The 57,671-nt window shown below is 61.8% G+C and carries 43 protein-coding genes and 1 pseudogene (1 of these 44 running past the window's edge); 25 read left to right on the forward strand and 19 right to left on the reverse strand.

What is annotated here, in order from left to right:
- The 8 genes from Q0894_RS12395 to lexA form a co-directional block, all read right to left on the reverse strand.
- A partial coding sequence (locus Q0894_RS12395) for a vWA domain-containing protein (protein ID WP_299235824.1) occupies positions 1–1,478 on the reverse strand: 1,478 nt, incomplete at its 3' end.
- Positions 1,479–1,646: 168 nt separating this feature from the next.
- A complete protein-coding gene (locus Q0894_RS12400) occupies positions 1,647–2,408 on the reverse strand; it encodes an ABC transporter permease (protein ID WP_299235826.1) in 762 nt (253 codons plus the stop codon).
- Positions 2,405–3,355 carry an ABC transporter ATP-binding protein gene (locus Q0894_RS12405; RefSeq protein WP_299235828.1) on the reverse strand — a complete coding sequence of 317 codons (951 nt, stop codon included), beginning with the start codon at positions 3,353–3,355 and terminating at the stop codon, positions 2,405–2,407. Before Q0894_RS12405 ends, Q0894_RS12400 begins: the two co-directional genes overlap by 4 nt.
- Complete coding sequence (locus Q0894_RS12410) at positions 3,348–3,554, reverse strand: DUF6494 family protein (RefSeq protein WP_299235829.1); 207 nt, start codon at positions 3,552–3,554, stop codon at positions 3,348–3,350. The genes Q0894_RS12405 and Q0894_RS12410 overlap by 8 nt, the downstream gene beginning before the upstream one ends.
- A gap of 382 nt (positions 3,555–3,936) precedes the next feature.
- On the reverse strand, positions 3,937–4,557 hold the full coding sequence (locus Q0894_RS12415; RefSeq protein ID WP_299235831.1) for a porin family protein: 621 nt from the start codon (positions 4,555–4,557) through the stop codon (positions 3,937–3,939).
- Positions 4,558–4,874: 317 nt separating this feature from the next.
- A complete protein-coding gene (gene acnB / locus Q0894_RS12420; protein ID WP_299235833.1) occupies positions 4,875–7,478 on the reverse strand; it encodes a bifunctional aconitate hydratase 2/2-methylisocitrate dehydratase in 2,604 nt (867 codons plus the stop codon).
- A gap of 341 nt (positions 7,479–7,819) precedes the next feature.
- The gene (gene dinB / locus Q0894_RS12425) at positions 7,820–8,893 is read right to left on the reverse strand and encodes a DNA polymerase IV (protein WP_299235835.1); all 1,074 of its coding nucleotides are present in this window, start codon (positions 8,891–8,893) and stop codon (positions 7,820–7,822) included.
- Positions 8,865–9,512, reverse strand: coding sequence for a transcriptional repressor LexA (lexA, locus tag Q0894_RS12430; RefSeq protein WP_299235837.1), 648 nt, complete (start codon positions 9,510–9,512; stop codon positions 8,865–8,867). Before lexA ends, dinB begins: the two co-directional genes overlap by 29 nt.
- 229 nt (positions 9,513–9,741) lie before the next feature.
- Here lexA and Q0894_RS12435 point away from each other — a divergent pair, with 229 nt between their 5' ends.
- The 3 genes from Q0894_RS12435 to Q0894_RS12445 all read left to right on the forward strand — a co-directional run bounded on the left by Q0894_RS12435 (position 9,742) and on the right by Q0894_RS12445 (position 12,116).
- Positions 9,742–10,407: a TetR/AcrR family transcriptional regulator gene (locus Q0894_RS12435; protein ID WP_299235839.1), complete on the forward strand. Its 666-nt coding sequence runs from the start codon at positions 9,742–9,744 to the stop codon at positions 10,405–10,407.
- 17 nt (positions 10,408–10,424) lie between these two features.
- The gene (nagZ, locus tag Q0894_RS12440) at positions 10,425–11,447 is read left to right on the forward strand and encodes a beta-N-acetylhexosaminidase (RefSeq protein ID WP_299235915.1); all 1,023 of its coding nucleotides are present in this window, start codon (positions 10,425–10,427) and stop codon (positions 11,445–11,447) included.
- A 90-nt stretch (positions 11,448–11,537) separates the two neighbouring features.
- Positions 11,538–12,116 (forward strand): hypoxanthine-guanine phosphoribosyltransferase, encoded by a 579-nt coding sequence (locus Q0894_RS12445; protein ID WP_299235841.1) that lies wholly within the window; start codon positions 11,538–11,540, stop codon positions 12,114–12,116.
- 269 nt (positions 12,117–12,385) lie between these two features.
- Here Q0894_RS12445 and Q0894_RS12450 read toward each other — a convergent pair whose 3' ends face one another.
- Together Q0894_RS12450 and Q0894_RS12455 are read right to left on the reverse strand one after the other, a co-directional pair.
- Positions 12,386–14,077 (reverse strand): AMP-binding protein, encoded by a 1,692-nt coding sequence (locus Q0894_RS12450; protein ID WP_299235843.1) that lies wholly within the window; start codon positions 14,075–14,077, stop codon positions 12,386–12,388.
- Positions 14,078–14,163: 86 nt separating this feature from the next.
- Positions 14,164–14,613, reverse strand: a complete 450-nt coding sequence (locus Q0894_RS12455; RefSeq protein WP_299235846.1) for a MerR family DNA-binding transcriptional regulator — start codon at positions 14,611–14,613, stop codon at positions 14,164–14,166.
- A 380-nt stretch (positions 14,614–14,993) separates the two neighbouring features.
- On the opposite strand from Q0894_RS12455, the gene Q0894_RS12460 reads away from it, so the two are divergent.
- The 7 genes from Q0894_RS12460 to Q0894_RS12490 all read left to right on the forward strand — a co-directional run bounded on the left by Q0894_RS12460 (position 14,994) and on the right by Q0894_RS12490 (position 26,638).
- Positions 14,994–16,160, forward strand: coding sequence for an acyl-CoA dehydrogenase family protein (locus Q0894_RS12460; RefSeq protein ID WP_299235848.1), 1,167 nt, complete (start codon positions 14,994–14,996; stop codon positions 16,158–16,160).
- A gap of 84 nt (positions 16,161–16,244) precedes the next feature.
- Entirely contained in the window at positions 16,245–17,399 is a 1,155-nt protein-coding gene (locus Q0894_RS12465; protein WP_299235850.1) for an enoyl-CoA hydratase/isomerase family protein, read from the forward strand.
- 90 nt (positions 17,400–17,489) lie between these two features.
- Entirely contained in the window at positions 17,490–18,401 is a 912-nt protein-coding gene (mmsB, locus tag Q0894_RS12470) for a 3-hydroxyisobutyrate dehydrogenase (RefSeq protein WP_299235852.1), read from the forward strand.
- 1,043 nt (positions 18,402–19,444) lie between these two features.
- Positions 19,445–19,879, forward strand: coding sequence for a transposase (locus tag Q0894_RS12475; protein ID WP_299235854.1), 435 nt, complete (start codon positions 19,445–19,447; stop codon positions 19,877–19,879).
- Positions 19,880–20,687: 808 nt separating this feature from the next.
- On the forward strand, positions 20,688–21,338 hold the full coding sequence (locus Q0894_RS12480; RefSeq protein WP_299235856.1) for a tRNA-(ms[2]io[6]A)-hydroxylase: 651 nt from the start codon (positions 20,688–20,690) through the stop codon (positions 21,336–21,338).
- A 35-nt stretch (positions 21,339–21,373) separates the two neighbouring features.
- Complete coding sequence (locus tag Q0894_RS12485) at positions 21,374–25,309, forward strand: AAA family ATPase (protein ID WP_299235917.1); 3,936 nt, start codon at positions 21,374–21,376, stop codon at positions 25,307–25,309.
- Between the two features lie 162 nt (positions 25,310–25,471).
- Positions 25,472–26,638, forward strand: a complete 1,167-nt coding sequence (locus tag Q0894_RS12490; protein WP_299235858.1) for a nucleotide sugar dehydrogenase — start codon at positions 25,472–25,474, stop codon at positions 26,636–26,638.
- A gap of 143 nt (positions 26,639–26,781) precedes the next feature.
- Here Q0894_RS12490 and Q0894_RS12495 read toward each other — a convergent pair whose 3' ends face one another.
- Both Q0894_RS12495 and cysQ read right to left on the reverse strand, forming a co-directional pair.
- Complete coding sequence (locus tag Q0894_RS12495; protein ID WP_299235860.1) at positions 26,782–27,360, reverse strand: OmpW family outer membrane protein; 579 nt, start codon at positions 27,358–27,360, stop codon at positions 26,782–26,784.
- Positions 27,361–27,586: 226 nt separating this feature from the next.
- The gene (gene cysQ, locus Q0894_RS12500) at positions 27,587–28,378 is read right to left on the reverse strand and encodes a 3'(2'),5'-bisphosphate nucleotidase CysQ (protein ID WP_299235862.1); all 792 of its coding nucleotides are present in this window, start codon (positions 28,376–28,378) and stop codon (positions 27,587–27,589) included.
- 794 nt (positions 28,379–29,172) lie between these two features.
- Here cysQ and tviB point away from each other — a divergent pair.
- The 11 genes from tviB (at position 29,173) to Q0894_RS12555 (ending at position 44,754) form a co-directional block, all read left to right on the forward strand.
- A complete protein-coding gene (gene tviB / locus Q0894_RS12505) occupies positions 29,173–30,450 on the forward strand; it encodes a Vi polysaccharide biosynthesis UDP-N-acetylglucosamine C-6 dehydrogenase TviB (RefSeq protein ID WP_299235864.1) in 1,278 nt (425 codons plus the stop codon).
- A 71-nt stretch (positions 30,451–30,521) separates the two neighbouring features.
- Positions 30,522–32,504 (forward strand): acyltransferase family protein, encoded by a 1,983-nt coding sequence (locus Q0894_RS12510; RefSeq protein WP_299235866.1) that lies wholly within the window; start codon positions 30,522–30,524, stop codon positions 32,502–32,504.
- 282 nt (positions 32,505–32,786) lie between these two features.
- Entirely contained in the window at positions 32,787–36,098 is a 3,312-nt protein-coding gene (locus Q0894_RS12515) for a glycosyltransferase (protein WP_299235868.1), read from the forward strand.
- Between the two features lie 25 nt (positions 36,099–36,123).
- The gene (locus tag Q0894_RS12520) at positions 36,124–37,323 is read left to right on the forward strand and encodes a glycosyltransferase (protein WP_299235870.1); all 1,200 of its coding nucleotides are present in this window, start codon (positions 36,124–36,126) and stop codon (positions 37,321–37,323) included.
- A gap of 1 nt (position 37,324) precedes the next feature.
- Positions 37,325–39,127: a hypothetical protein gene (locus Q0894_RS12525; RefSeq protein ID WP_299235872.1), complete on the forward strand. Its 1,803-nt coding sequence runs from the start codon at positions 37,325–37,327 to the stop codon at positions 39,125–39,127.
- Between the two features lie 5 nt (positions 39,128–39,132).
- Complete coding sequence (locus Q0894_RS12530) at positions 39,133–40,014, forward strand: glycosyltransferase (RefSeq protein ID WP_299235874.1); 882 nt, start codon at positions 39,133–39,135, stop codon at positions 40,012–40,014.
- A 143-nt stretch (positions 40,015–40,157) separates the two neighbouring features.
- On the forward strand, positions 40,158–40,439 hold the full coding sequence (locus tag Q0894_RS12535; RefSeq protein ID WP_299235919.1) for a hypothetical protein: 282 nt from the start codon (positions 40,158–40,160) through the stop codon (positions 40,437–40,439).
- Entirely contained in the window at positions 40,436–40,942 is a 507-nt protein-coding gene (locus Q0894_RS12540; RefSeq protein WP_299235876.1) for a glycosyltransferase, read from the forward strand. Before Q0894_RS12535 ends, Q0894_RS12540 begins: the two co-directional genes overlap by 4 nt.
- A 14-nt stretch (positions 40,943–40,956) precedes the next feature.
- Complete coding sequence (locus Q0894_RS12545) at positions 40,957–42,339, forward strand: undecaprenyl-phosphate glucose phosphotransferase (protein ID WP_299235877.1); 1,383 nt, start codon at positions 40,957–40,959, stop codon at positions 42,337–42,339.
- Between the two features lie 8 nt (positions 42,340–42,347).
- The gene (gene galE, locus Q0894_RS12550; RefSeq protein ID WP_299235879.1) at positions 42,348–43,358 is read left to right on the forward strand and encodes a UDP-glucose 4-epimerase GalE; all 1,011 of its coding nucleotides are present in this window, start codon (positions 42,348–42,350) and stop codon (positions 43,356–43,358) included.
- A gap of 103 nt (positions 43,359–43,461) precedes the next feature.
- A complete protein-coding gene (locus tag Q0894_RS12555) occupies positions 43,462–44,754 on the forward strand; it encodes an O-antigen ligase family protein (RefSeq protein WP_299235881.1) in 1,293 nt (430 codons plus the stop codon).
- An 80-nt stretch (positions 44,755–44,834) separates the two neighbouring features.
- Here Q0894_RS12555 and Q0894_RS12560 read toward each other — a convergent pair whose 3' ends face one another.
- The 3 genes from Q0894_RS12560 to pilB all read right to left on the reverse strand — a co-directional run bounded on the left by Q0894_RS12560 (position 44,835) and on the right by pilB (position 49,381).
- Positions 44,835–45,686 (reverse strand): A24 family peptidase, encoded by an 852-nt coding sequence (locus Q0894_RS12560; RefSeq protein ID WP_299235883.1) that lies wholly within the window; start codon positions 45,684–45,686, stop codon positions 44,835–44,837.
- Between the two features lie 289 nt (positions 45,687–45,975).
- Positions 45,976–47,229 (reverse strand): type II secretion system F family protein, encoded by a 1,254-nt coding sequence (locus Q0894_RS12565; protein WP_299235885.1) that lies wholly within the window; start codon positions 47,227–47,229, stop codon positions 45,976–45,978.
- Between the two features lie 379 nt (positions 47,230–47,608).
- Positions 47,609–49,381 (reverse strand): type IV-A pilus assembly ATPase PilB, encoded by a 1,773-nt coding sequence (gene pilB / locus Q0894_RS12570; RefSeq protein WP_299235887.1) that lies wholly within the window; start codon positions 49,379–49,381, stop codon positions 47,609–47,611.
- A gap of 426 nt (positions 49,382–49,807) precedes the next feature.
- Here pilB and Q0894_RS12575 point away from each other — a divergent pair.
- From Q0894_RS12575 to Q0894_RS12585, 3 genes and pseudogenes are all read left to right on the forward strand, one after another.
- Positions 49,808–49,924 (forward strand): annotated as a pseudogene (locus Q0894_RS12575) (prepilin-type N-terminal cleavage/methylation domain-containing protein); the annotation flags it as partial.
- A 426-nt stretch (positions 49,925–50,350) separates the two neighbouring features.
- Positions 50,351–51,856, forward strand: coding sequence for an O-antigen ligase family protein (locus Q0894_RS12580; protein WP_299235889.1), 1,506 nt, complete (start codon positions 50,351–50,353; stop codon positions 51,854–51,856).
- Positions 51,857–51,971: 115 nt separating this feature from the next.
- On the forward strand, positions 51,972–52,421 hold the full coding sequence (locus Q0894_RS12585; protein ID WP_299235891.1) for a phasin family protein: 450 nt from the start codon (positions 51,972–51,974) through the stop codon (positions 52,419–52,421).
- A gap of 145 nt (positions 52,422–52,566) precedes the next feature.
- On the opposite strand, the gene Q0894_RS12590 is transcribed toward Q0894_RS12585, so the two are convergent.
- Genes Q0894_RS12590 through Q0894_RS12605 form a run of 4 tightly spaced genes read right to left on the reverse strand, consistent with a single transcriptional unit; the run spans position 52,567 to position 56,134 of the window.
- Positions 52,567–53,730 (reverse strand): hypothetical protein, encoded by a 1,164-nt coding sequence (locus Q0894_RS12590; protein WP_299235893.1) that lies wholly within the window; start codon positions 53,728–53,730, stop codon positions 52,567–52,569.
- Positions 53,727–54,584, reverse strand: a complete 858-nt coding sequence (locus tag Q0894_RS12595) for a hypothetical protein (RefSeq protein WP_299235895.1) — start codon at positions 54,582–54,584, stop codon at positions 53,727–53,729. The genes Q0894_RS12590 and Q0894_RS12595 overlap by 4 nt, the downstream gene beginning before the upstream one ends.
- Positions 54,581–55,279 (reverse strand): hypothetical protein, encoded by a 699-nt coding sequence (locus Q0894_RS12600; protein ID WP_299235897.1) that lies wholly within the window; start codon positions 55,277–55,279, stop codon positions 54,581–54,583. Before Q0894_RS12600 ends, Q0894_RS12595 begins: the two co-directional genes overlap by 4 nt.
- Positions 55,280–55,324: 45 nt before the next feature.
- Positions 55,325–56,134, reverse strand: coding sequence for a hypothetical protein (locus tag Q0894_RS12605; RefSeq protein ID WP_299235898.1), 810 nt, complete (start codon positions 56,132–56,134; stop codon positions 55,325–55,327).
- A 265-nt stretch (positions 56,135–56,399) separates the two neighbouring features.
- Here Q0894_RS12605 and Q0894_RS12610 point away from each other — a divergent pair, with 265 nt between their 5' ends.
- A protein-coding gene (locus Q0894_RS12610; RefSeq protein WP_299235900.1) for an MBL fold metallo-hydrolase crosses the window boundary here: on the forward strand, positions 56,400–57,671 show its 5' portion. 162 nt of this gene lie beyond the right edge of the window; 1,272 of the gene's 1,434 nt are visible here — the first part of the coding sequence; the start codon lies at positions 56,400–56,402; its stop codon lies off the right edge, out of view.

The raw sequence follows: 57,671 nt of genomic DNA on the forward strand, positions 1-57,671 counted from the left end.
GCCGTTGCAGGCACGAGAGTGATCGACTGGCTGGCAAGGGTGCGCTTGGACTGCTGGATCACGTAGCGGATCTCGTGGTTGCCCAGTGCATCCGGGGCGGTGATCCTCAATGGTGACCCCTGGTTGGTACGGGTGTAGTCGAGGTAGCTCCCCTCGGGAGCACCGGCCTCGACGATGGTGATGTAGTCCCGGGGGTTGTCGGGTCCCTCCCATTCGACCTCGATCACCGAGCCCGCCACGACCTCGTCGGCAGCCGTGATGCTGGCGGAGGCCGGCGTAAGAGTGATCGGTTGACTGGCAAGGGTGCGCTTGGACTGCTGGATCACGTAGCGGATCTCGTGATTGCCCAGCGCATCCGGGGTGGTGATCCTCAGTGGTGATCCCTGGTTGGTGCGGGTGTAGTCGAGATAGCTCCCCTCGGGAGCACCGGCCTCGACGATGGTGACGTAGTCCCGGGGGTTGTCGGGCCCCTCCCAGTCGACCTCGATTACCGAGCCCGCCACGGCCTCATCGGGGGCGTCAAGACTGGCCTCCACCGGGGTCAGGGTCACCGGGTGAGTCGCCAGGGTATCGCCACTCTGTTGATGCACGTAGCGGATCTCGTAGCTGCCCAGTGCATCCGGAGCGGTGATCGTCAGCGGTGATCCCTGGTTGGTGCGGGTGTAGTCGAGATAGCTCCCCTCGGGGGCGCCGGCCTCGACGATGGTGATGTAGTCCCGGGGGTTGTCGGGTCCCTCCCATTCGACCTCGATCACCGAGCCTGCGGGCGCCGTGTCGTCGGTGGTCAGCTCGGCGGTGGGCACGGGGTCTGGTGCTGGTTCCGGCGCGGGTTCGGGCGCTGGCTCGGCGGCGGCCTCCTCCACCCGAGAGAGGGCGCTTGCCAGTTCGGCGCCGGAGTGGGTCTGGAAGAGCTCGCCACCGGTCTGGTCGGTCACGCATGAGAGCTGCTGGATCTCTTCGTCACTGAGCCCGAAGCCCACCACATGGGCGCGAATCGCCAAGCCCTGTTCGGCGAGCCGCGCCGCCACGGCACAGGGGTCGCCGTCGCAGGTCTCCAGGCCATCGGTCACCAGAATGATATCGGCGGCCTCGGCGGTGCGCGGAATCTGCTCGGCGGCCAGCGCCAGGCTCTCGGCGATGGGGGTCATGCCCTGGGGATTCAATGCACGGATCTGCTCGGCCAGGGTCTCGGCACGCTGGAGCTCCATGGTGGCGATGACCTCGATATCGCCGCAGTCCCCACGACGGTTGTGTCCATACGCCAGTAGGCTCAGCGGGATTTCGGGATTGCGACCCTGCAGATACTCATCGATAACGTCCCGGGCCACCTCGATGCGGGTGCTGTTGCCCTCCATGTGATTCCACATGGAGCCCGAAGCATCGAGCACCAGGACACTGACCCGGTCGGCCATGGCGGGGGAGGCCCCCACCAGCAACGCCGCAGAGAACAGAATTAGTGGCTGAGCGAAGCGTGCCATCGGGTACCTCCAGGCTGCGAGTGGATCCACACTCAGCATAGGCAAGGAGGGCGCCCAGGGGCCCCCTCCATTCAACGGGGAGCCTGGGGCGAGTCGCGGGGGGGACTCCTGTCGGGGTGACTGATCCCCGCCCGAGTGGGGGCGGTCGGGAATTTACGCGGATTTTGGCTAGGGCTTCAGCCGGTAGCCGGTGCGGAAGATCCAGGCCACCACCGTCAGTGCAGCGGCCAGGAACAGCACGATCATTCCCAGGCTGATCAAGGGGCTGACGTCGCTGATGCCATAGAAGCTCCAGCGGAAGCCACTGATCAGGTAGACCACCGGATTGGCCAGGGTGACCGCCTGCCAGAAGGGCGGCAGCATATCGATGGAATAGAAGGTGCCGCCGAGGAAGGTCAGCGGCGTGATTACCAGCAGCGGGACCAGCTGAAGCTTCTCGAAGCCATCGGCCCAGGTGCCGATGATAAAGCCCAGCAGGCTGAACGTTGCTGCCGTCAGCACCAGGAACAGTGCCATCATCACAGGATGCTCGATGGAGTAGGGCACGAAGAGGCGTGCGGTGATCAGCACGATGACCCCCAGGATCAGCGACTTGCTGGCCGCGGCCCCCACATACCCCGCGACGACCTCCCAGTAGGACATGGGCGCGGAGAGCACCTCGTAGACGGTGCCCGAGAAGCGGGGAAAGAAGATGCCGAACGAGGCGTTGGAGACGCTCTGGGTGAGCAGCATCAGCATGATCAGGCCCGGCACGATAAAGGCCCCGTAGCTGATGCCGTCCACCTCGCTGATCCGACTGCCGATGGCGGAGCCGAACACCACGAAGTAGAGCGAGGTGGAGAGCACCGGCGAGACGATGCTCTGCAACACGGTGCGCAGGCTGCGGGCCATCTCGGCACGGTAGAGCGTCTTGACGGATTCGAGATTCACGTCGTCTCCTTGACCAGATTGACGAAGATCTCCTCCAGGGAGCTCTGGCGAGTGTGCAGATCCTTGACGGCAATGCCCGCGGCCTCCAGGTCGGCCAGCAGCCCGGCGATACCGGTGCCATCATCCTCGTCTGCCGTGGCGTCATAGGCGTAGACCAGGGCGTGTCCCTCCTCGGCCAGCGTCAGGCGATGACGGGCGAGGCGCTTCGGCACCGAGTCCAGCGGGTCGCGCAGGTGGAGGGTGAGCTCCTTGCGGCCTAGCTGCTGCATCAGCGCCTGCTTCTCCTCCACCAGCACCAGCTCCCCCGAGCGGATCACCCCGATACGGTCGGCCATCTCCTCGGCCTCCTCGATATAGTGCGTGGTGAGGATGATGGTTACCCCGCTGTCACGCAGCTGGCGTACCACCTCCCACATGTCGCGGCGCAGGGCGACATCGACGCCGGCGGTGGGCTCGTCGAGAAACAGGATCTCGGGCTCGTGGGCCAGCGCCTTGGCGATGAGCACCCGGCGCTTCATGCCGCCGGAGAGCGTGATCATGCGGTTGTTGCGCTTCTCCCATAGCGACAGCGAGCGCAGCACCTTCTCGATATGCGCGGGGTCCTTCGGCTTGCCGAACAGCCCGCGACTGAAGCTCACCGTATCCCGCACCTTGATGAAGGCGTCGTTGGTCAGCTCCTGGGGCACCAGGCCGATGCGCGCCCGTGCCTCGCGGAACTCACGCACATTGTCGTGGCCATCGACCAGCACACGCCCGCGACTCGGGTTGACCAGCCCGCAGATCACGCTGATCAGGGTGGTCTTGCCGGCCCCGTTGGGGCCGAGCAGGGCGAAGATTTCGCCGCGGCGAATCTCCAGGTCGATATCCCTGAGGGCCTCGAAGCCCCCCGAGAAAGTCTTGCCCAGCCCCTCGACGCGGATGACCGTGCTGTCCCGCGCCTCACTCAAGGGTGATATCCCTGTCGAACGTCAGTGCCAGGTCGATACCATCCACCTCCACGGTGACACGCGCCGGCAGGTGCTCGTTGCCCTTCAGCTTTTCCTCTTCGATCGCCTGCTGAACGGCTTTCTCGATCTCCTGCTGGGTATTCACGCCGACATTCTTGAGCAGCGCGCGGATGCTGTGCTGAAACGCGTCCTGGTTCATGACAAGGCTCCTTTAGCAAGAAGGGATTGATCTCCATCCTACCGTGACTGTTCGAGGCTGTCGCCTCGCCGCCGATGGCATTCAGGCTGGAGATGGAACTTGGTTTGGAAATGGAACCTGGGCTGGAAATGACATGGTAGGTGGGAGGCTCCGCTCGCGACGGGCGCCTCAAGGCGCCTCGGCGGTGCTGCCGATCCTGGTACCGTCACCCGGGGAGGCCTTCGGTCACGATGCGGAGCCGGGATGCCAGACCGATCCCTACTATCGACAAGTTTCACGTTAGTCTAAGGAGAATGAAGAAAAGCGCCCCGAAGGGCGCTTTGGTATCGGCTTCGGCCGCCGCGGACGACGGCCTACGATGTTGCGAGCCCCGTGTCCGGGCTCAGAAGCGCCAGCCCACGGAGGCCGTGAAGGCATCGACGGTATAGTCACTATCGAAGTCGTAGCGCTCGTATTCGGCGCGCAGCAGCATGGGGTCCAGCTGGAATTGGGCGCCGACTCCGTATACCGGGTCGGTGCCGTCCTGGTCGCTGAGCTTCTGCTGGAAGTTGCCGAGGTTGCCGTTTCTCTGCGTCTCCCAGTGCGCCAGGCCGGCCTTGCCGAAGAGCGTGAACCAGTCGGTGAGCGGCAGCTTGCCGACAAGGCTCGCGCCATAGGCCTTGGACTCGAGCTCGGCGTTGACGGCATCGTTGCCCTTCAGGCGCACCTCGCCGAGGTCGCTGTAGAAGCCTTCCACGGCAAGGTAGCGGTTGAGGTCATAGCCGACGAAAAGCTTGGCAACGTTATCGTCATCGTCGATATCGAAATCCTCGACACCCCCTTCGACGAAATCAGCGACCTCATCCCGATCGTTTTCGAGCGAGCCGAAGCCAGCGCCTGCCCCCAGGTAGAGACCGCGGTGTTCGGCCCCGTCCGCCAGGGCCAGCGGAGAGAGGGCGATGGCGGCGATCGCCAGACCGCCGAGGGACAGGGGGCGCAGTGCGGTGGTGTACGGTATCGTCATGAGAGGCTCCTTCTCGATTAAACGGGAACACCCGGATGGCAGTGCCACCTCGATGGGCAGAGCGCTCACCCTAGTGAATATGCATGTAACACTAAAGTTTGAATTAGTTACCGCTAGTAGGGTGGAGTCGGTATTTAGCGACGGTCACCCCCTAGGGTAAATGAGCCGCACCGCATCTGCTGGTGAGATAAAAAAAGCGCCCCGGATGGGGCGCTTCGTTTATCGACCTACGGGTTCGAGACCCGGGCCGCCGCGGACGGCGGCCTACGATGTTGCGAGCATCGGAGTCGAAGCTGAGGGTCTCAGAGCCGCGGCACTCAGGCCTCTTGAGCGATCGGAATCACATCGGAGGCGGCGTTCTGATACTCCTCGATCTCGTGGAAGTTCATGTAGCGATAGATCTCGCCGGCCATGGCGTCGAACTCGCTCATGTAGCGGCGATATTCGTCGACGCTGGGCAGGCGGCCTTCCACGGCGGCCACGGCCGCGAGTTCCGCAGAGGCGAGGTAGACGTTGGCACCGTCGCCCAGGCGGTTCGGGAAGTTACGGGTGGAGGTGGAGACCACGGTGCTCTTGGCGGCAACGCGCGCCTGGTTACCCATGCACAGCGAGCAGCCCGGCATCTCCATGCGTGCCCCGGCACGACCATAGATGCCGTAGTAGCCCTCTTCAGTCAGCTGGTGCTGGTCCATCTTGGTCGGCGGAGCCAGCCACAGGCGGGTCTTCAGGCTGCCGGCCGGCTGCTTCTCGAGCAGCTTGCCCGCGGCGCGGAAGTGGCCGATGTTGGTCATGCACGAACCGATGAACACCTCGTCGATCTTCTCGCCGGCCACCTCGGAGAGCAGGCGTGCGTCGTCTGGGTCGTTGGGCGCACAGAGTACCGGCTCCTTGAGCTCGTCGAGATCGATCTCGATGATCTCGGCGTACTCGGCGTCCTTGTCAGCGCGCATCAGGCTCGGGTCGGCCAGCCACTCTTCCATGCCCTGGATGCGGCGCTCGATGGTACGACGGTCGCCGTAGCCGTTGGCGATCATCCACTTGAGCAGGGTGATGTTGGACTTCAGGTACTCGCTCACGCTGTCCTCGGACAGGGTGATGGTACAGCCGGCGGCGGAGCGCTCGGCGGAGGCGTCGGAGAGCTCGAAGGCCTGCTCCACGGTCAGGTCCTCGAGACCCTCGATCTCCAGCACGCGACCGGAGAAGGCGTTCTTCTTGCCGGACTTCTCGACGGTCAGCAGGCCGTCCTGGATCGCGTAGTAGGGGATCGCGTGGACCAGGTCACGCAGGGTGACACCCGGCTGACGCTTGCCCTTGAAGCGCACCAGAACGGATTCCGGCATATCCAGCGGCATCACGCCGGTCGCGGCGGCGAAGGCCACCAGGCCGGAGCCGGCCGGGAAGGAGATGCCCAGCGGGAAGCGGGTGTGGGAGTCGCCGCCGGTGCCCACGGTGTCGGGCAGCAGCATGCGGTTCAGCCAGCTGTGGATGATGCCGTCACCCGGACGCAGGGAGACGCCGCCGCGGTTCATGATGAAGTCGGGCAGGGTGTGGTGGGTATCCACGTCGACCGGCTTCGGGTAGGCGGCGGTGTGGCAGAAGGACTGCATCACCAGGTCGGCCTGGAAGCCGAGACACGCCAGGTCCTTGAGCTCGTCGCGGGTCATCGGGCCGGTGGTGTCCTGAGAGCCTACGGTGGCCATCTTCGGCTCGCAGTACATGCCGGGGCGCACGCCGTCCAGGCCACAGGCCTTTCCGACCATCTTCTGGGCCAGGGTGAAGCCCTTGCCGGTGTCGGCGGGCTGCTCGGGCAGGCGGAAGACGTCGGAGGCGGGCAGGCCCAGGGACTCACGTGCCTTGGTGGTCAGGCCGCGACCGATGATCAGCGGGATACGGCCACCGGCACGCACCTCGTCGAGGATCAGCTGGGTCTTGAGCTCGAAGGTGGTGAGCACCTCATCGGTGCCGTGCTTGCACACCTTGCCCTCATAGGGGTAGACGTCGATGACGTCGCCCATTTCGAGCTTGGAGACATCCATCTCGACCGGCAGGGCGCCGGAGTCTTCCATGGTGTTGAAGAAGATCGGGGCGATCTTGCCGCCGAAGCAGAAGCCGCCGGCGCGCTTGTTCGGAACGTTGGGGATATCGTCACCGAAGAACCACAGCACGGAGTTGGTGGCGGACTTGCGCGAGGAGCCGGTGCCGACCACGTCGCCGACATAGGCCACCGGGAAGCCCTTGGCCTTCACTTCCTCGATCTGCTTGAGGGGGCCCTTGACGCCCGGCTCTTCCGGCTCGATGCCGTCACGCTCGTTCTTGAGCATGGCGTTGGCGTGCACCGGGATATCGGGGCGCGACCAGGCATCCGGGGCCGGGGAGAGGTCGTCGGTGTTGGTTTCGCCAGGCACCTTGAAGACGGTCAGGGTGATCTTCTCGTCCAGCTTGGGCTTTGCGAGGAACCACTCGGCGTCGGCCCAGGACTGGATGACATCCTTGGCCACGGCGTTGCCCGCCTTGGCGCGCTCTTCCACGTCGTGGAAGGCGTCGAACATCAGCAGGGTGTGCTTGAGCTGTTCGCCCACTTCCTTGGCCAGGTCGGCGTCGTCGAGCAGCTCGACCAGCGAGGCGATGTTGTAGCCGCCCTGCATGGTGCCCAGCAGCTTGACGGCGTGGACCCTGTCGATCAGCGGGGACTCGGCCTCGCCCTTGGCGATGGCGGTCAGGAAGGCGGCCTTGACGTAGGCGGCCTCGTCGACGCCCGGCGGGACGCGGTTGGTCAGCAGATCGAGGATAAACTCCTCTTCACCGGCCGGCGGAGTCTTCAGCAGTTCCACCAGGGCGGCGACCTGCTCGGCGTTCAGCGGCTTAGGCGGCACGCCTTCGGCGGCACGCTCCTCGACATGTTGGCGATAGGCTTCAAGCACGTTAGGGCCCTCATTGCGTGTGGGGCCAGAGTGTCACGACCCGGTGGAATCGCGACCCGATGGAATCGTGACCCGGTAGAGTCGCTACCCGGTAGAAACACCACCGGAACAAGCCTCTGGCGCGTGGAACAGGGGTGGAAGTCCCCGTTTCAGGTGGCGGCGATTCTACGCGAGACTGTCGACAATGTTAAGAGAAGCCCATGGGGGCGGGCCTTGCACTTTGGTCGGCGGGATGTGGGTTGTACTACAGGAGCCTCCCCCCTTATGGGGTCAGACCCCTAAGCCTCCCCTTATGGGGTCAGACCCCTAAGCCTTGGGGTCTGACCCCAAAAGGGGAGGGCTCACAACGGCAGGTTGAGCTGGCGCCTCGCATCGGCCTCCACCAGCCGGGTGCCGACGCCGAGCAGGCGGACGGGGCGCTGGCCGCGCCGCCAGGCCTGCTCCAGCAGTCTGGCGTAGTTCTCGGGGGAGGGCGCCAGACCACGGCTCTCCAGGGTCGTCAGGCTGAAGTCATCGAAGCGTACCTTGATGACGATGCCCGCAAGGGCGGGGTGGCCGTGGCGTGCCAGGCGCTCCTCCAGCTTCTCGCAGAGCGGCAGCAGTGCCTCCCGGCAGTGGGCGAGATCGGGCAGGTCACGGGAGAAGGTGGTCTCCACGCTGACCGACTTGCGCTCGCGCTCGGGCTTGACCGGACGGTCGTCGATGCCGCGGGCCAGCTCGAAGAGGCGCTTGCCGAACTTGCCAAACTCCTCCACCAGCCGCACGATGGGAAGCTTGCGCAGCTCGGCACAGGTGTCGATGCCCTGGGCATCCAGGCGAGCGCCGGTGGCCGGGCCCACGCCGTGGAGTTTTTTTACCGGCAGCGCGCTGACGAACTCCTCTACCCGGTGTGGAGGGATGACGGTCAGCCCATCGGGCTTCTCCCAGTCGCTGGCGATCTTGGCCAAAAACTTGCTGGAGGCCGCGCCCACCGAGACGGTGATCCCGGTACGCCTGAGGCTCTCCTGCTTGATCCACTGCGCCATCCAGGTGGCGCTGCCCGAGAAGCGCTCCACGCCGGTGACATCGAGAAACGCCTCGTCCAGCGAGAGCGGCTCCACCAAGGGGGTCAGCTCATGGAAGATCGCCTGGATCTGGCGCGAGACCTCGCGATACTTGTCAAAGTCGCCGCGCAGCAGGGTGAGGTGAGGGCAGAGGCGGAGTGCGCGGGCCGTGGGCATCGCCGAGTGGATGCCGAAGGCCCGAGCCGGGTAGTTGCAGGTGGCGATCACCCCGCGCCGGTCGACGCTACCGCCGATGGCCAGCGGAATGTCGCGCAGCGCAGGGTTGTCGCGCATCTCCACCGCCGCATAGAAGCAGTCGCAGTCGGCGTGGAGAATCTTGCGCTCAGGAGAGGGATTGACCGTTGCCGCCACGGATCACGCCAACACCGATGCCTTCGATCTCCAGCGGGTCGTGCCGCAGGTCGACCTTGATGGGGGCGAAATCGGCATTTTCCGCCACCAGGGTCACCTGGTGCCCCTTGCGCTGGAAGCGCTTCACGGTGACTTCATCCTCCAGGCGCGCCACCACGATCTGACCATTGCGCACTCGGTCGGTGCGGTGCACCGCCAGCAGGTCGCCCTCGAGGATGCCGATCTCCTTCATCGACAGGCCTCGGACTCGCAGCAGGTAGTCGGCACGGGGCGTGAAATACTCCGGGGGCAGCGGGCAGTAGCGATCGATATGCTCGGCGGCCAGGATCGGGCTGCCCGCCGCCACTTCACCGATGATCGGCAACTGGCGCGCCGGGGCCTCCTCGGTCTCGGCCTCCGCTTCCTGGGCGGGCAAGCGAATCCCCCGCGAGGTGCCGGAGATCATGCGGATGGCGCCCTTGCGCTCGAGTGCGCGCAGATGCTCCTCGGCGGCATTGGGCGAGCGATACCCCATCGCTCGGGAGATCTCCGCCCGGGTCGGTGGATAACCGAGCTCCTGCATGGTCTTGACGATAAAGTCGTAGACGTTCTGTTGGCGCTGGGTCAGCGGACGAGCCATGGGAACCTCCTGTGCGAATGGCGCAAGCGTATTGATCAAGTATACAGCATGACGTTCCGTACAGTAATCCAGAGGTGGTCAGCTGTGTTCCTGGCCAACCAGGGCGCGTGAACAACACGCGCATGAGCCGTTTTAAACGATGCGTTACCCGAGCGTTGAGCCCAAACTGCCCACTAGCGTAGAATTGCGCTAGATTTCAAACAAATGTTTATAACTGGACGCACCCAGCATGGCACAGAATGATACCGTCACCCGGATCCTCGACACCGCCGAGGTGCTGTTCGCCGAGCGTGGCTTCGCCGAGACATCGCTGCGCACCATTACCAGCAAGGCCAAGGTCAACCTGGCGGCGGTGAACTACCATTTCGGCTCGAAGAAGTCGTTGATTCAGGCGGTCTTCGCGCGCTATCTCGACCCCTTCACCGAGCGCTTTCATCGTGCCCTGGACGAGCTCGAGGCGCACTACGGCGATCAGGCCATACCGCTGGAGCGCCTGCTCGAGACCATGGCCAGCAGCGTGCTGGAGGTGCCGGCGGAGCGCAACAGCCTCAAGGTATTCATGCGTCTGCTCGGACTCGCCTACAGTCAGGCCCAGGGCCACCTGCGCCGCTATATTCAAGAAGAGTATGGCAGCGTCTTTACGCGCTTCACCGCGCTGATTCGCCAGGCCACGCCGGAGCTGCCCGATAGCGAACGCTTCTGGCGTCTGCACTTCATGCTCGGCTCTGTGATCTTCACCCTCTCGGGCCTGGATGCGCTGCGTGATATCGCCGAGAAGGATTACGCGGAACATGTCACGGTGCGCGACCTGGTGCGCCGTCTGCGGCCGGTGGTGGTCGCCGCCATGCAGGCTCCGGTGCCGGCTCATCTCTCTTACGCCTCTCAGGAGGTCTGATCATGTCTCAGACACCCATGTCACAGACTCATAGACAGCCCCTGGGGCCGGTGATGCTGGATCTGGAGGGCACGCGGCTGACGGCCGATGAGGCCGACCTGCTGTGTCGCCCGGAGGTCGGCGGCGTGATCCTGTTCGCCCGCAATGTCGACTCGGCCGGTCAGGTTCGAAAGCTGTGTGACTCAATTCGTCGGCTGCGGCCCAACCTTCTGATCGGCATCGACCAGGAGGGCGGGCGCGTTCAGCGGATTCGCGAGGGAGTGACGCGGCTGCCCGCCATGCGCCGCCTGGGGCGTGATGTAGATACCCGGCCGGAGGAGACCCGGCGCTTGTGTCAGGACACCGGCTGGCTGCTGGGCATGGAGATGGCCGCCTGCGGTCTCGACCTTACCTTCGCGCCGGTGCTCGATGTGGATGGTGGTACCTCCACGGTGATCGGCGATCGCAGCTTCTCCTCCTCTCCCGAGGTCGTGACGGCGCTGGCCGGCGCCTTTATCGACGGCCTCCACGAGGCCGGCATGGTGGCGGTGGGCAAGCACTTCCCGGGGCATGGGGGCGTGGCGGCCGACTCACATCACGAGCTGCCGGTCGACGACCGTCCCCTTGAGGCGTTGCGTGCCCACGATCTGGTCCCTTTCGAGCGGCTGGCCTCGCGGCTCGACGCCGTGATGCCCGCCCATGTCGTCTACTCCGACTTCGACAGCCGTCCCGCGGGCTTTTCGCCGGCCTGGCTCGGCATGCTGCGGGAAAGCCTGGGGTTCCGAGGGGTTATCTTCTCCGACGACCTGAGCATGGCCGGTGCCGCCTCGGCGGGCTCGCCTGCCGAGCGTGCGCAGGCGGCACTCACCGCCGGCTGTGACATGCTGCTGGTCTGCAATGATCGTCAGGCCGCCCTGGAAGTGCTCGATGCCTGCCGTGACCACCGCGCCACCCCGCGCCTCTCGAAGCTCAGCTTCGCGCGGGCGCGGCCGGCACTGGAGAGCCTGTCGGCACTCTCTCGCTGGCGCCGTCTGCATGCCCATCTCGAGGCCATGGGGTAATCCCATCCCACTCATGGGCCCACTTCTGGGGTCAGACCCCCAAGTCATGGGGTCTGACCCCATCTGTTAATTCACTACGAGACCCTTTCGATGTCCCGACTCGATCCCGAGACCCATCAATCGCTGACCGATATGCGCGACCTGATGGCCAGCGCCGACTGCCTGATCAGCCAGGAAGAGGTCGAGCGCGCCCTCGACCGCATGGCGGAGGAGATCACCCACGATCTGGGTGACAAGCTGCCGGTCTTCTACTGCGTGATGAATGGCGGGTTGATTACCACCGGCCATCTGCTGACCCGTCTCGGCTTCCCACTGGAGGTGGACTACCTGCATGCCACCCGCTACCGCGGCAAGACCCGGGGTGGCGAGCTGTTCTGGCGGGTATCGCCGGAGATTCCGATGGCCGGACGCCATGTGGTGATCGTCGACGATATCCTCGACGAGGGCGCGACCCTGGCCGCCATCCTCGACTACTGCCGCGAGGCGGGGGCGGCCAGCGTCAGCACCGCCGTGCTGGTCGACAAGCAGCACGACCGCAAGGCGGTTCCCGGCCTCAAGGCGGACTACTGCAGCCTGGAGGTCGCCGACCGCTACGTGTACGGCTTCGGCATGGATATCAAGGGCTACTGGCGCAACGCCCCGGGGATCTTCGCACCCAAAGGTCTATAAGCAGTGCTAACTGCTGGTGGGAGGCCGGCTTTGCCGGGCGAAGGCGCCGCCGGGCGCCCCGGAGGAGTTGCCCAGCTCCTTGGCATTGCCAGGGAGGCCTTCGGCCTCCATTCGCCGGGGGCCCCGGCCTCCCACCACACCCAGCCTTCCTGCCATAGTTTGTCGGCCTCCCAGCGGGTGGCGGTGCATAGAATCAGAAACCCCGCCGGCCCTTGAGGCCCGCGGGGTTTCTCTTTCTACTTTCTACCTTTCGCTTGGCTGCTTGGCCCCTACTTCAAGCCAAGCTCGTGCACGGCTTCCTCACGCATCTTGAACTTCTGGATCTTGCCGGTGACGGTCATCGGGAATTCATCCACGAACTTCACATAGCGCGGCACCTTGTAGTGGGCGATCTTGCCCTTGCAGAAGGCCTTGAGCTCCTCCTCGTTCAGCTCTTCGCCCTCGGTCAGCTTGATCCAGGCCATCACCTCCTCTCCATACTTCTCGTCCGGGACGCCAATTACCTGCACATCCGAGACGGCGGGGTGGGTGTAGAGGAAGTCCTCGATCTCGCGCGGATAGATGTTCTCTCCGCCGCGGATGATCATGTCCTTGATGCGCCCGACGATCGCCACATACCCCTCGTCATCCATGGTGGCGAGGTCGCCGGTGTGCATCCAGCCCGCCTCATCGATGGCCTTGTCGGTGGCCTCCTGGTTGTTCCAGTAGCCGAGCATCACGCTGTAGCCGCGAGTGCAGAGCTCGCCGGTCTCGCCACGGGGGACCACGGCGCCGGTCTCGGGGCTCACCAGCTTGACCTCCAGGTGGGGGTGAATGGTGCCCACGGTGGTGACGCGCTTTTCCAGCGGGGCGTCGGTCTCGGTCTGCAGGCTCACCGGACTGGTCTCGGTCATGCCGTAGCAGATGGTGACGTCCTGCATGTTCATGCGATCGATCACCTTGCGCATCACCTCGATGGGGCAGATGGAGCCCGCCATGATGCCGGTACGCAGGTGCGAGAGATCGAAGCTCTCGAAGTCCGGGTGCTCCAGCTCGGCGATGAACATGGTCGGCACGCCATAGAGGGTGGTCGCCTTCTCCTCGGAGACCGCACGCAGGGTCTGCTCGGGATCGAAGCCATCCCCCGGATAGATCATGGTGGCACCATGGGTCATGCAGCCCAGGTTGCCCATTACCATGCCGAAGCAGTGGTAGAGAGGTACCGGTATCACCATGCGGTCCTTGTCGGTGAGCGCGATGGTGCGCGCCACGAAGAAACCGTTGTTGAGGATATTGTGATGGGAGAGGGTGGCACCCTTTGGCGCGCCGGTGGTGCCGGAGGTGTATTGGATATTGATCGGGTCGTCGAACTGCAGGGTGGCCTGCACCTCGGCGAGGTGCTCGGCGGAGACCTCGTCGGCATGAGCCAGCATCGACTGCCAGCTGAACATGCCGGTCAGGGCGCGATCGCCATCCAGGCAGATGACGCGCTTGAGCTCCGGAAGCGTGGCGCTCTTGAAGGTGCTCGGTCCGCCGTCGCGCAGCTCCGGTGCCAGCTCTGCCAGGGTCGCCACATAATCGGAGCTCTTGAATACCCCCTGCAGGACCAGCGTCGAGGCGCCGGACTGCTTGAGGGCGTACTCCAGCTCATGGGTGCGGTAACTGGGATTGATATTGACCAGAATGGCGCCGATCTTGGCCGTGGCGAACTGGGTAATGGTCCACTCGGCACAGTTCGGCGACCAGATGCCCACCCGCTCGCCTTTCTGCACGCCGATGGCAAGCAGGGCGCGGGCGGCCTTATCGACGGCCTCCTGGAGCTCCTTCCAGGTATAGCGAAGCCCCTGGTGACGGCTGATCAGGGCGTCACCGTCGGGGAAGCGTGCGACGGTCTCGTCGAAGCAGTCACCGATGGTCTGGCCCTTGAGTGGGGTATCACTGGTGCCGCTGACATAGCTGATCGAGTTGAGTTGGCGTGTCATGAGCGTGCCTCGCGCTTGTTGCTGAAATTATTTCTGAAATTGTTGGGCGTCTGGACAGCACGGCCTGGATCCTGGCGACTGCCGGCTCAATCGCTATCGCCGAGGCTCGCCAGCACTTCGCGCGCGCGGCGCTCGACATCGTCGAGCTCGAGCTGCATCAACCGGATGTCCTCCAGCTGGCGCTCCATATTGCGGCGCTTGTCGGTCAGGATCTCGATAAGGCGTCGCAGCTGGCGCCGATTCCCGTCGGGCATGGCGTCGTACATCATGACCACCTCGCGGATCTCGGCCAGCGAGAAGCCCAGGCGCTTGCCGCGAAGGGTCAGCTTCAGGCGCACACGATCCTTCTCATCATAGATGCGAGTCTGGCCGCGACGCTCGGGAGCCAGCAGACCCTCCTGCTCATAGAAGCGGATGGTGCGCGTGGTGACCTCGAACATCTTGGCCAGTTCGCCGATGCTGTAGGTGCGTCGCTGGCGGGGCAGCGGACCGTCCTGTGCAGTGGCGGGAGCCGAGGTGGAGGGTGATTGAGTCATGAGTGTCTTCCGTTTGTTATTGGCAAGCGGAGCGTGGCTCGCCCGCCTTCAGGCAACACTAGCCGAGGTTTACGTTAACGTAAAGGTCTTGTTAGACCATGGGTTGATATGGGATAAACCAAGCAAGTGCTAGGTTGGTGCCACTAACCCGTAGCGCCAGATATCACGGCCGCGAGGTGCGCCACTACGAAGCACGCCGTGACAAGTGTTGATGATAACGGTTCATGATATCGAGTGGCCCTGCACCTGCTTACAGTATTGGCTTATCGCACTTGCCCACTGCACCCGATCAAGGCTTCACTTCATAGCTACGTTCATAACGACTTTCATATCGAATTTCATATCGAATTTCATAACAACGAGACGACGAGGAATCTTCCATGGACTTCTCCCTGACCGATGACCAGAAGGCACTGGCCCAGGCCGCGGCAGACTTCGCCCGGGCCGAGCTCGCCGACCATGCCGCCGAGTGGGACGCCAACGCTCACTTTCCGGTTGACGTGATTCGCCGGGCGGGGGAGGCCGGCTTCCTGGGTATCTATACCCCCGAGGAGCACGGCGGCCTGGGGCTCTCGCGACTGGAGGCCTCGCTGATCTTCGAGCAGCTCGCCCAGGGCTGTGTGGCCACCACCGCCTACCTCACCATCCACAATATGGTGACCTGGATGATCGCCAACTGGGGCGATGATGCCCTGCGCGAGGCCTGGGTGCCGGCAATGGTAGCCGGCGAGGCGCTGGGTTCCTACTGTCTCACCGAGCCCGGTGCCGGCTCGGATGCCGCCAGCCTTCGCACCAAGGCCGTGCGCGAGGGCGATGAGTATGTGCTGAGCGGCTCGAAGATGTTTATCTCCGGGGCGGGTGCCACCGAAGTGCTGGTGGTGATGGCTCGCACCGGGGCGCCGGACAGCGGTGCAGGGGGCGTCTCGGCCATCGTGGTGCCTGCCGATGCCGCCGGTATCGAGTATGGCAAGAACGAGGAGAAGATGGGCTGGAAGAGTCAGCCGACCCGTCTGGTCAGCTTCGACGGCGTCCGGGTGCCGGTCACCAACCGTCTGGGCGAGGAGGGCGAGGGCTTCAAGTTCGCCATGAAGGGCCTCGACGGGGGTCGCCTCAATATCGCCAGCTGCTCCCTGGGGGCCGCTCAACAGGCGCTGACCCTCTCTCGCGACTACCTGGCCGAGCGCAAGCAGTTCGGACGTGAGCTCAACCAGTTCCAGGCGCTGCAGTTCAAGCTTGCCGATATGGCCAGCGAGCTCACCGCCGCACGTCTGATGGTGCGTCACGCCGCCTGGCGCCTGGACAATGGTGACCCCGAGGCCACCGCCCACTGTGCCATGGCCAAGCGTTTCGCCACCGACATGGGGTTCAGTGTCTGCAACGAGGCCCTGCAGCTGCACGGCGGTTATGGTTATATCCGCGAGTACCCCCTGGAGCGCCTGGTGCGCGATACCCGCGTTCACCAGATTCTCGAGGGGACCAACGAGATCATGCGTCTGATCGTCGCGCGGCGCCTGCTCGCCGACGGCGTGATCGAATCGCTGCAATAGCACGCCCGAACAAGCCGCCTTGTCTGATTCATGCAAGTCGCCTGAATTCAGTAACTCGCATAAAAAAGCAATAAGGAGACCAGGATGTCGGACCTTCCCGTGCTCTTCGACGAGCGGCCCACCGCCGACGGTGGGCGCATCGGCGTCGCCACCCTCAATGCCCCGCGCTCGCTCAATTCGCTGTCACTCGAGATGGCGCGGCAGCTCGATGCCAAGCTCGAGGCCTGGGCGGTGGATCGCAATATCGTCGCGGTATGGATCGAGGGCAGTGGCGAGAAGGCCTTCTGCGCCGGTGGCGACGTGGTCGCGCTCTATCGAGCCCTCAATGAGGAGGGTGACAACCGCGGGTCGGGTCGCGACAGCGAGCTGCCGGCGACCTACTTCACCCTGGAGTACCGGCTCGACTACCGCATCCACACCTTTCCCAAGCCGGTAATGGTGTGGGCGGATGGCATCGTCATGGGCGGTGGCCTGGGCCTGACGGCCGGGGCGTCCCACCGCCTCGTCACCGAGACCACGCTGATCGCCATGCCCGAGATCACCATCGGGCTCTATCCGGATATCGGCGCCAGCTGGTTCCTCAACCGCATGCCGCCGGGCGTGGGGGCCTACCTGGGCCTTACCGGCGCCCAGCTCAATGCCCGGGATGCCCTGGATATTGGCCTGGGGGATCACTTTATCCCCCGTGAGCGCCGCGCGGCACTGCTCGATGCACTGGGGGAGGCCGACTTCGGCGATCGCAGCGCGAAGGCACGGCGTGCCACCGTGCAGGCCGTGATCGACCGCTTCGAGGCGCGCGAACAGGCGCCGGAAGGACAGGTATCACCGCACCAGGACACCATTCAGGCGCTGGTCGGCAACGTCGATGTCGAGACCGCCGTGTCACGCATCCTGGCCGATGACAGCGAGGACAAGTGGCTTGCCGCCAACCGCAAGCGCCTGGCCGCCGGCTGCCCGATCAGTGCCCATCTGGTGTGGCGCATGCTCGAGCGCCACGCCCACACCAGCCTCGCCGACGCCTTCCGCGACGAGCTGGTGCTCTCGGTGCAGTGCGGCCGCCTCGGCGACTTCGTCGAAGGCGTGCGCGCGCTGCTGATCGACAAGGACAAGAACCCCCGGTGGACCTACAGCGATGTCGCCAGCGTCCCCGCCACCTTTATCGATGCCATGTTCGAATCGCCCTGGACCAGCGAGGAACACCCGCTGCGCGACCTGGGCCATGGCCAGCGGGTGGGATAACGAATTGAGCTTCGGGGTCAGACCCCAAGCCATGGGGTCTGACCCCAAAAGAGTCCCCATATACAACGCAACAATCACAAGGAATCAATTATGAATATCGCCTTTATCGGCCTCGGCAATATGGGCGCCCCCATGGCCAGCAACCTGGTTAAGGCTGGCCACAGCGTCACCGTCTTCGACCTGGTCGAGAGCGCCATGCAGGCGCTGGAGAGCGAGGGTGCCAGGCGCGCCGAGACCGCCGGGGCCGCCGTGGAGGGCGCCGAGGTGATCATCTCCATGCTGCCCGCCGGCGTGCACGTCAAGAGCCTCTACCTGGGGCGTGACGGGGCGCCCGGCCTGCTCGAAGCCTTGGAGGCCGGCGCTGGCAACACCAAGCCGCTGATCATCGACGCCTCCACCATCTCGCCGGAGGATGCCCGCGAGGTGGCTGCCGCCGCCAAGGAGCACGGTGTGACCTGGCTCGATGCCCCGGTTTCCGGTGGCGTAGGCGGTGCCAAGGCGGGAGCCCTGACCTTTATCGTCGGCGGTAGCGCCGAAGGCTTCGAGCAGGCCAGGCCGGTGCTCGATGTCATGGGCAAGAACATCTTCCACGCCGGCGAGAGCGGCGCCGGCCAGGTCGCCAAGATCTGCAACAACATGCTGCTCGGCATCCTGATGAGTGGCACCGCCGAGGCCCTGGCATTGGGGGTCAAGAATGGCATGGACCCGGCCGTGCTCTCCGAGATCATGAAGCAGAGCAGCGGCGGCAACTGGGCGCTCAACGTCTACAACCCCTGGCCGGGCGTCATGGAAGGCTCTGCCGCCAGTCGCGATTACCAGGGAGGCTTCCTCACCGACCTGATGGCCAAGGATCTCGGCCTCGCCTGGGAACTGGCGCTGGGCTCCAAATCCACCGTGCCCATGGGCTCCCAGGCCCGCAATCTCTTCGCCCTGCATAGCGCCCAGGGCAGCGGCAGCCTCGACTTTTCCAGCATCCAGAAGCTTTATCGGGAAGGGGAGTAAGGCCACGCTGCTTTGTGCAAGGCCAGCTTGGCTAACTGGTGAGAGGCCGGCTTGGTTACGGAGGATTCACTCTTGCTAATGGCCGACACGGGCACCTGGTGGGAGGCCGGTTTGGTTGCGGAGGATCCAGTCTTGCTAATGGCTGGCTGGGGCCTCTGGTGGGAGGCCGGCTTGGTGGCTGAGGATCCAGTCTTGCTAATGGCTGGCTGGGGCCTCTGGTGGGAGGCTGGTTTGGTGGCGGAGGATCCAGTCTTGCTAATGGCTGGCTGGGGCCTCTGGTGGGAGGCTGCCTTTGCTGGGCGAAGGAGGCCGAAGGCCTCCCCGGAGATGCCAGCATGCTTTGCAACACCGCTGGGGCGCCTGGCGGCGCCTTCGCCCGGGGGACCCGGCCTCCTACCATATAGCCGCAGGCCTCCTGCCATGTCTCCTGCCTCCCACCACAATTTGCGGCCCCTTTGACATGGCTCGCTAGCTTCTCACTTCAAGTCACTGGCCGGCTGCCATCAAGGTCTATTTGGCTGGGGAAGGGCCTCTCATCCGACTGGCCAGCTTGGGTACCTGGTGGGAGGCCGGCTCTGCCGGGCGAATGGAGGCCGAAGGCCTCCCCGGAGGTACCAGCAAGCTTAGCAACACCCTGGTGCGCCTGGCGGCGCCTTCGCCCGGGGAACCCGGCCTCCCACCACATAGCCGCAAGTCTTCTGCAATGGCTCACTTGCCTACCACCACAATTCTCTGGGCTCTCGATATGGCTCGCCGGCCTCCTACCGCATAGCTGCAGGCCTCCTGCTACTCACCTACCTCCAATTATAATTCGCGGCCCTTTTGACATGGTTCGCCTGTTTCCCCCCATAAGCCTCAAGCTTCCTGCCACGCTCTGCCGTCCTTTCACCTTTGTAGCTGGCCGCTGAATATCCTGAGGGCCCAGCATCCCACCGCGCTCTTAAGGGAAGCCGGCGAACACCGACGGCCTTCGCATGAAATTGCTGACACATCATTCCTCTTCCCGGGACTAATCTGTCTATTAGTTCCTGGGGAGGAAGGGTATGGAGTGCTATCATAGCCATGCCTTGCGAGGTGGGCGCCAGTCCATTACTGGTCATTGTTACCTGGTAACGGCGGTAACAATGGGCCGTCAGCCAAAGTTTCTCGAATTCCAGTACGCCGCCCACGCCAGCTGCAGTTTCTATGCAGAATCGGTGCGTCGCCACGCTGACACCCTGGCCTTCGTCGTGATGCCTGACCATATTCACTGGCTCCTGCAGGTCGAGGGAAGTCTTTCGGAGGCGGTCAGAATCTACAAAGCCTTGGTGTCATGCCGTGTCGGCTCCAGGCTCTGGCAGGATGGCTTTCATGATCATGGGGTCCGCCGTGAGGAAGATTTGCGCAAGATTGCCCGTTACATCGTGGGTAATCCGCTGCGGGCGGGGTTAGTCGACAATATCCTGAATTATCCCTATTGGGATGCAGTCTGGTTTTGAGTGCAGCTAGTTTCATGCTCCTGTAGAAAGCTGTCTTGAGCGGTAGGGTGGGAGGCCGACTTGGTTGGCTTGGGCACCAGGTGGGAGGCCGGCTCTGCCGGGCGAATGGAGGCCGAAGGCCTCCCCGGAGATGCCAGAGAGCTTTGCAACACCGCTGGGGCGCCTGACGGCGCCTTCGCCCGGGGAACCCGGCCTCCCACCACAGTTCGCGGGCCCCTTGCCATGGCTCACCTGTCTCCCACCACATAGCTGCAAGTCTTCTGCCATGGCTCGCCGGCCTCCCAGCACAATTCGCGGGCCCTTGATATGGCTCACCTGCCTCCCACCACAAGCCGCAGGCCACCTGCCACCAGGGTCTATTTGGCTAGGGGAGGGGCCTCTCATCCGACTGGCCAGCTTGGGTACCTGGTGGGAGGCCGGCTCTGCCGGGCGAATGGAGGCCGAAGGCCTCCCCGGAGGTACCAGCAAGCTTAGCAACACCCTGGGGCGCCTTACGGCGCCTTCGCCCGGGGAACCCGGCCTCCCACCACATAGCTGCAAGTCTTCTGCCATGGCTCACTTGCCTCCCACCACAGTTCGCTGGCCCCTTGCCATGGCTCACCTGACTCCCACCACATAGCCGCAGGTCTTCAGCCATGGCTCGTCTGCCTCTCACCACAATTCACGGGCCCCTCGATACGGCTCTCCGGCCTCCTATCACAAGCCTCAGGCCACCTGCCACAAAGGTAGAATGATCTCCACTCACGGCGCGCTTCGCGCTACCATAACGTTTTAACGTTATCTTCACCCGGTGAGACGCGAACCGACCATGTCCGAGACCCTGTCCGAGCCTGCCGCCGTAAAGACCGATGCCGAAGCGCTGCTTTCCGATGAGCTGCTGGCGTTCCTTGGCTGCCGTACCCCCGATGCGTGGGTGGCGTGGGCGCTGGAAAACCCCGAGCTGCTGCTGATCGACCACGCCCAGTGCGAGAAGAAGGCGGCCTCCACCGCCATGAGCCTGCTCTACCGCTACGTGGATCAGCCGTTGCTGCTTACCAAGATGAGCCAGCTGGCGCGCGAGGAACTGCTGCACTTCGAGCAGGTGGTCAAGCTGATGGAGACCCGCGGGATCACCTACCGCCATCTGAGTGCCTCGCGCTATGCCGAGGGGCTGCGACGCCATGTGCGCGCCAATGATCCCGAGCGGCTGTTCGATATCCTGATCATCGGTGCCCTGATCGAGGCGCGTAGCTGCGAGCGCTTCGCGCGGCTGATACCTCACCTCGATGCGGAACTTGCCAAGTTCTATCGCACTCTGGTTAAGTCAGAGGGACGCCACTACGAGGATTACCTGATGCTGGCACGGCATCTGAGCGATGCCCCGGTGGATGCTCGCATTGCCTTCTTCGCCGAGCGCGAAGCTGAGCTGATACAAGAGCCGGATACGGCCTTTCGTTTTCATAGCGGTGTGCCGGCCTGATCCCGGCTCACCGTCAAGGACGCAGGAATACCATGATGCGGGATGCTTCCGACGCAGCCGATACCCCTGCCGCGGTGCGGTTGACACTCTTCGGCCACTTCTCGCTCTCTCTCGGCGAGGACACCCTAACCCAGTTCAGCTACGACAAGGTCAAGGCGCTACTGGTCTACCTGCTGCTGCACCATCAGCCGGTCAGCCGGGCGACTCTGGCCGAGCTGCTCTGGCCCGACCAGGGGCTCTCGTCGGGGCGCACCAATCTGCGTCACGCGCTGCACTGCCTGCGCCAGTCGCTGGGAGAACACGCCGACGAGGTGCTGGTCGTCTCCCGTCAGACCATCGCCTTCCAACTGCCCCAGCACTGGAGTCTCGACCTGCACGATATCCAGCAGCTGCTCGAGGGGGAGCGCGAACTCTCGACCCTGGACGCGCTGCTCGAACACTACCAGGGCGACCTGGTGGAGGAGTTGCAGATCACCCACTGCCCCGAGTTTCAGCGCTGGCTGGTGCAGGTGCGCAACGACTGGCGTCAGCGCGTGATTCGCTTCGCCGAAGCGGTGCTCGAGCGCTTCGATATCGTGCCCGATACGCTGCTCGAGGCGCTGGTCAATCGTTTCTCGGGCTACGGCCCTTTCCACGAGCGCCTGGTTCGCCAGCTTGCCGAACAGGGTCAGCTGGCCGCGGCCCATGAGCAGTACAACGCCTATCTGCAGCTGCTGGCGCTCTCCGGCCAGCAGCCCGAGGCCGGCTTCCTGCAGCTGGCTCGCTACTGGTCTGACGCCCAAGCCGATGCCAGCGCCGCCAGCCTGGGGTTCTCGCGTACCCTGGCCCCGGACAGTTCTCCTCTGAGGGAAGACGAGATCGAGCAGCGTCAGCTCTCGGTGATGGCCATTCGCCTGCGTCTCAAGGGCGATCTCTCCACCCGCTCCTCCAGTCGCGCCAACCTGATGCTGCAGTTCGAGTTGATGCGCTGGCTGGAGGAGCAGTGTCATCATCTGGGCGGCTTCTGGCTGCCCGGCGCCACCGGCGGGCTGGGGCTGGCCTGCTTCGGTACCCACGGGCCGGCGCACCAGCTGGCCGAGTTGGTGGCACTCTATGAACACTGCCGGCGCATGCTGCCCGAGGAGTCGGCACGCCACTGGGCGGAGGAGGGGGAGCCCCCTCGGGTCGAGCTGGCCGCGGGCCTCAACAGCGGCCGGGTGATCTATCTGCCCGAGCGACGCCTGGTCGACCCTCTGGGTCAGGTGACTCAGGGCTCCCTAGAGCTGATGAGTGCCGCCGAGGGCAGCGAGCTGGTGATCTCCCAGGAGGCCAGTCAGCACATGCCGCCGGCCCTCGACCTGCAGCCACGCTTGAGCTCGCGCCTGGTGGCCAGTGATGGCCGGGTGCGTCTGCGGGCACTTGTTCTTGGTGCGAACGAAGGTGGTCGCGAGGCGTTGCCCCCGAGCCTGGTCGGCCGCGAGACCCAGCTGCGCATGCTGCGTGACGCCTTGGCCCGTGCCGGCATTGGCCTGCGCCAGAGCGTGTTGGTGCGCGGTCCCTCGGGCATGGGCAAGTCGGCACTGCTGGTCGGCTTCCGTCAGCTCGAGCAGAGCCGCGAGGCCACCATCTGCTGGCAGCCCACCACGCGTCTCTCGGTGCAGGAGCCCTATGGGGTGGCCCGCAAGCTGCTGCGCTGGCATCTGGGACATGAACTGGATACCAAGAGCCCGGATACCGAGAGCCTGGATGCCAAGAGCCTGACCGCCCTATACCAGCGCCTGTCGTTGCCTGAACCCGACGAGGCGCGCCGCCGACTGCTCGATACGGCACTGGGCGTCCGCGCGGCGAGTGACGGCACCGAGCTCGCCCAGTGTGGCGAGTCGGTGGAGCTGGTGGTCGGCCTGGTACAGCGGCTAATCGGCCAGATCGCCGCCGAGCGCACCCTGGTGCTGATGATCGACGACCTGCAGTGGCTCGACGAGCTCAGCCTCAAGGTGCTGACGGGACTGCAGGCGCGCCTGCCCATCAACTGCGCTTTCATGCTGGTGGCCAGCCACCATGGCCGCGAAGGCCTGCCCGCCAAGCTGCACTGGGACCAGCAGGTCACCCTCGGCAAGCTTGACGCCATGCAGGCCTCGCGGCTGCTCTCCCAGCTGGCGCGGCGCTATCGCCTGCATATCAGCCCACGTCTGCGCGGTCAGATCATCGAGCGCTGCGACGGCGTGCCGCTCTATCTCCAGGAGATCGTGCGCCGAGTCGACATGGACCGCCGCGAGGGGCGCAGCGTGCAGCTCGACGAGCTGCCCCACGGCCTGCTTGGCCTGCTGGCCAGTCGCATCGACCAGCTCGATGGCGACCGGGAAGTGGCGCATATCGCCGCGGTGCTGGGGCGCCGCTTCCGTTACGACTTCCTGGCCGAATGCAGCGAGCTGGACGGCCAGCGCCTGACCCGGGCCCTGGAGCAGATGCGTCACCTGGAGATCATCGAACCCGCCGAGGGTGACGACAGCGGTCGCGAGTTCCAGTTTACCCATCAGCTGCTGCAGGAGGCCGCCTACCTCTCCTGCCCGCGGGATGTGCGTACTGCCATCCATCGCCAGGTGGTCGAGCTGATCGAGGAGCGCTTCCCGATATGGATCAGTCGTCACCCGGGCGACTTCGCCACCCATCTGCGGCGCAGCGGTCACTATGCCCGCGGCGCTCGCTACTATGAGCTGGCGGCCCGCGAGGCGCTCAAGGTCAGCGCCAACCGTACCGCCCTGAAGATGGCCGACCTTGGCCTGGTCAGCCTGCGCCAGGTGGAGGGGCAGGCCGAGCGCGAGATCAGCCTGCTGACCGTGCGTGGCCAGGCTGCCTTCGCCCTGGAGGGACACGGCTCGCCCACCGCCCACGAGAGCTTCGTGCGGGCCCGGGAGCTGATCAAGGCGTTGGCCGAGGAGGGCGAGAGCGTCGATCTGGAGCAGGCCTTTCTGGTCAAGTGGGGGCTGTGGGTGGGGTGTAGCCAGCGCCACGCCCATGCCGACGCCTTTCGTCTCGCCGCCGCCCTGGCCGATCTCGCCCGCAAGATTGGCGATCCCCGCTATGCCCGCCTCGCCGAGTATGCCCAGGCAAGCTGCGAATACTGGGCCGGGCGCATCCCGCTGGCCTATGACCATCTCGACGAGATCAACCCGCTCGAGTCCGAGATGATGATCGAGTGGCTGCCGTTCTCCGACCACCCTCAGGTGGCGGCGGCCTGCTTCCAGAGCTGGGCGCTCTGTCTGCGTGGCGACTACCGGCGCGCCGAGGCCCAGGTGGAATCGGCGATTCGCCTCGCCGAACGCATAGGCCATCCCGGCAGTCTGGCCATGGCGCTGCTGTATGCCGCCGCGCTCTACCGTCAGCTGGGGCATGTGCATCTGGCGACCGACCGTGCCGAGCGCGCTCATCAGATGACCGGTACCCCCGACCTGCAGCTATGGCAGATGGCGGCAAGAAGCGTGCTGGGCTGGCAGCGCGCCATTGCCGGTGATCGTGACGGTCTCGCCAAGGTCGACGCCACCCTCGAGGAGCTCACCGACCTGACCGGGCGCGACCACTATGCACGGCCTTCGCTGTGGTACGTGGATGCCTGCATGGCCCTGGGGGAGTATGCCCGTGCCGAGGACTACCTCGACCAGGCCCTGATGCTTGCCCGCGAACGCTCCACGTTGTTCGTGCCGGAGCTCGCCATTCAGCTGGCCCGAGTTCGTCAGCGCCTCGGTCATCCGCGGGAGGAGCTCGTGGCCCTGATCGAGCTGGCCCTGAACGATGCCCGCGAGGATGGCAACCTGCACCTGCAGATCACGGCGCTGGAGGCCTGGTTGATCCTGATCGACTCCGCCGACGCCGTGGCTCGACAGGAGTTCCGCCGTCTGCTCGCCGAAATCAGCTACAGTGACGCCCCCATTCTCACCCGCTGGCACAGCCTGCTCGATCGTGCCCAGCCCCGGGCGGTGGATACCGCCTTGTAGGAGGGATCAGTCCGTCGAAACGGCTTTTCCTCGCGACGGGAGGTTGGGATTCATTGTGGGAGGCCGGCTCTGCCGGGCGAATGGAGGCCAAAGGCCTCCCCGGTTGGGCGTCACGCTGCGATGAATCAATCAATGACGTTACGAACACAGAAAGGAATCACCATGAAGATCGCCATTGCCGGTACCGGTTATGTAGGCCTCTCCAACGCCATACTGCTGGCCCAGCACAACGATGTGGTCGCGCTGGATGTTGTCCCGGAGAAGGTCGAGGCGCTCAATGCGGGCATCTCGCCGATCGAGGATGCCGAGATCAGCGAGTTTCTCGCCAATCGCGCGCTCTCCTTCACGGCTACGCTCGACAAGGAAGCCGCTTACCGGGAGGCGGACTTTGTACTGATTGCCACACCCACCGACTACGACCCGCGCACCAACCACTTCGATACCTCGAGCGTTGAGGCGGTGATCCAGGATGTGCGCGATATCAATCCTGCCGCGGTGATGGTGATCAAGTCCACCGTGCCGGTCGGATTCACCGCCGACGCCTGCCGCCGCCATGGCACCGAGAACCTGCTCTTCTCGCCGGAGTTTCTGCGCGAGGGCAGGGCCCTCTACGATAACCTCCACCCCTCGCGGATCATCGTGGGGGAGCGCTCCGCCCGCGCCGAAACGTTTGCGGGGCTGCTGACCCAGGGCGCGGTGAAGGAGGAGATCCCGGTGCTGTTCACCAACAGCACCGAGGCCGAGGCGATCAAGCTCTTCGCCAATACCTTCCTCGCCATGCGGGTGGCCTACTTCAACGAGCTGGACAGCTACGCCGAGACCCATGGCCTGGATACCCGCCAGATTATCGAGGGAGTGGGGCTCGACCCGCGCATCGGCAGCCACTATAACAATCCGAGTTTCGGCTACGGCGGCTACTGCCTGCCCAAGGACACCAAGCAGCTGCTGGCCAACTATGAGAATGTTCCCAGCAACATGATCCAGGCGGTGGTGGATGCCAACCGCACCCGCAAGGACTTTATCGCCGACCAGGTGCTGGCGCGACGACCGGGTGTAGTGGGCGTCTACCGGCTGATCATGAAGTCGGGCTCCGACAACTTCCGCGCCAGCGCCATGCAGGGGGTGATGAAGCGTCTCAAGGCCAAGGGCATCGAGGTCATCGTCTATGAGCCGGTACTCGAGGAAGAGACCTTCTACGGCTCCCGGGTGCTGCGTGACTTTGAGGCCTTCAAGACGGAGGCCGATGTGATCCTCAGTAATCGCATGGCCGATGAGCTCGCCGACGTGGCCGAGAAGGTCTACACACGGGATCTGTTTGGCAGCGACTGAGCCCGCTGAGAGGTCATACCCTGACGCATCCCCACGAATAGAATCCTGAGGCCTCACCACGAATAGAATAAGGAAATCAGCACATATAAAAACGCCGGGCCCTGGGAAGGGGCCCGGCGCTGTCTGCCTGAGGCGTATGCCGCTTAGAAGCGGTAGGTGACACCCGCGCCGACAGAGACCGGGTCGAGGCGCAGGTCTTCGACGGTCTGGCCGGTCTGCTCGAACTCGGCGTCGACCTCGGTGTAGCGGGCGAAACCTGTGGCGCTGAGGTTCTTGGTGATAGTCAGGTCAACGCCCAGCTGACCGGCGAAGCCGTAGCTGTCGTCGACGTCCATGCCGGCGCCGCTCACGCTGGAGAAGCGGGTGTAGTTCACGCCAGCGCCGATGAACGGCTGTATGCGAGCTGCTTCCACCCCGCCCAGCGGGTAGTACTGCAACATCAGGTTAGCCGGCATGCGGTCGAGGGTGCCGGTCTGGCCACTCGCGAGGCTGTAGTCGTGCTCGACGTCCTCGCCGATGCTGAGCTCCATCCCCAGCTTGTCGTGGAAGAGGTAGCCACCGGCCAGACCGAAGGCGTTTTCCTTGGAGAGCTCGTCGCCATTGATGTCGGACTTCTCGAACTCGCCGCGAACATACACATCTCCCGCCTGGTAGGCCATGGCCTGACCGGCAACCAGAGACAGTGACAGAGTAGCAGCAGCGATGACAGGGGATAAGCGCATAGTGTTCTCTCCTTCTCGTGTTCTACATCATCCAAGATGCAACACCCACACTATACGATAAGGAAACAGTGTTTTCAAACTGTTCTCGACATATGGTCGCAGCAGACGGCAAGGAATCCCCAGTCCCTCTGGTCTCTTTGGGTCAGCCGTCAGGGCTACGCCGAGCTCTCTGGCGTCTGCCAGGAATATGCAGCCTACTTAGCGGATCGACGTCGCGCGTGCCTGCTCAGTCGCCGTGGCCCCAGACGATAAAGTGAGGATTCAGCGTCTCGCCGGGTGTGGCGTAGCCGAGCGGCTCGCCTTCCAGGGTCACCACCCGGCCGCCGGCCTGCTCGACCACCGCCTGGGCGGCGCCGGTGTCCCACAGGCAGGTAGGCCCGAGGCGCGGGTAGACATCCGCCACGCCTTCGGCGATCAGGCACAGCTTCAGCGAGCTGCCCATGGGCACCATGTCGTGGCTGCCGAGCGTCTCCAGCCATTCGGCCAGATCGGGGCTCGGGTGGGAACGGCTGCCCACCACGCGCCACATCGCACCCTCGGCGGGCCTGTCGGCGACGCGAATGGCCTGGCGCTCGTTGGCCTTGCCTTCACCCCATTCCACCTTGAAGGCGCCCACGCCCTGGGCGGCCAGGTAGGAGACCTCGAGAGCCGGGGCGACCACCACGCCCAGCACCGGTCGTCCATTCTCGATCAGCGCGATATTGACGGTGAACTCGCCATTGCGCTTGATGAATTCCTTGGTGCCATCCAGCGGATCGACCAGCCAGTATCGGCCATTGGCATCGGCTCCGGCGAAGCCCTCGGTATCCTCCTCAGAGAGTACGGGTATACTCATGGGCAGCGCGTTCAGACCCGCCACGATCACCTCGTGGGCCGCCTTGTCCGCCTCGGTCAGCGGGCTCTTGTCCGCCTTCTCCTCAATGGCGAAGTCGCGGGCGTAGATGGCCATGATGGCATCGCCGGCCTTGAGGGCGATGCGCTCGGCGGTGTCGAGCAATTTAGAAAGGTGCAATGACATAAACGTCTCGATGGTTGATGGGCTGTAGGGGAGGCCGGTCCGGCGTTTCGGCTCTGCATCGTGACCGGCGCCCAAGGCGCCTTGTGGCAATGAGGGGTGAATGGTTCATCGTTGAGTGGCGATGAACATGTAGCGTGTCGGGGATCACCTCGTGATCATCTCAAGGCTTGAGGACGCAGGAAATCCCGACATGGCACAACCTTGCTTTTTCAAGCGCTGAGCCCGATAGCAGCCAGGGCAGCACAAGATCATGGCGCTGCATCGAACGGTAAAAACCACCCTTGCCTTTGGTTGGCACGAGGGCGGCCAGGCGCCGCCAAGGGCACTCTTGCCGGAATGAGGCAGGTTGCCGTCTTGGGGCCTCTAAAACCGTACGCTATCGCTTCTCGGCGTGGAGCCGAAAGGCGAAGTTGCGTAGAATATTGCGCCACCAATGAAGATCGGCTTGGGCCACATGCCCAGCGATGTCTATGTTTCTGAAGGGCATGGGAAACGCCCGGTGAAATCCCTGGGCGGTAGCGTGGCTGAAGAAAATTCAAGATAAGGGACAGGGACAACGCATGAAACGATGAAGAACCCAGAAAATCTTGCCAGGGTCCGGCATATCGCGCTGAACTACTTGAAAGAGGAGAAGTCTTTCAAGTGTGGAATCCGGTGAAAACAGAAGAAAGACGCGCTGGATGAGACGTATCTTGCCGACATCCTCGCAGTCTGAACCTTTCATGCGTTTTTCCTGATAATTGACTATAGAATAGTCTTTTCATTAGGCCACATAGTAATTATAGGTATTAATAATGCTGAAACTTGAAGATGTGAAGCTTGGTGTTATCGGTCTCGGCTATGTAGGTTTGCCTTTGGCCGTTGAGTTCGGAAAAGTGTTGCCAACAGTCGGCTATGATATCAATGAAAAAAGAATTCATGAGCTTAACGATGGCATTGACCATACTTTAGAGGTTGAACCAGAGCTTATGAAATCTGCCAGCAAGCTCAGCTTCTCCTGTGACCTTGATGCCCTAAAAAACTGTAACACCTACATCGTGACGGTCCCGACCCCTATCGATAGTAGTGCAAGGCCAGACATGACGCCCCTCATCAGAGCAAGTGAGGCTTTGGGCAAGGTCATCAACAAAGGTGATGTTGTCATTTACGAGTCCACTGTCTACCCTGGCGCTACTGAAGAAGACTGCATTCCGATAATAGAGAAAGTTTCTGGGTTGACTTTCAATCAAGACTTCTTTGCAGGATATAGCCCCGAGCGTATCAATCCGGGTGATAAGGAACACCGTGTTACGACAATTATGAAAGTTACTTCAGGATCGACGCCAGAAGCTGCAGGCTTCGTGGATACGCTTTACAAAAGGGTGATTGTCGCGGGAACACACAAAGCAAGTTCGATCAAGGTTGCTGAAGCCGCAAAGGTGATAGAGAACACTCAACGTGATCTGAATATCGCTCTTATTAATGAGTTGTCAATGATATTTAATCGCATTGGCGTAGATACCGAAGAAGTTCTGAAAGCCGCCGGTACCAAATGGAATTTTTTGCCATTTCGCCCTGGTCTTGTGGGCGGTCACTGTATTGGAGTCGACCCCTATTATTTAACGTATAAAGCTGAGCAAGTTGGCTATCACCCCCAAGTCATCCTCGCAGGGCGAAGAGTTAACGATGGCATGGGGTCGTACGTTGCCGGGCAACTGGTCAAGAAAATGATCAAAGAGCGTATCCACGTAGAGGGGGCACGGGTTCTGATCATGGGGCTGACCTTCAAGGAAAACTGTCCAGATCTACGCAATACTAAAGTGGTTGATATTATAAAGGAGCTCTCTGATTTCAATGTAGAGGTCGACGTTTACGACCCGCATGTTATCCAAGGCGAAGCAGAGCGTGAGTATGGTGTTAGTCTCGTCGATACACCCACTGAAGAATCATATGATGCTATCGTGTTAGCGGTAGCGCACGACAAATTTCGTGAAATGGGTGTAAAAATGATTCGTCGTTGGGGTAAACCAGTGAATATCCTTTATGACCTGAAGTGTGTTTTCGAAAAGTATGAGGTTGAGTTACGGTTGTAAAAAATTAAGGTGCTGAGGGGTCGCTATTATAGTTTTTACTCTAGGGTTGTCAGGTTTTAGCTTGGTTAAATATGAAATATCAAAAACCATTACAAGGTATTCGAGCCTTTGCTGTATTAATTGTCGTGCTTAACCACCTTAGTATTACTGGCTTTTCGGGGGGGTTTATAGGTGTTGATGTTTTTTTCGTGATTAGTGGCTATTTGATCACTGGGCTTTTAGTTGAAGAGTATGTTCAGGATGGAAGGATTTCTATATCTGAATTCTATTTTAGAAGAGTAAGAAGGATATTGCCCGCTTTGGTAGTGACGGTAGTTTTTACTTCCTTTGCGGGTTTTTTACTTCTTTCAGAGGAGAGGCTTAGTCTCCTTATAGATTCTTCGCTAGCTGCTATATTTAGTGTTTCAAATATATACTTTTGGTCGCAAATAGGTTACTTTGATATTGAGGCGCTTGAAAAGCCACTGTTGCACACGTGGTCGCTCGGGGTCGAAGAGCAGTTTTATATTGTTTGGCCTGTTTTTATCGTTTTTCTGGCTAAGTTGAAGTCAATAAATACAATCAGTTATGGTGTTCTCGCCCTATCTCTATTTTCCTTTTTGTTGAGTATGTATGTGTTTGGTTGGGGGGTTCCTGAAGCTTTGTATTCAGGCTATGGTTTTAGCGCATCGTTTGAAGATGGAGTGTCAAGTGCTTTTTACTTGATGCCGTTTAGAATATTTGAATTTGGTGTTGGAGCAATGCTTGGGGTTGCTTACTTTAAAAAGCAACCGAAAATATCGGCAGGTTTGTCGGATTTTTTGTTTTTACTTTCGGGTTGTATTCTTGCTTTCGCTGTAGTCTATCTAAATAAAGATAGTGTGTTCCCATTCCATAACGCGCTTTTGGTTTCGATTGCTTCAGCTCTTGCTATTTACTCTTCATTTAGTTCTCGCCTTGCCTCATTGCTTTTGGCCAATAAGGTTATGGTTTTCATTGGTGGTATCAGTTATTCTCTTTATTTGGTCCACTGGCCTATTATATCTTATTATTCAATACTGTTTGGTTTGCCTTCTTTATTGGAAAGTGTTGGTTTGTTTTTAATAATGCTGGCAGTTGCTTTGGCTATGTTTCGTTTTGTTGAGCAACCGGCGCGAAAGATTGGTTTTTTTAATTCTTTCAGCAGTTTTTTTTCAAAATTCACGCTGAAAGTGACTTTTGGATTAGGCATGGTCGGCATTGCATTCTTACTTAATGGGATGAAAGATGTTAATTGGCGTATTCCTGAAAGTAGAGAAACTTTAAAAAATGCGGAGTGGCGAGCGCTAGAGCGCCGAATTTATTGTCAAGATGAAATAGATGGGTTTCCTGAAGAGATTTTTACATGCCAAAATGATCGAGGATCTGAAAAAACGGTAATAGCATGGGGGGATAGCCATGCATTGCATTTGGTTGCTGGTCTCTCCGAATTATATCCTGAGTATAATGTCGCCATCGCATATATTAGTGGATGTATACCACAAAGTGGATTCAAAGGGTTCGTGAGAAATTTCCCTACTGAAAGTGGGACGCAGGCATGTATTGATTTAAATTACGCATTTTTAGATTGGGCTGATTCTTATAACGGCGAGGCTCTGATATTCATAACCAGTGCAAAGCGAGATAGACCCGAGCGGATTAGTGAAATAAATAGGACGTTAGTAAGACGTATTGAAAAATCTCAGCATGATGTATTTGTCCTTGGTGACTTCATTCGTCCTGGTAACCAAATCGCCCAATGCCGTAGTGTTCCTGATTTTTTATTATCAGACGAGTTTCTTAAGACTGTATGTGGTCCAGACGAAAAATCAGTGAATTCAGAGATTTCTTATAGTGAAAGAATGGAATATCTTTCCGAAAAGTACATACCTATTCATAAGTCGCAATGTTATGAAGGTGAATGTCGTTTCAGTGATGAGGAAGGTAGAGCCACATACAGGGATTATCATCATCTATCAATATATGGGTCCATTTATGAAATGAAGAAAGCCTCTGATCTTATTTTTCAATATACTGGTGGGGATTTTGGGAGATAGTCATATTTCTTTTTTCGATTGTGATGATGAGAAAAGTGGTGCGAAGAAGACGTTTATCGTCAATTGATGAAGTTTATTTTTCAATAATCTTGCGCAGCTGCACAATGTCTAATCCTTGTCCACGGTCCTACTCTAAGTCTAGTTGTGTAATCACTTTATCCCGAGTCATTCCATACCCTCTCAATCGTATTCTTTGGTGATAAGGGAGTGGTGTATCAAGCGTAATGAGTCATTAGTCAAGTGTGTTGAGTCACACAGAACCCATAGGTAGGGAGTGGTTGTATGGATCAGAGCTCAGATAAATATATCATAAAAAAAATCGGTTCAACTCTAGACCAGAGACTGAAAAGACTGGAAGATGATTTGTTGAAAGATTGGACTTATCGGCAGATTCTTGCCGATAAGGTCTTTGGTGATATGGAGCCGTTGGGAGGACTCACCAGTTGGACGGTGCCTCCCGAGATGGCGTGGTGGCTCTATCGCCAAGTCGTCGAGCATCGTTACCGGACCGTAGTCGAGCTAGGGTCCGGCTTCTCAACGCTGGTGCTGGGAGAGGCACTCAAGACCACCGGGTCGGGAAGGCTTTTCTCCTTCGAGCATGATTATGACTATTACCTAAAGACGCGCTCGATGCTGGAGGAAAATGGCCTGGAGGAGATCGTGCATCTCTTACACGCGCCGCTGGTCGTCAGGACGATAGGCGATGAGAATCACCTCTGGTACGATCTCGACGAGGCCGAACTCGAAAAGACCTTTGGCGGGTCCAAGATAGATTTTCTTCTGGTGGATGGACCGCCTGCTGCGACCCAGCCTCAGGCTCGCTATCCCGCCTACCCCGTCTTTGCGCCCTATTTGCATGAGCATGCGGTCGTCGTCTTGGATGATGGGGCACGTGCAGATGAGACGGCGACAATCAAGCGCTGGCTAGGTGATGAAATGCAGCGCCATGGCTTAGTGGTGATGAACAATATGCGTCATTCCCCTGTGCTCTTTAAGCATGGTGTCGCTGCTACCGTTCATGAGCAAGAGGCCGGTGAGGTACACGTGGCGAAAGAGCCGTTGGAGCAGACGGTCAACAGTGATGTGTTGAACCGTAGTCGTCGTGAGACGGTCGACGAGACGGCCCTGCATCGGGCGCTCGAGGAAAACGCCAAGCTCGAATCCAGGATCGATAAGCTTAAGCTGGAGATGGCTGAACTGCGCAGGCGAGAGGCTGCAGTGAGCAATAGCCTGAGATTCCAACTGGTCGATATGATAGTCAAGGATATGCGCCAGCCTCAGCGGTGGCCCGGCATGCCTGCGCGGCTCTATCGAGCGGTCAAAGAAAAGAGGGTACAGGGAAAAGAGGGGAGGGTTGGGAGGAAGCCGCGGAACACCCTGTGGAGTGCCTGGGAGGTGGAGAAGCGCGAAGGTATCGAGGCGGCGATTGCCTTTGCGGAAAGTAGCGCCGATGCCAGGGAGAGGCCAGGCATTCATCTGCTCAGGGCAAATCGTGATATGGCCAACGATCAGGCGTGGTTGGCAAGCGTGAATGCCTATATCGCCCAGTTTGACATGGCACCAGTAGCCCTTAAGGATGCAGGAAAGTCTCGTTTCTTTCGATTAAGTACAGCCCCCTTGGCCACCGTCGAAAGCGAGACCAAGGTGAGTGTGATCATGCCCGCTTACAACGCGCAGGAAACGCTAGAGTTCTCCGCTTTTTCTATCCTAGCGCAGACTTGGCGAAACATAGAACTAATCATCGTCAACGATGCTAGCGATGATCGCACGTTAGAGATCTGCCAACGCCTCGAGCGGTGCGATAATCGAGTCAGGGTCATTAATAATACTAGCAACGTGGGGCCCTACGTCTCAAAGAATCTCGCTTTGCGCCAGGCTAGCGGTGACTACATCACCGGGCATGATGCTGACGACTGGGCGCACCCCCAGCGCATCGAACTTCAGCTTGAAAAGGTCAAAGGACGCAAGGTCTCCATCGCCGGCATGTTGCGGTTGAATGCCGAAGGACGGATCACGCGATTCAACAAGCGGGTCGCCAATAGCTACGATGGGGTCCTGGCCGGCGCCTTTATTTCCGCAATCTTCGAGAGGACGTTTCTGCTCGAGGTGCTGGGGGGGTGGATCGCTGTGCGATTCGCCGGGGATAGTGAACTGATACACCGCGCTGAAAGGTACCTTGGGGGGAGCATCCCGAGAGACTTCATTCCTGCCATGTTCTGCCTGGATGCCCCGGAAGGGTTGACGAATCACGCCGAGCATGGGTATTCGCCCGAGAGGGGGCTCTCGGAGGTTAGAAAAGCATTCCGTGACGCCTTCAAGGCGTGGCATGCGTCGCTGTCTGTCGATGACCTTTACTTAGATCCATGGCAAGCGTTCTATCCGTTCCCGGTGCCGAAGCCGATGCGAGTGCCATATGAAGCCAGGCAACAGAACCTGGCACACTCGGGCCTAGAGACATGCGTGACGGGGCATGCCTGCATCATCACGGACCTGAGGTTCCCTGGCGGGAATGCCTCCTCCACGCTCGCCGAGTACCATCAGCTCAAGCGCCAGGGCTTCGAAGTCAAGATGCTGCATCTGCCGTCTAACATCAGCGCGGGGAAGCCGATAGCGAATCGCTACCGAGAGGTGCTTGATGACGTGGTTTACTTCCATTCGGTTGATCGAGTAGATGCCGAGTTCGTCATTGTTCGTCACCCCCAGGTGGTATGCAGCCGGCGTTTTCACTGTTTTGCCGAAAGGGTCGAGAGCGATAATGTGATCATTGTCGTCAACAATTCGATTCGGCGATCAACGGGTGAAAGCGTCTACGAGGCCGAGCGGTTCCGTGAAGCCGTGACGGCCCTGCCTGGCGACAACGTGGGGATGTATGCTATCGGGCCGCGGATCAGGCGCGAGCTTCCGCAGATCGGTCTGCCCGAATCCATGATTGGCGAGTTGCTATGGACGCCCACCTTTGATGTGAAGGAGTATCCCTTCTCGCCCAAGCCAAAGATTACACTTCCCTTCGTCATCGGCCGTCACGGTAGGGACAGCCAAGAGAAGTGGCCCGACTCAAGGGCCGAGCTTCTTGATGTCTACCCCGACGATGACGCCTATCGGGTCGAGATCCTGGGCGGTGCCAAGCGGGCGGTTCAGATGTTGGGCCGATGCCCCGACAACTGGGTTGTGCACGATTTCGGCGCCCTGCACCCCGCCGACTATCTCGCCTCTCTCGATGTCTTCGTCTACTTCCCCAGCGAGAACCTGGTCGAGGCCTTCGGCAGGACGGTGGTAGAGGCCATGCTGTCCGGCGTTCCTGTTATACTGCCGCGCTCCTTCGAAGAGACCTTCGGTGACCTCGCCCTCTATACGGCACCGTCCGGCGTCAAGGCGGTGATGACGAGGCTAGCCGAGGATGATGAGGCGCGGGTTAGCTTCCTGACGGGGGTCCGGTCGGTGGTCGAGCGCCGGTACTCCCATGAGGCCACCGAGAGCCGCCTGGGCTATCACCGTGACGGGGCTCGCGCTGAAGGTGGCACACTGCCGTCGGGCGATCTCGAAGAGGCTGTGCGCCGCTTTAAGCGATGGGTAGAGACGGGTGAGCCGAAATGATGAGCCATGGCATGGATGACCCTGCATGATCGACAGCTTGAAACACAGGGCCAGGGAGCTTTTAAAGGAGCTGTGGATCCTGGTGCCCAGTTTTCGCGCCCTGCGCTACCGGAAGCGAGAGGGGGTTTACCTATTCCTGCCCATCAATGGTGTCGGCCTTGGGCACCTTACCCGCTGTCTTGCCATCGCTCGGCGTGTCAGGCAGCGTGACCCCGGTGCCATCATCGTCTTCGTGACCACCAGTATCGCGCTGCCCATCGTGCATCGCGCCGGTTTTATCTGCCATCATATTCCGCCCGCGGCCCTGGCTGGCCGCAGTGTGAGCCAGGCGGACTGGAACCGGCTGTTCAGCAGGAGCCTGGAAGAGGTGATCGAGCTGTATCGGCCGGCCTGCCTCGTTTTCGATGGCAGCTTTCCCTATGTGGGGCTGAGGCGAGTGCTTAGGCGCTACCGGAGAAGGATAGAGCGGGTATGGGTGAAGCGAGGGCTCAACAAGGCCGCGGCCAAGGGGGAAAAGGGCGGTATCTACGCGTCGCGATTCGACAAAGTGATCTTCCCTCAGGAGGTGTCGGCGCGGGTTGATGTCGCGGCTGACGATGACGCGGCTCTGTTCGCCGTCAATCCCATCTACCTGCTGGGCCGGGAGGAGCTGCTGGAGCGGGCGCATGCTCGACGCATGCTCTCTCTCGATGCCGAGCGTCCCTTCGCTTATGTGCAGCTGGGGGCCGGCAATATCAATGAGGTCGAGGACCTCCAGGGCCAAGTGATCCGGGCGCTCAAGCGCCGGGGCTTTCTGGTTGTGGTGGCACGATCTCCGATTTCACTTCAGTCTAGTGGGCCTACTGGCGCTGACCGGGTCATCATGGACTATCCCAATAGCCGCTATTATGAGGCCTTCGACCTGGCAGTCATGGCGGGGGGCTACAACTCGGTGTGTGAGGCGGTGGCCTATGGTGTGCCAACGATCTTCATCCCCAACGTGTCAACGGGTTCCGATGACCAGCTGAAACGTGTCAATCAAGTCAGGAGGGAGGGGTACTACGAGGTGATGACGACCTACGACGATAAGCGCTTCACGTCTCTGGTAGACAGGGTGATGACGGCGGAGCGGTCGCCTGGCGGTTACGGCCTGGCATGCGAGAATGGTGCCGAGCAAGCGGCCGCGCTTGTTGCTCGCTTTTCGAGGGGCGAGGAACACATGATTGAAGCACGGCGAGTGAAGTAGGATGTCGGTACTGCGGCTGTTTTATGACTATGCGCGATGGAGCGGATCCATTTATCGGAAGCTGTTCTCCATCGTGCCTTGGCGGACCGCGGGAGTGGCCATCTTCTCGCTGTTCAGCCAGTTCACGCTGATGTTAGCATTTTTCCTGCCACTCAAGGTCATCATCCTGATCGGCTCTACGGGGATCCCAAAGTACTTCCCCCAGTCCTGGGCGAGCCTGGACAGGAATTCGCTGGTGATCATGCTGAGTGTCTCATCAGTGGCCTTCTACCTTCTCCACCTAGTGGCCGAGAGGGGCGTTGATATCTTCGCAGACAGCGGGGCCCGCACGCTGGTGGCCAGAAGCCGAAAGATGACGCTTTTCGCTGGCCAGGAGGAGTTTGCCAAGAGCGTCTATCAGCGCATGTCGCGGATCTTGGCTGCCGGCTGCTTTCTGGTATTAGTTGCGTTGTTCTTCATGTTGTTCTACCCCTATCTCTTCTTCGTGCTTACGGCCTACCTGTCGCTGTCGCTGCTACTGGTCTCCCTTACCGCCGAGTTGAGTGACTGGGTCAACCGCCTCCTTGTCGAACAGACCAAGCTCTTCATCCAGACGGCGTCAGGCATCGGTTTCCTGTGCCTCTTTGTATTTATGGTGGCCGACTTCGTACTGTGGCAGGGCGCGGAGTTCATGGTAGCCATCATCAGCTTGCTGCTCACCCGCCAGCTGTTACAGAAGCTCGTGGGAGCTCTGGTCGATGGTGTCTCGCTGTACCAGAAACGCCTGAAGATCAATGCTTTGTTCTTCCATGGCCATGCGCTATCCCACACCGCACCGGTAGACTCCGGCAGCTCGGTATGGCGTTTCCTAGGTCCGGATATCCAGCAGCAGAAGGTCACTCGTTTCCTTGTAGAAGAAGGTCGGGACACCAGCAATTTCGCCATCGCCTCCATGACATGGCAGGATCAGGACCAGCGGGGCGTGCTTTGCTTCAGGGTCGAGGTTGAGCAACAAGTGCCCCAGAAGAAGAAAAGCCGAGAGCACTATTTGTTGAAGATCTATGACTCCGGCAAGCAGGGGCTGGCCCGCCGGGAAAAGGAACTGCTGCAGAGCGAGCTTGCGCCTGCGCCCCCCTGCTTGGAGGTCTTCGCCTTAGGGGACGTCCTCGGATATGCGGCGATTGCCTACCGCCTAGAGGGGGCCAGGGAAGTATCATCCAAGGAGTCGAGCGAGGCGAGGCTCGAGTTCATAGCGAAGTGCTGGTCCTCACGGCCCTCTGCCTCGACCCTGGATCGCTACACCAGGTCTCATCCAGTGCTGGCCGCACGACTCTCCGAGCAGTCTCTGGAACGACTCGAGGTCATCGCCCAGAATGGAACAGGCCTCGCTGACGTGCTCCGTCTGCGCGAGGCATTTCAGAGGATCAAGGGAATACTGGATGGCCTGCCGCGCTGTCTCGTGAACAAGTCAATATCGCGCCATGCGCTACTCAGGACTCGTGGGGGCGACGTGGTGGGGAGCGATTGGGCTAACTGGGCCCTGGAGCCGGTGGGCGTCGGCCTTCCCGTTTCCAACAGCGTACTCGAGCGTCTCCCGGCTTTATTGGAACGGGCGGCCATCGCCAATCCCGAGCTGGTCGATATTGACCCGCAGCGGGTCATGCTGGCGGCGTACATGTCGCATTGGGAGCGTCTGTGTGCACGCCAGCAGTATGCGCAGGCCATTCGTTTGATCCCGGCAATGCTCTCCTGCCTAGGAGCGGAAGAAGCATCTTGTGATGATGCCACCGGACAGCCGTCAGCCAGTCTTCTGGACGGGAGATAGCCGCTGTGATTCACACGTCCTTGGTCACCGTCCTCTTGCCTACTTACCACGACTGGGCGGGAGTGAAGGCCTGCCTCGGCGGTCTGGACCGACAGCAGCTCCCAGCTGAGTGCCTGGAGTTACTGGTGGTGAATAACGCCCCAGACGATGCTCCACCCTCCGACTGGTGCTTACCCGGCAATGCCCGGCTGTTGATGGAAGCAAACCCCGGCTCCTATGCCGCCCGCAACTGCGGTATTGCCCACGCCCGAGGCGACGTGCTGGCCTTTCTCGACGCCGACTGCCTGCCAGAACCCGGGTGGCTCGAGGCAGCGCTTGCTTGCATGGAAACCCATGGCGCTGATCTGGTGGCCGGTGATATTCAGCTGACCTACCAGAGTTCGAAGCTGACTCCTGCCGAGTGTTACGAGAAAGCCTTTGCGTTTCGCCAAGCTCAGAACGTGGAGCGGGGCGTTGCCGTGACCGCTAACCTGGTTGTCAGGCGTGAGGCCTTCGATGCCGTGGGCGTGTTCAATGAGCGTATGATGTCCGGCGGGGACTTCGAATGGACACGACGTGCGGCGGCGGCGGGCTTCAAGCTGGTCTATTGTCCAAATGCGGTGGTGCGCCATCCGGCTCGGAATACCCTTTCCTCTCTGGCGCAGAAGGCGAGGCGTGTCTCAGCCGGTAGCATGGCACTGCATGGCGAGAAGGGAGCGTTCCAAGGCGGCGGTCGAGTGCTGGGCAATCTTGGCCATGACCTCCGTGAGTTATTGGGCCGCCGCGACATGACCTGGCGTGAGCGTGGCTGGGCCCTTGGTGTGCTGATCTATCTGAAGGGCGTCAAGCTGCGTCAGCGCCTGGCAATGCGGTTCGGTTACCGCCAGGCGGGGGAGCTTCCCCGGTGAGAGTCCTGTTGGTGGCATCTTTTGGCGGGCACTGGGTCCAATTACAGCGGCTGGCTGAACTTCTGGAGGTAGATGAGCAGATCTTCGCCTCCACCGCCGATGGACACCATGGTGGCGCATCCTACTACCTCGATGACTTTAGCGTGCGTGAACTTTGGCGGGGCGTTCGTCAGTTGCCCAGGGCCGTTCGCATTGTCCGCCGAAGCCAGCCTGATCTGGTCATCAGCACCGGCGCGGCGCCCGGGCTGCTCGTACTGTTCGCTGGCTTTCTGCTGGGCAAGAAGACCCTTTGGGTAGATAGCATCGCCAACTGCCGTCGGCTCTCTCTGTCTGGTAGGGCCGCCAAGCTGTTTGCCACTCGGGTCCTCACCCAGTGGCCGGATCTGGCGACGGGCCGAGTGTGTTACTTAGGGAGGCTGCTATGAGAATCCTCTTTGCCGCTGGTACCCAGTTCCCCTTTCCTCGCATGGACCAGGTGGTGCACGAGGTTTCACGCCAGCGGCCGAGCTGGCCACTGGTCTATCAAGCCGGTCCTGAGGCGTCAATTCGGCGCCTTTCATCGTTGCCCAACCTGCAGGTTCAGCCGCTCTTCGCGGTTGAGCAGTACCGGGGGCTGTTTTCCGAGGCCGATCTGGTAGTGACGCATGCCGGGATGGGCAACATTCTGGCCTGCCTGGAGCAGGGCAAGCCTTTCCTGATGCTGCCCCGCCTCGCTCGGCTGGGTGAGCACCGTAACGATCATCAGATGGATACCGCCGAGGCGATCACTGAGAGCTATGGCATCTCTTTCCACGAGGATGTTGACTCTCTGGTCAGGGCGATTTTGACGTATGATGCGGCATCAGCGTCCGTGGTCGACGGCGATACGATTCGCACTCGGCGCGAGGCGTTCGGTAAACAGCTCAATGCGCTGATTGGCACCCTATAGCTCAATGCGGACTCATGGATAGACGACCGGCAGGAATTTCAGAACGGTACCCGGCCCAGCTGATCGTGCCGGTGGTCGACATGCTTGCCATGGTGGCGGGGGCGCTGCTGGCGTATTGGTTTCGCTTCGATACCTTCGACATGCATGAGCGTTTCTGGCTGGCCACGGCCGTCATGGCGCTTCTCGTTGTGCTCTTCAATGTGATGCAGCGGAGTTATACCAGATGGCGCATCACTCGAATATCTACCCTACTGGCCAAACTATGCCTGGTGTGGGCTGTCGTGGCCATTATGGCGGCCTCCTTGATTTTCTTTGCCCATGCAGCCGAGCGCTTCTCTCGTTTGTGGGTGGGTGGAACCCTCCTTATTTCCTTCGGTATCTCGGCAAGTGCCCGAGTGGCGGCTCAGCTCGTACTGCGGCGGGCGAGGCGTTTCGGCCGGGCTCGGCGCACGGTGTTTCTGGTGGGGCCACCCGAGCAGTTACTTCAGGTGGGGCGGGGCATGCGTAAAGCTCCGGCGGAGGGCTACTCGATCGCTGGCGTCCAGCGAGTTGCAGAAGAGGTGGGCACTACGCAGTTGGATCAGTTGGCCAGACGGGTGGTGGAATCTGGGGCGCGCGAGGTGTGGATCTGCGTCCCTCTGGAGATGGGTGGCATCGTTCAATCCATTTGCTACGTCTTGCGCCACCATACCGTGGAGGTTCGCTTCATTCCGGATTTTCGTGGCATGCAACTGCTCAATCACCGCATGAGCGAGGTGGCGGGGCACCTGGCCGTGGATCTGAGTGTGACTCCCCTGGATGGTCTGGCGCGAATCATCAAACGTCTGGAGGATCTGATCCTGGGGGCCTTGCTTACCCTCTTGATCATTCCCGTGTGCCTGATCATCGCCATCGCCATCAAGGCGACGTCGCCAGGGCCGGTGCTGTTCAAGCAGTATCGCACCGGTGCCAACGGCAGACGCTTCAAGGTCTACAAGTTCCGCACCATGGTGGTGCATAGAGAGCGCAATGGCCACGTCACCCAGGCTAGCCGCTGTGACCCCCGGGTCACGCGGATTGGTGCCCTTCTGCGCCGCACCTCTCTCGATGAACTGCCACAGTTTTACAATGTGCTGCAGGGGCGGATGTCGATTGTGGGGCCCAGGCCCCATGCCTTGGCGCACAACGAGTACTACAAGGACATTGTGGAGTCCTATATGAAGCGCCATAAGGTCAAGCCTGGGATAACCGGCTGGGCTCAGGTCAATGGCTACCGTGGCGAGACGGATACTGTCGAGAAGATGGAAAGGCGGGTCGCCTGCGATCTCTGGTACATCGACAACTGGTCACTGTGGTTGGACCTGCGGATCATCTTGTTGACGGTGTTCAGAGGATTTATTAACAAGAACGCATACTGAGGAGCAAGATGGCAATCCTGGTCACCGGCGGCGCCGGCTATATCGGCTCTCATACTGTCGTCGAGCTGCTTGAGGCGGGTCATGAGGTCGTCATTATCGATAACCTCTGTAATGGTTCGCAAGAGGCGATTCGTCGCGTAGAGAGAATTACCGGCAAGCAGGTTGATTTCGTTGAGTGTGACATCCGTGACCGTGAGGGCCTGGATGCGGTCTTCAGCGAGCATGCCATCGATGCGGTGATTCACTTCGCCGGTTTGAAAGCGGTGGGGGAGAGCGTTGGCAAGCCGCTGGAGTACTACGAGAACAACGTGCACGGCACCCTGGTGCTTTGCCAGGCCATGGAGGCGGCGGGTGTCAGGCGCATGGTGTTCAGCTCCTCGGCGACGGTCTATGGCAGCGAGGCGCCGGTGCCCTATGTGGAAACCACGCCGCGCGGTACCACCTCCAATCCCTACGGCACCTCCAAGGCGATGGTGGAGAAGGTGCTCGAGGACCTGGTGGTGGCTGATGAGCGCTGGTCGGTGGCGCTGCTGCGCTACTTCAACCCCATTGGCGCTCATCCCTCGGGCCTGATTGGTGAGGATCCTCAGGGGATTCCCAATAACCTGATGCCATTCATCGCTCAGGTGGCGGTGGGCCGTCGCGATGAATTGACGATCTTCGGCAGCGACTACCCCACGGCGGATGGCACCTGTGAGCGGGACTATCTGCATGTGGTGGATCTTGCCGTTGGGCACCTCAAGGCCCTGAAGGCGGTAGAGGCACCGGGCGTCTCCCTTTATAATCTGGGCACCGGCCAGGGAGTCTCGGTGCTTGAGATGGTAGAAAGCTTCACTCGGGTGACCGGTGTGGAAGTACCGTATCGCTTTGGTGATCGCCGCTCGGGCGATCTGCCGGCATTCTGGGCCGATGCATCAAAGGCCGCGCAGGAGCTAGGCTGGTCTGCCGAGAAGGGCCTTGATGAGATGATGGCCGATACCTGGCGCTGGCAGTCGGGCAACCCGCAAGGCTACGCCTAGTAGCGCAACCTGACCCATGGCGTGTGATAGAATGGCCGGCCTTGTGCCGGCCATTTCTGTTTCTGGCCCACTGAATTTCCGACCGTTCGAATCTGGCTTCTCCATGACCACGCCTACCGTTTCCGCTACAGCCGCTGCGCCCGCATGGCATCGTCAGCCATCTTACCTCCAACTCTACACCGGCCTTGCCGTCTTCCTGTTGGGGGCCATTGCCCTGGTGGTGCCCAGTGGCTATTCACTGGGTGCGGTGATGCTGCTGCTGGGCAGCGTGGTGCTGTTGATCAAGCGGCCGGCGCTGGGCCTGGATCGCCGTGACATCGCCATCATGACGGCCTTGATCCTCTATGCGCTGATACGGATCGCCGCGGCCTGGTCGGATGGGCAGGGCTGGTCGGGTGTCGACAAGCCAATTCGCTTCGTGCTGGCGATTCCGGCGATGCTGCTGGTGATGGCCTATCCGCCCCGGCTGAGCTGGTTCTGGAGTGGCCTAGCCATCGGCGCGATCGGTGCCGGTAGCTGGGCCGGCTGGCAGAAGCTGGTGGCGGGCGTGGACCGTGCAACGGGCTATACCTATGTGATCCAGTTCGGCAACCTGAGCATGCTGCTGGGCATCCTCTGCCTGGCGGGGCTGGGTTGGGCGTATGTGCAGCGCCACCGTCACTTCTGGCTCGGCCTGATGGCGGTGGGGGCCTTGTGTGGTGTGCTGGGTTCGCTGTTCTCGGGCAGCCGGGGCGGCTGGGTCGGCATCCCCTTTATCCTGCTGGTGCTCTACCGGGGGTATGGACGCCATCTCTCTCTTGGGCTCAAGATCACCGCGCTGGCTATTGTGATCGGCGGTGGCGCGTTGGTGTATGCCCTGCCGCAGACCGGCGTGCAGCCGCGGGTTCACCAGGCGTTCGATGATATCGAGCGCTATGTGGAGGGCGAGAGTCGTACCAGTTCCCTCGGCGCCCGCTTCGAGATGTGGAGGGGCGCCACGCACCTGATCATGGAGAAGCCGCTGACCGGCTGGGGTGAGAACGGCTATCGTCGCGCCATGCAGGCCCTGGGTGAGCAGGATATCGTGCATCCTTGGGTGGCGAAGAAGTACGGCCACCCCCATAACGAGTTTCTGAACGAGCTGGTCAAGCGGGGCGTGTTCGGCCTGCTGGCCTTGCTGGCCCTCTATCTGATGCCGATGCGCTTCTTTGCCCGGCAGATGGCGAGCCAGAACCTCGAGCGGCGCAGCCTGGCGATCGCCGGAGTGTTGCTGCCGGTGGCGTATATCGATTTCGGCCTATCCCAGGCCTTCCTGGCCCACAACAGCGGCACCATGATGTTCGCGTTTCTGCTGGCGGTGTTGTGGGGCTGTTTCCGAACCACGGGCATGTCGGAGTCGGCTCAATCTGATCGGTAGCGGCATCATAGATTGGGGTCATAGATTGGGGTCAGACCCCAACCCCCGGGGTCTGACCCCTAGTCAACCTTACGTCAAGGTCATAGCAAGAAGAACTGGCTATACACCGCCATCAGCGGTTCGCCGCCGAGCAGGGCGATCCAGCCGGCGAGTGCCAGGTAGGGGCCGAAGGGCATCGGGGCGCCGCGCAGCCTGGGAATGGCGAGCTGGATCAGGATGCCGAGCACCGCGCCGACCCCGGCGGAGAGAATCAGCAACAGCGGCAGGTACTGCCAGCCCATCCAGGCGCCCAGGGCGGCGAGCAGCTTGAAGTCGCCATAGCCCATGCCCTCCTTGCCGGTGATCAGCTTGAAGGCCCAGTAGAAGCTCCACAGCACCAGATAGCCGGCCATGGCGCCGATCACGGCGCTTGGCAGCAGCAGCGGTTGGAACAGCAGCTGGTAGAGCAGGCCCGCCCACAGCAGCGGCAGGGTCAGTGCATCCGGCAGCAGCTGGGTGCGCAGGTCGATCACCGCCATGGCGAGCAGTGAAAGGCAGGCACCGAGCACGAACAGTCCCTGCCAGGTGGCGCCAAACAGCATGACCACGGCCACGGCGAGCGCGCCGCCGGCGAGCTCCACCAGTGGGTACTGCGGGCTGATGCGGGTGGCACAGTGAGCGCATCGCCCGCGACGCTTCAACCAGCCGAGCACCGGGATATTGTCGTGCCAGGCGATGGGCGTCTCGCAGCTCGGGCACATCGAGCGTGGCGTCAGCAGGTTGAAGGTCTCCTGCTGCTCTTCGGGGAGCTCCAGCGCCTCGCGAGCCTCGGCTCGCCAGCCGAGCATCAGCATCACCGGCAGGCGGGCGATCACCACATTGAGAAAGCTGCCCAGGCACAGGCCGATAAAGGCCGCCAGGGGGGTGAGCAGGGTAGGGGGAAGGTCGAGCACTGACAAATCCTTGGTTAATCGCACTTCAGTGTGAATCTGTTTAGCAGGCGGAGACTGGTGGGAGGCAGGCGGTGCATGGTGGGTGGCAGGTGATGCATGGTGGGAGGCCGGCTGTGCCGGGCGAATGGCGCCGTCAGGCGCCCCTGTGGCGTCAGGAAGGCCGGTAGCTTCCACTGGGAGCCTTCGGCTCCTTCGCCCGGGGGACCCGGCCTCCCACCAGTGTTCCCAGCTTCGCCTGCCCACCAGTAGCACCGCCGGGGTCTGACCCCAACTGGGTGCGCCTGCAGCATCAGATAACGGAGCCCAGCTGGAAGATCGGCAGATACATGGAGACGACCAGGCCGCCGACCATTACGCCGAGCACCACGATGATAAAGGGTTCGAGCAGCGAGGTGAGCGTATCGACCATATTGTCGACCTCCTCCTCGTAGTAGTCCGCCACGCGGTTGAGCATGGCGTCCAGCGAACCGGCCTCCTCGCCGATGCCGACCATCTGCACCGCCAGCGGCGGGAACTTCTCGGTCATGCGCATGGCGAAGTTGAGCTGCTGGCCGGTCGCGACATCCTCGCGAACCTCCTCCACGGCGCGCTCGTAGACCTTGTTGCCGGTGGCGCCGCCGGCGGTATTCAGCGCCTCCACCAGCGGTACGCCGGCCCCGAAGGAGGTGGCCAGGGTGCGCGAGTAGCGCGCCACGGCGGATTTATCCAGGATCTGGCCGATCACCGGGATCTTCAGCGACCAGGCATGCACCCGGTAGGCGAAGGCTTCCGAACGCTTCATGCCGTTACGAATAAAGAATACCAGCGCGACGATGCCGAGCACGCCCCACCACCAGTACTGCTGGGCGAATTCGGAGAGCTGCATGGTCATGCGGGTCATCGCCGGCAGCTCGGCACCGAAGCCCTGGAACAGGCTCTCGAACTGCGGCACCACCTTGACCAGCAGCAGGGCGGTGACGCCCAGGCCCACGCTGATCACCGCGGCGGGGTACCACAGTGCCTTCTTCACCCGGCTCTTGAGGGCCTCGACCTTCTCCTTGTAGGTGGCCACGCGGTCGAGCATGCGATCCAGCGAGCCGGACTGCTCACCGGCCGCCACCAGATTGCAGAACAGCCTGTCGAAGTGCTGGGGGTAGCGGCGCATGGCCTCGGAGAAGCTGGCACCGGCGCTGACATCGTTCATCAGCTCCTGCACCAGGGCACTCATGGCGGGCTTCTTCATGCTCTCCGCCACCACCTGGAAGGCCTGCAGGATGGGCACACCGGAGCGGATCATGGTCGACATCTGGCGGGCGAACAGCATGATATCGCGGGGCTTGATCTTGCCCATGCCGCCGCCGATGCCGCTCTTGCGCCGCACGCTGCCGACGATGATGTTCTGGCCAGCGAGGACCTTCTCGACCTCCTGGCGCTTGGTGGCGACCACCTCGCCCTTCATCTTGCGTCCGTTAGGCCCCTTGCCGGTCCAGTTCCAGCGATAGAGCTTGGTCTTCTGGCTCGCCTTGGCCTTCTGGCCTGCCCTGGTGTTCTTTGCCGTCGCCATTCGAGATCCCTGTTCCTGCGTCTACGCGTTGTTGTTACTGGTTACCCCTCGTTGGCGACATTTTCGGGAGGCCTTCGGCCTCCATTCGCCCGGGGGACCCGGCCTCCCACCCTGTTGTCCTCGCCCCTCGTTGGCGACATTGCCCGGGAGGCCTTCGGCCTCCATTCGCCCGGGGGACCCGGCCTCCCACCCTGCTGTCCTCGCCCCTCGTTGGCGACATTGCTTGGGAGGCCTTCGGCCTCCATTCGCCCGGGGGACCCGGCCTCCCACCCTGTTGTCCTCGCCCCTCGTTGGCGACATTGCTTGGGAGGCCTTCGGCCTCCATTCGCCCGGGGGGACCCGGCCTCCCACCCTGTTTTCCTCGCCCCTCGCCCCTCGGTCAGTCCTTCGTCACCCTGAACACTTCCGCCAGGCTGGTCACCCCCTGCATCGCCTTGAGCAGGGCGCTGCGGCGCAGATCGGGGTGGCCCTCCTGGCGTGCCTGGTGGTCGAAGTCCATGGAGTCGCCGTTCTTCATGATCAGGTGGCTCATGGCGTTGCTGATCGGTACCACCTCGTAGATCCCCACGCGTCCCTTGAAGCCCTTGGTGCAGTGCTTGCAGCCGACCGGCTCGAAGATGGTCGCGGCGGCGATCTCCTCGGCGCTGAAGCCCTGCTCCTCGAGCACCTCGCGGGGGATGTCGGCCGCCTGCTTGCAGTGGTCACAGAGGCGGCGTGCCAGGCGCTGGGCGATGATCAGGCTGACGGAGCTGGCGATATTGAACGCGGCCAGTCCCATGTTGGCAAGACGCGACAGGGTTTCCGAGGCGGAGTTGGTGTGCACGGTGGAGAGCACCAGGTGGCCGGTCTGGGAGGCCTTGACGGCGATCTCGGCGGTCTCCAGGTCACGGATCTCACCGACCATCACCACATCCGGGTCCTGACGCAGGAAGGCGCGCAGGGCGCTGGCGAAGTCCAGGCCGATCTTGGGCAGCACGTTGACCTGGTTGACGCCGGGCACCTTGATCTCCACCGGGTCCTCGGCGGTGCAGATATTGCGCTCCACCTCGTTGAGGATATTGATGCCGGTATAGAGCGTCACCGTCTTGCCGCTGCCGGTGGGGCCGGTAACCAGGATCATGCCCTGGGGCTGGCTGAGCGCCGTCTCGTACATCGCCTTCTGCGCGGGGGTGAAGCCGAGCTGCTCGATGCCGATCTGGGCCGAGCTGGGATCGAGGATCCGCAGTACCAGCTTCTCGCCATAGACCGTGGGCAGCGAGTTGACGCGAAAGTCGATGGAGCGCGTCTGGGAGAGCTTGAGCTTGATGGCGCCATCCTGGGGCAGGCGGCGCTCGGAGATATCCAGCCGCGCCATCACCTTGAGGCGCGCGGCGATGCGGGTGCGCATGGCGAACGGCGGATGGGCGATATCGTGGAGCATGCCATCGATGCGGAAGCGTACCCGATAGTTGGTCTCGTAGGGCTCGAAGTGGATATCCGAGGCGCCGCGGCTGATGGCATCGAGCAGGATCTTGTTGACGAACTTGATGATCGGGGCATCTTCGCGGGCCGACTGGGCATCGGTGTTGATGTCCACCTCGCGGCTGCCACCCTCCTCGGCGTAGTCCAGCTCGCCGATGGCGTCGTCAACGCCCTTCAGCGAGTCGAGCATGCTGGTCTCGCTGCTGGCTAGGTAGCTCTCCAGCACCGGCACCAGCTGGTCCTCGGGTGCCAGCACGCCCTCCGGCGAGAGGCCGGTGGCGAACTGCAGCTCGTCGAGCTGGGTCAGGGTGGAGGGGGAGGGCACCGCCACCGTCAGCCGATGGCCATGCTGGATCAGTGGCAACACCTTGAGCTTGCGCAGGATCTTCTCGGGGAAGCGCTCCGCCTTGGGCAGCGTCTCCAGGCGGATGGCATCCAGATCGACGATCGGCAGGCCATACTCCCGCGCCGCGGTCAGCGTGGCGTCGCGAGCCGGCACCAGCCCGGAGTCGATCACATGGTGCAAAAGCGAGACGTCCCCCTCCCGCGCCTCCCTCTCGGCGCGCACCGCCGCCGCCGCGCTGAGCCGCTCATCGGCCACCATGCGCCGCGCCAGGCCACGCAGCCCGGCGGCCGGATCATCGCTGACGGGCGGCTGGGAGGAGGTCGGCGGTGAGCGGTAATCGTTCATGGCGTCTCGCGGTTGTGGGGTGTGACGATCGTGGGGTGTGACCTAGCGCTTTCGTCATATGGGGATGAGGCAATTCACCCCATTCTAGCCGTTCGTACCTTCTGCGCCCACCCATCGCCCGTGTGCGCGGGCCGCTCGGGCCGCGAGAGGGGGGGCTTGCCAGCACGGCGTGAGTTATGCAATCTGATATGCATCAAGATTGTGGTACTTATGCAGTTTTGACCTACAATAATCCTTGCAAGGTTGCAAAGCGTAAATTAATGTAACCATCAACCAAGGATGAGACATTTGATCCTGGTGGATATGGTCGGGCCCAGGCCCTTCCCAACCATCGAAACCGACACCGCACGGGCAGCACCGCAAGGCTCACGCCACAAGCGCCACGGCGGAACAGCAAGCAAGGGGTAAGGAATGAAGCAAATGATGATGAAGAAGACACGGCTCAACAAGGCGCAGGGTGGCTTTACCCTGATCGAGCTGCTGATTGTAGTGGCGATTATTGGGATCTTGGCGGCGATTGCGATTCCTCAGTATTCAAATTATCAAGATAACGCAGCAAAGGCCGCGTGCGAGCAAGAGATTGCCGCTGCACGAACTGCTATAATTGCAAGCGCTGACCCTGGTACAGCAACAAAGAATTATGGCTGGAATGCGTGTGATGGCGACGCAGTATTTACTGCCGCCTCAGGAAGTGATAATGCAAAGATTGTAGGTACATACACGAAGCCTGGTGCTGGTGGCACTGATACAGTAACTTACACTTTCGGTGATAGTGTAAATATTGCTAGCTTATAGATGTTTTTTGATATAAGTGATTTAATGATGCTAATTAATTGATTTTTTATTGTAACATAATTGGCGGTCGGCAGAAATGTCGGCCGCTAATCTCGTTAAATGTATCATTTTCTTTTTTTTAGCCGATTAATTATGCGTTTTTCCCTCGCTTAAAATTACTAAATCAGACTCGCCATGCCTCATTCACTTGCTTTATCCACTGATCGGCACGTTGCCGGTTTAATGTGGCCGATGATCACATTAGTCCTCGCTATCGCTTTTGGGGGGGGGGTAACATGGCAAGTGGCAGGAGCGAGTTCTTTTACTGTCCAGCGTGAAGTTCAACTGGTGGCTTTGCTGTTCGTTATAGCGTTGGCAGGCTGGAGGATGCGAGGGGCGATGTTGTCGTCGCTGATGTCGGTTAGCAGCCTTAAGAAATGGTTGTGTATAGCTGGCATCCTGATGGTATCGTTCTCGGCTTTGTTGGTGCCCTTAACCGGCGTGGCACTGTTGGAGCTGGCTTATCTGCTCATGTTGGCAGCGGCGGCGATGTTAATAGGGCTTAGCGCCCGTTGCCTGCCGCGCCTTGGCTGGGCCATCCTGGGTGGCTTAATAACCCTTCTCCTGCTGGTTTATGCGGTTCTTGCCTTAGATCATCTGCAATTGGTATGGGCGTTTGCCAATCGTCACGACTTTGGACCTGGATTCGCAAATGTGCGCTTCTTTGCCGATGTGGCTGCTGGAGTGATGCCCCTTGCCATACTCTATACGGTGGCGCGTCGACGACCGTTTGTAGTTGCGGCATTATTATGCGTATTACCATTGGCATTTTGGTGGTGGTTATTGTGGGTAAGCGAAAGTCGGGCGGCCTTGTTGGGACTGTTCGCCGGGTGCGTGGTGGCGCTCGTGCTGTTCGGGCGTACCGCACGCTGGTCGATTGGGATGTTATCGTTCTCTGCTGTTATTGGCCTTGTGGGCTGGTGGTTTTTTAATCCCCTGGGCGGCGCTGGTGCCGAACAAGCTCTTACCCGTGATATCACCTCCTCCAGCGGTCGCCTAGCTCTATGGAGTGACGCCTTGCGTTATTCACTAGAGCACTTTCCGCTGGGGCGCGGCCCTATGGGATTCGCTGGCGATGGTATTCTGCGTAGCGCTAGCGCGCATAGTTTTTTCCTTAATACCGCCGCCGAGTGGGGCTTGCCGTTAGCGTTGATGTTGCTGGTTTTACTGTTTTACGGCTGTTGGATGATTGCGTGCCGCGCAAGAACTATGTCCGAGAAAGATAAACCGGTTTATAGCTGTTTGGTGATCTCCTTTGTGGCCGTGGTGGTCAACGCTCAGTTCTCCGGTTCACATATTACTCCGCTTAGCTCATTGGTGTTGGTGCTGGCTATCGGCCTGGTATTTGGCTATCAGCCAGAGGGCGCGTTACCACTGCAAGTGACATCAGGGGCGGTGCCGCTTGCTTCAAGCCGCCCGCCACCATTGCGTGCCACTCTGGTGTGGGCCGGGCTAATGCTGGTGTATGCGTACCTGCTCTATGCAGGCCTCGAGCTCTACTGGCTCTCGGTGAAATCCTCCCTGACTTGCTTACAGGAGCTAGGCCGCGCTACTTATTACCCGCGATTTTGGGCCCAGGGGAGGCTTGAGTGTATGCAGATAGTGTCGCCGGATCATTGGTTATTCTGGAGCTGGCGCTAGCTCAGGCAGTGGCATGTTGCGGCGCACAAAAACATCTGCTATTGTTGCAGTGCATCAGAGCGGAACCTTCACGCAAGAGGCTCCGTTCACAGACACTGAACTAGGAGGTTCCCAGATGACCAATGCATTTTCATTCGACACCAAGCAGTTCGATACCGCCCAGATCGATTCCCTGTTCTTCGCCCCGGCGCGCGCTTTCGCGGCCCTGTCCGTGGATTACACCGAGAAGCTGGTCAATGCCCAGCTCGAGGCCACCAAGGCCTACACCGACCTTAACCTGGCGCAGCTGCGTCGTTTGACCGAGGTCAAGGACGCCGAAGGCCTGAAGAGCTACGTCGAAGGCCAGCAGGATGTCGCCAAGCAGCTGACCGAGCGCCTCAAGGGCGATGCCGAAAAGGTCGTGGCCCTGCAGCAGGAGTTCGTGCAGGAGAGCCAGAAGCTGACCGAGGGCAACGTCAAGCAGGCCCAGGAGAGCCTTCAGCAGGCCCAGGAAAGCGCCGAGAAGGCCACCGCTTCCGCCACCAGCAAGTCTGGCAAGGAAGCGTCCGCCAAGAGCGGCAAGTAAGCTCGATACTTGGCAGTCGCGGCGCGGCCACCAAGGTCAGCGTGACGCGATAGCTAGACGCAAGAGCAGAACCCGGTAGGCCGCCGATCCCGGGATCGGCGGCCTGCTGTTGTTTTAGTCCTTGGCGCTGGGCGCTCTGCCAGTGCTAGCCGCCCTTTTCCGTTTCGTTGCCCCTATCGTCCTCTTCTCTCTCCTCGCTCTTGTTACCCATGCTGCCCTTGCGGCCGCGCCCCAGGCGGCGGCAGAGCCCGGGGTAGCAGCCATCCAGCAGCCGCAATGCGAACACGAACAGGCCGGTGATCGCCAGGGGCAGCACGACCTGCATGCTGGGTTCGTTGATCAGTACGTCCCAGGGGCGCGGCGCCAGGCTGTCTCGGCTGCGGTCGCCATAGCGAAGGATGGAGAGGGTCTGGCCATTGGCATGACAGGATAGCTCGATGCCGCGGCCCTCCAGATTTTTCCCCTCGATGGAGAACAGGCAGGTGACCAGCGCCGACTCATCCTCCGGCTTCGGGGAGTCGAGAACGCTTAGCGTATCGCCGAAATGCAGCGGCGCCTCCATCAGCGTATAGGCACGCTCCGAGAACAACCGACGCCCCATCGCGATCACTTCGCCGCCGCGCAGCAGCGGCGGCGACTGGGCCAGGGTGCTGAAGTAGGGATCCCCCCCGATCCGGCCACGCCCCCGCAGGGTGCCATTGAGTGGCTGGTCGCCGATGGTGGCGTCCAGGGTGATCCGTTGCAGCGCCTGCATGCCCTGGGCGTGGGAGTGAGCACACTGGGTACCAGGGCTGCCATCCGGAAGAGTCATCAGCGGGCGCAGCACCACGGCGGGCGTCGCCTGGCGCCGCTCGATCGGGAGCCCCTCGATGCTGACCATCAGCGTGCCGCTGCCCTGGCGATGCAGGGTCACCTCGGCATAGGGGCCGATCTCCAGGCAGCCGCGAAAGGGAGCCGGTACCGCGGCCGCGGTTTGTGGCTGCTCCTCCTGGGAATTGCCAAGGAGTATCGGGGCCGTTGGGTCGGGCAGGGTCTCGGCCCGCTCGCGAATCACAGCGCTGTCGAGAAACCAGCTGGCCGCGGCGTTCTCCTGGGTGGTCAACCGCAGGGTTTCGCTGTTGGCGTTGATATAGAAGGCGTAGGGGCGCTCGAGCGACCAGGTGAGCAGCTGCAGGATCAGTGGTAGGGCGGCCAGGGTGGCGGCCAGGGCCAGCAGGATCTGGCCGATGGGGCGGTCGGCCAGCTGACCGCTCAGCAAGGCAGACGAAAGACTGCGCCCACCGCCCCTGGGGGAGCGCGCCCTTCTCATAGCCGGAGTTCCAGCGGCACCGCCGCCGCCACGCTGCCGCCGCGGCGCAGGATGATCGAAGGCAGCCTGCCCGGGTCGTCGAGAAGCAGTCGGCCATACTTGTGCAGGCTGCTCAAACGAAGCTCACAGGCGGTGTCGTAGGCGATGCGCGACGCGGCCTCGATGGGGGCGCAACGGAGGCCCTGCTGCTGCCGGTTGCCGAGGTTGTTCTCCAGCCATACCGCCAGCAGCGCCTCCAGCCGGCCGGCATTGACCAGCACGCTTAGCGTCTCGGGCGGTGCCGCATAGGGCTGCCATCCGGCCACTACCACGGCATCGCGTGGCGTGGCGGGGTTGCAGTCGGCCTTGAGCTCGGCGAGTACCGCCAGGCGGTGGGGCGGGGGCGTGTCGGCGTAGCGGGTGTAGTACTCGGGCTTGGTCGTGGTGAAGTCGGCACGCAGCACGGTATCGGCCTCGAGCGGCGAACTCAGCGCCGGGCCGCTCCCCAGCGGCACCTCCAGCTGGCTGACGTATTGGCCATCCCGGGAGTTGAGCGAGAGGCAGAGGCGCTTGTCGCGTGTCTCCAGCTGACGGGGCAGCCAGAGATAGAGGTGCTGGTGTTCGGCCTGGCCGTCGGGGTGGCCGCTGGGCTCCACCATCACCCCCTTGAGCGTGGTACCGGAGACATCGACAGCGGGCTCATACCCCTCGTTAAGAATGGTGGCCGTCAGCGCCAGGCTCTCTTGCGGGGCGCTCGGCTGGGCGTGCACGGGGGAAGCGTGGATAAAGCCGCCGAGCATCGCCCCGTCCAGCATCGCCCCAGCCAGCATCACTCCGCCCCAGATCAGGATGCGTCCAACGGTCGAGCGGTTCATGACAGGCGAATCCTGAAGGGCAGGGCGGCGCGGTTGCCGCCGGCATAGTCGTCACCGGCGGTGCGTGCGGTAATGGCGCAGTTGAGCGAGCCCATCAGGTCGACGCCGCCAAGTTCGGTCAGCGTCAGATGGCAATGGTAGTGGCCGCTTTTCAATTGCAGGCGCCAGCCGCCGCGCGTCAGCTGGCCGGTGAAGCGGCCCCCGCTGTTGGCGCTGTTGAACTTGCCGCTTACCTGATCCGTGTCGGTATCGATGCTCAGATCCGTCAGCATCAGTTCGCGCCAGATGTTGTAGGTGTAGGCCTGGGGCTGGCTGGGATCCATGGGCTCGATCAGCTCCACGGCCAGGAAGTCGCGCTCCTTGAGCAGCTGGCGAAGGCCGGCGGTATGCAGCCGTTCGTCGTCACCGCTGAAGGCGGCCTCCAGCGCCATGCTGCGCAGCACGGGGTCGTCATCCTTCATCACCTCCTCGAAGACGGCGAGTCGTACCGAGGCGCTCTCGTCGGCCAGCAGGTTGCGCACCTGGTCGAGCAGGGCGGCGCGCTCCTGGGCGGCCTCGAAGCGATTCTGGTCGAAGGCCAGGGCGGGGGCGACGCCGCCCGTCAGGGCCAAGACCAGGGGCAAGGCCAGTGCCAAGGCCTGGGGAGCGAGAGAGCTCAGGCGCGGCAACCGCGTGGCAAGGGGCTTGGTGGGCATAGGGAGTCTCCTTGTGGGGGTGGTCGATACGACGGCATGGCTCGGCTAGGGGGGCGCGGTATGGGCGACCCGCACATAACCCTCGGCGGTCTGCCACCAGGGGCGCCCCTTCACCTTGCCCAGCAGTTCGATGCTCTGGCCGATCTCCAGGCGCCGGATCGCCCTGGCAAACGGGGTGGGTGACTCACGGACCGTGGTCCGGGTCGTTACCACCACGCGCCCCTGGCGAGGCTCCAGGGGGAGGTCGCCGGCGGGGATCGGCCCGATATCATCGGCGAAGAACGCCTCGAGGCGGCGATTCAAGGCGTCCTGGCGATAGACACGAATGGTGTCCTGAAGGGTTTCCAGCACCATGCCCACCGGGCGACCCTCGAGCAGCAGGCGGGAGCCGCTGATGCCCTGAAAGGCCTCGCTGTTGTGTGTGATCAGGACGACCTCCACATGGCGCGGCTCGAGGGCCGTGAAGCGCACCGCATGGGACTCGATACCGCCGGTGGGGCGCACGCGCAGCAGCGTGCCCTGGCGACCCAGGCGCACCGCTTCCTCGAGGAGCTCGTCCAGCGGCTCGCTGCGCGGCCAGGTGGCGCCGCAGGTCATGCGCCCCCTGGCGTCGACGCGCAGCAGGGCGATATCGTCACCGTAGTCGCCGAGATGCTGCGCCGGCGCCCGAACACGCTCGGCGTTGGTGACGGTCAGCCCCACGCCCCCGTGCCCCACCACATGCTGCGGCGTAATGGCGAAGCACTCCCCGCTGCGGGCGCGCAGCGTGCCCTGGCCCTGAGTGGCGCCGTTGACCAGCACCGCCTCCGCGGCCTGCACGCTGCCGGCGGCCAGCGCTGTCGGCAGAGCTGTCACCAGAACTGTCGCCAGAACTGTCGCCAGCACAACAGCCTGCACTCCATACCGGTTAGGGCGCATCGCGTCTCTCCGCGTTGACACTTCTTTACAAGGCATATTGACACAGCGTAGACAGCTTGCGCCGGACCTGCCGCCTGGGGAGCGACCAGCCGGAATGGAGAGACCAGCTGGAATGGAGCGACCAGCTGGAATGGAGCGACCAGCCGGAATGAAGCGGCACGCCTACACTGTCGTTAACGTAACCGGCAGGGAGGCCCACCCCATGCGCGAATGTCTCGATACCTTTCCCTCCATCTCCCACCATGGGGGCGCCAGCGGGGTGACCGGCAGCTGCCACCGCCTGCAGATCGGTGACGACCGCGCGCTGCTGGTCGACTGCGGACTGTTTCAGGGCCAGGATGCCGACCATGTCGATAGCTTCGAGCAGCTCAAGGTGACGTTTCCCGTCGAGGATCTGCTGGCGCTGGTGGTGACACATGTGCATATCGACCATATCGGCCGGCTGCCCTATCTGCTGGCGGCGGGCTACGCGGGGCCGATCCTCTGTTCCGTGCCCACGGCACGGCTGCTGCCGCTGGTGATCGAGGATGCGCTGAAGATCGGCTTTACCCGCGATCGCGCCCTGATCGAGCGCTTCCTGGGCGAGGTGGAGGGGCGGCTGGTGCCGTTGGCCTACCGCGAGTGGCACACCCTGGTGGACGATGCCCGCCACCGGGTGCGGGTCAAGCTGCAGCAGGCGGGGCATATCCTCGGTTCCAGCTATGTGGAGGTGGATGTTCTCGACCGTGAAAGCGGGGCGGTTGAGCGCATCATCTTCTCCGGCGATCTGGGGGCACCCTATGCGCCGCTGCTGCCGGCGCCGCGATCGCCCTGGGGCTGCGATGCCCTGGTGCTGGAGAGCACCTACGGCGACCGACGCCACGAGGATCGCCGCCAGCGCCGCGGCAGACTCAAGGCGGCCATCGACCGGGCGCTGACCAACGCCGGCACGGTGGTGATTCCGGCCTTCAGCATCGGCCGCACCCAGGAGCTGCTCTACGAGATGGAGACCCTGATCCACCGGGCCGGCAGCCGGCGTTGGCGCGAGCTGGAGATCATCGTCGATTCTCCGCTGGCCGCGCGTTTTACCGAGGTCTACCGCGAGCTCAGGCCCTGGTGGGACGCCGAGGCCCACGCCCGGCTGCGCGCCGGTCGGCATCCGCTCAGTTTCGAGAACCTTTATACCGTTAGCTCACATGAGGAGCACGAGCGTACGGTGGCCTATCTGGCCGAGAGCCATCGGCCTGCGGTGGTGATCGCGGCCAGCGGCATGGTCAGTGGTGGGCGGGTGGTCAACTATCTCAAGCGCATGCTGGGGGACCCACGCCACTGCGTGCTGTTTACCGGCTACCAGGGCGCCGGCACCCCGGGGCGCGATATCCAGCGCTATGGGGCCCGGGGTGGCTGGGTGGCGCTCGATGGCGAACGCATCGATATTCGCGCCCGGGTGGAGACGGTCTCCGGCTACTCGGCCCATGCCGATGCGCATGATCTG

Source organism: uncultured Halomonas sp., assembly GCF_947501415.1.
In the GTDB taxonomy this organism is placed as follows: Bacteria; Pseudomonadota; Gammaproteobacteria; order Pseudomonadales; family Halomonadaceae; genus Halomonas.

Coding starts and splice junctions, on each gene's coding strand:
- Q0894_RS12410 (WP_299235829.1), bottom strand. CDS start 3,554: ATGAACCAGGACGCGTTTCAGCACAGCATCCGCGCGCTGCTCAAGAAT.
- Q0894_RS12415 (WP_299235831.1), bottom strand. CDS start 4,557: ATGACGATACCGTACACCACCGCACTGCGCCCCCTGTCCCTCGGCGGT.
- lexA (WP_299235837.1), bottom strand. CDS start 9,512: ATGGCTCGTCCGCTGACCCAGCGCCAACAGAACGTCTACGACTTTATC.
- Q0894_RS12435 (WP_299235839.1), top strand. CDS start 9,742: ATGGCACAGAATGATACCGTCACCCGGATCCTCGACACCGCCGAGGTG.
- nagZ (WP_299235915.1), top strand. CDS start 10,425: ATGTCACAGACTCATAGACAGCCCCTGGGGCCGGTGATGCTGGATCTG.
- Q0894_RS12445 (WP_299235841.1), top strand. CDS start 11,538: ATGTCCCGACTCGATCCCGAGACCCATCAATCGCTGACCGATATGCGC.
- Q0894_RS12450 (WP_299235843.1), bottom strand. CDS start 14,077: ATGACACGCCAACTCAACTCGATCAGCTATGTCAGCGGCACCAGTGAT.
- Q0894_RS12455 (WP_299235846.1), bottom strand. CDS start 14,613: ATGACTCAATCACCCTCCACCTCGGCTCCCGCCACTGCACAGGACGGT.
- Q0894_RS12460 (WP_299235848.1), top strand. CDS start 14,994: ATGGACTTCTCCCTGACCGATGACCAGAAGGCACTGGCCCAGGCCGCG.
- Q0894_RS12465 (WP_299235850.1), top strand. CDS start 16,245: ATGTCGGACCTTCCCGTGCTCTTCGACGAGCGGCCCACCGCCGACGGT.
- mmsB (WP_299235852.1), top strand. CDS start 17,490: ATGAATATCGCCTTTATCGGCCTCGGCAATATGGGCGCCCCCATGGCC.
- Q0894_RS12475 (WP_299235854.1), top strand. CDS start 19,445: ATGGAGTGCTATCATAGCCATGCCTTGCGAGGTGGGCGCCAGTCCATT.
- Q0894_RS12480 (WP_299235856.1), top strand. CDS start 20,688: ATGTCCGAGACCCTGTCCGAGCCTGCCGCCGTAAAGACCGATGCCGAA.
- Q0894_RS12485 (WP_299235917.1), top strand. CDS start 21,374: ATGCGGGATGCTTCCGACGCAGCCGATACCCCTGCCGCGGTGCGGTTG.
- Q0894_RS12490 (WP_299235858.1), top strand. CDS start 25,472: ATGAAGATCGCCATTGCCGGTACCGGTTATGTAGGCCTCTCCAACGCC.
- Q0894_RS12495 (WP_299235860.1), bottom strand. CDS start 27,360: ATGCGCTTATCCCCTGTCATCGCTGCTGCTACTCTGTCACTGTCTCTG.
- cysQ (WP_299235862.1), bottom strand. CDS start 28,378: ATGTCATTGCACCTTTCTAAATTGCTCGACACCGCCGAGCGCATCGCC.
- tviB (WP_299235864.1), top strand. CDS start 29,173: ATGCTGAAACTTGAAGATGTGAAGCTTGGTGTTATCGGTCTCGGCTAT.
- Q0894_RS12510 (WP_299235866.1), top strand. CDS start 30,522: ATGAAATATCAAAAACCATTACAAGGTATTCGAGCCTTTGCTGTATTA.
- Q0894_RS12515 (WP_299235868.1), top strand. CDS start 32,787: ATGGATCAGAGCTCAGATAAATATATCATAAAAAAAATCGGTTCAACT.
- Q0894_RS12520 (WP_299235870.1), top strand. CDS start 36,124: ATGATCGACAGCTTGAAACACAGGGCCAGGGAGCTTTTAAAGGAGCTG.
- Q0894_RS12525 (WP_299235872.1), top strand. CDS start 37,325: ATGTCGGTACTGCGGCTGTTTTATGACTATGCGCGATGGAGCGGATCC.
- Q0894_RS12540 (WP_299235876.1), top strand. CDS start 40,436: ATGAGAATCCTCTTTGCCGCTGGTACCCAGTTCCCCTTTCCTCGCATG.
- Q0894_RS12545 (WP_299235877.1), top strand. CDS start 40,957: ATGGATAGACGACCGGCAGGAATTTCAGAACGGTACCCGGCCCAGCTG.
- galE (WP_299235879.1), top strand. CDS start 42,348: ATGGCAATCCTGGTCACCGGCGGCGCCGGCTATATCGGCTCTCATACT.
- Q0894_RS12555 (WP_299235881.1), top strand. CDS start 43,462: ATGACCACGCCTACCGTTTCCGCTACAGCCGCTGCGCCCGCATGGCAT.
- Q0894_RS12565 (WP_299235885.1), bottom strand. CDS start 47,229: ATGGCGACGGCAAAGAACACCAGGGCAGGCCAGAAGGCCAAGGCGAGC.
- pilB (WP_299235887.1), bottom strand. CDS start 49,381: ATGAACGATTACCGCTCACCGCCGACCTCCTCCCAGCCGCCCGTCAGC.
- Q0894_RS12580 (WP_299235889.1), top strand. CDS start 50,351: ATGCCTCATTCACTTGCTTTATCCACTGATCGGCACGTTGCCGGTTTA.
- Q0894_RS12585 (WP_299235891.1), top strand. CDS start 51,972: ATGACCAATGCATTTTCATTCGACACCAAGCAGTTCGATACCGCCCAG.
- Q0894_RS12590 (WP_299235893.1), bottom strand. CDS start 53,730: ATGAGAAGGGCGCGCTCCCCCAGGGGCGGTGGGCGCAGTCTTTCGTCT.
- Q0894_RS12595 (WP_299235895.1), bottom strand. CDS start 54,584: ATGAACCGCTCGACCGTTGGACGCATCCTGATCTGGGGCGGAGTGATG.
- Q0894_RS12600 (WP_299235897.1), bottom strand. CDS start 55,279: ATGCCCACCAAGCCCCTTGCCACGCGGTTGCCGCGCCTGAGCTCTCTC.